General features: G+C 65.2%; 48 protein-coding genes and 1 pseudogene. 20 read left to right on the forward strand and 29 right to left on the reverse strand.

The window, feature by feature from the left end; all coding sequences use genetic code 11:
* Positions 1 to 30 precede the first annotated feature (30 nt).
* On the forward strand, positions 31 to 1,980 hold the full coding sequence (locus Q0D45_RS04680) for a cytochrome c/FTR1 family iron permease (RefSeq protein WP_012202414.1): 1,950 nt from the start codon (positions 31 to 33) through the stop codon (positions 1,978 to 1,980).
* 63 nt (positions 1,981 to 2,043) lie between these two features.
* On the opposite strand, the gene merA is transcribed toward Q0D45_RS04680, so the two are convergent.
* Genes merA through merT form a run of 3 tightly spaced genes read right to left on the reverse strand, consistent with a single transcriptional unit; the run spans position 2,044 to position 4,385 of the window.
* Complete coding sequence (merA, locus tag Q0D45_RS04685; RefSeq protein WP_047219395.1) at positions 2,044 to 3,732, reverse strand: mercury(II) reductase; 1,689 nt, start codon at positions 3,730 to 3,732, stop codon at positions 2,044 to 2,046.
* An 11-nt stretch (positions 3,733 to 3,743) separates the two neighbouring features.
* Positions 3,744 to 4,022, reverse strand: coding sequence for a mercury resistance system periplasmic binding protein MerP (merP, locus tag Q0D45_RS04690; protein WP_012202416.1), 279 nt, complete (start codon positions 4,020 to 4,022; stop codon positions 3,744 to 3,746).
* 12 nt (positions 4,023 to 4,034) lie between these two features.
* Complete coding sequence (gene merT, locus Q0D45_RS04695; RefSeq protein ID WP_046239654.1) at positions 4,035 to 4,385, reverse strand: mercuric ion transporter MerT; 351 nt, start codon at positions 4,383 to 4,385, stop codon at positions 4,035 to 4,037.
* A 71-nt stretch (positions 4,386 to 4,456) separates the two neighbouring features.
* On the opposite strand from merT, the gene merR reads away from it, so the two are divergent.
* The 8 genes from merR (at position 4,457) to Q0D45_RS04735 (ending at position 9,137) form a co-directional block, all read left to right on the forward strand.
* Entirely contained in the window at positions 4,457 to 4,864 is a 408-nt protein-coding gene (gene merR, locus Q0D45_RS04700) for an Hg(II)-responsive transcriptional regulator (RefSeq protein ID WP_012202418.1), read from the forward strand.
* A gap of 175 nt (positions 4,865 to 5,039) precedes the next feature.
* Positions 5,040 to 5,369, forward strand: coding sequence for a helix-turn-helix domain-containing protein (locus tag Q0D45_RS04705; RefSeq protein WP_016451582.1), 330 nt, complete (start codon positions 5,040 to 5,042; stop codon positions 5,367 to 5,369).
* Positions 5,370 to 5,381: 12 nt separating this feature from the next.
* The gene (locus tag Q0D45_RS04710) at positions 5,382 to 5,852 is read left to right on the forward strand and encodes an ArsI/CadI family heavy metal resistance metalloenzyme (RefSeq protein WP_012202420.1); all 471 of its coding nucleotides are present in this window, start codon (positions 5,382 to 5,384) and stop codon (positions 5,850 to 5,852) included.
* Positions 5,853 to 5,864: 12 nt separating this feature from the next.
* The gene (locus Q0D45_RS04715; protein ID WP_293389218.1) at positions 5,865 to 6,362 is read left to right on the forward strand and encodes an arsenate reductase ArsC; all 498 of its coding nucleotides are present in this window, start codon (positions 5,865 to 5,867) and stop codon (positions 6,360 to 6,362) included.
* Positions 6,363 to 6,372: 10 nt separating this feature from the next.
* Positions 6,373 to 7,458, forward strand: a complete 1,086-nt coding sequence (gene arsB, locus Q0D45_RS04720) for an ACR3 family arsenite efflux transporter (protein ID WP_012202422.1) — start codon at positions 6,373 to 6,375, stop codon at positions 7,456 to 7,458.
* Positions 7,459 to 7,472: 14 nt separating this feature from the next.
* Positions 7,473 to 7,895 (forward strand): arsenate reductase (glutaredoxin), encoded by a 423-nt coding sequence (gene arsC, locus Q0D45_RS04725; RefSeq protein ID WP_012202423.1) that lies wholly within the window; start codon positions 7,473 to 7,475, stop codon positions 7,893 to 7,895.
* Complete coding sequence (gene arsH / locus Q0D45_RS04730; protein WP_012202424.1) at positions 7,888 to 8,610, forward strand: arsenical resistance protein ArsH; 723 nt, start codon at positions 7,888 to 7,890, stop codon at positions 8,608 to 8,610. Before arsC ends, arsH begins: the two co-directional genes overlap by 8 nt.
* Before the next feature lie 95 nt (positions 8,611 to 8,705).
* Positions 8,706 to 9,137: a hypothetical protein gene (locus Q0D45_RS04735; protein ID WP_012202425.1), complete on the forward strand. Its 432-nt coding sequence runs from the start codon at positions 8,706 to 8,708 to the stop codon at positions 9,135 to 9,137.
* Positions 9,138 to 9,226: 89 nt separating this feature from the next.
* Here Q0D45_RS04735 and Q0D45_RS04740 read toward each other — a convergent pair.
* The 5 genes and pseudogenes from Q0D45_RS04740 to Q0D45_RS04760 all read right to left on the reverse strand — a co-directional run.
* Positions 9,227 to 9,367, reverse strand: a pseudogene (locus tag Q0D45_RS04740) (transcriptional regulator); the annotation flags it as partial.
* Positions 9,367 to 9,891 (reverse strand): AlpA family transcriptional regulator, encoded by a 525-nt coding sequence (locus Q0D45_RS04745; RefSeq protein ID WP_012202427.1) that lies wholly within the window; start codon positions 9,889 to 9,891, stop codon positions 9,367 to 9,369. The gene Q0D45_RS04745 and the pseudogene Q0D45_RS04740, both read right to left, overlap by 1 nt.
* A 4-nt stretch (positions 9,892 to 9,895) precedes the next feature.
* A complete protein-coding gene (locus tag Q0D45_RS04750; RefSeq protein WP_012202428.1) occupies positions 9,896 to 10,174 on the reverse strand; it encodes a hypothetical protein in 279 nt (92 codons plus the stop codon).
* 175 nt (positions 10,175 to 10,349) lie between these two features.
* Positions 10,350 to 11,549, reverse strand: coding sequence for a site-specific integrase (locus Q0D45_RS04755; RefSeq protein WP_016451583.1), 1,200 nt, complete (start codon positions 11,547 to 11,549; stop codon positions 10,350 to 10,352).
* Between the two features lie 281 nt (positions 11,550 to 11,830).
* The gene (locus tag Q0D45_RS04760) at positions 11,831 to 12,157 is read right to left on the reverse strand and encodes a hypothetical protein (RefSeq protein ID WP_293389229.1); all 327 of its coding nucleotides are present in this window, start codon (positions 12,155 to 12,157) and stop codon (positions 11,831 to 11,833) included.
* 92 nt (positions 12,158 to 12,249) lie between these two features.
* Between Q0D45_RS04760 and Q0D45_RS04765 the strand changes: the two genes are divergently transcribed.
* The gene (locus Q0D45_RS04765; RefSeq protein WP_293389231.1) at positions 12,250 to 12,726 is read left to right on the forward strand and encodes a tRNA (cytidine(34)-2'-O)-methyltransferase; all 477 of its coding nucleotides are present in this window, start codon (positions 12,250 to 12,252) and stop codon (positions 12,724 to 12,726) included.
* On the opposite strand, the gene Q0D45_RS04770 is transcribed toward Q0D45_RS04765, so the two are convergent.
* Entirely contained in the window at positions 12,696 to 13,793 is a 1,098-nt protein-coding gene (locus tag Q0D45_RS04770; RefSeq protein ID WP_293389233.1) for a glycosyltransferase family 9 protein, read from the reverse strand. The genes Q0D45_RS04765 and Q0D45_RS04770 overlap by 31 nt on opposite strands.
* Before the next feature lie 77 nt (positions 13,794 to 13,870).
* On the opposite strand from Q0D45_RS04770, the gene Q0D45_RS04775 reads away from it, so the two are divergent.
* The 4 genes from Q0D45_RS04775 to Q0D45_RS04790 are packed head-to-tail and all read left to right on the forward strand — an operon-like array spanning position 13,871 to position 18,040.
* Positions 13,871 to 14,953 carry a glycosyltransferase gene (locus Q0D45_RS04775; protein WP_293389235.1) on the forward strand — a complete coding sequence of 361 codons (1,083 nt, stop codon included), beginning with the start codon at positions 13,871 to 13,873 and terminating at the stop codon, positions 14,951 to 14,953.
* On the forward strand, positions 14,950 to 15,996 hold the full coding sequence (locus tag Q0D45_RS04780; protein ID WP_293389237.1) for a glycosyltransferase family 4 protein: 1,047 nt from the start codon (positions 14,950 to 14,952) through the stop codon (positions 15,994 to 15,996). The genes Q0D45_RS04775 and Q0D45_RS04780 overlap by 4 nt, the downstream gene beginning before the upstream one ends.
* Entirely contained in the window at positions 15,993 to 17,009 is a 1,017-nt protein-coding gene (locus Q0D45_RS04785; protein ID WP_293389239.1) for a glycosyltransferase family 9 protein, read from the forward strand. Before Q0D45_RS04780 ends, Q0D45_RS04785 begins: the two co-directional genes overlap by 4 nt.
* On the forward strand, positions 17,006 to 18,040 hold the full coding sequence (locus Q0D45_RS04790; RefSeq protein WP_293389241.1) for a hypothetical protein: 1,035 nt from the start codon (positions 17,006 to 17,008) through the stop codon (positions 18,038 to 18,040). The genes Q0D45_RS04785 and Q0D45_RS04790 overlap by 4 nt, the downstream gene beginning before the upstream one ends.
* Before the next feature lie 6 nt (positions 18,041 to 18,046).
* On the opposite strand, the gene Q0D45_RS04795 is transcribed toward Q0D45_RS04790, so the two are convergent.
* From Q0D45_RS04795 to Q0D45_RS04810, 4 genes are all read right to left on the reverse strand, one after another.
* Positions 18,047 to 19,054: an NAD(P)H-dependent glycerol-3-phosphate dehydrogenase gene (locus Q0D45_RS04795; RefSeq protein WP_293389243.1), complete on the reverse strand. Its 1,008-nt coding sequence runs from the start codon at positions 19,052 to 19,054 to the stop codon at positions 18,047 to 18,049.
* Positions 19,055 to 19,130: 76 nt separating this feature from the next.
* Positions 19,131 to 19,643 carry a protein-export chaperone SecB gene (gene secB, locus Q0D45_RS04800; protein WP_293389245.1) on the reverse strand — a complete coding sequence of 171 codons (513 nt, stop codon included), beginning with the start codon at positions 19,641 to 19,643 and terminating at the stop codon, positions 19,131 to 19,133.
* Between the two features lie 84 nt (positions 19,644 to 19,727).
* On the reverse strand, positions 19,728 to 19,985 hold the full coding sequence (grxC, locus tag Q0D45_RS04805) for a glutaredoxin 3 (RefSeq protein ID WP_293389248.1): 258 nt from the start codon (positions 19,983 to 19,985) through the stop codon (positions 19,728 to 19,730).
* A gap of 66 nt (positions 19,986 to 20,051) precedes the next feature.
* Positions 20,052 to 20,480 carry a rhodanese-like domain-containing protein gene (locus tag Q0D45_RS04810; RefSeq protein ID WP_293389249.1) on the reverse strand — a complete coding sequence of 143 codons (429 nt, stop codon included), beginning with the start codon at positions 20,478 to 20,480 and terminating at the stop codon, positions 20,052 to 20,054.
* Between the two features lie 96 nt (positions 20,481 to 20,576).
* On the opposite strand from Q0D45_RS04810, the gene Q0D45_RS04815 reads away from it, so the two are divergent.
* Both Q0D45_RS04815 and Q0D45_RS04820 read left to right on the forward strand, forming a co-directional pair.
* Positions 20,577 to 21,749: a peptidoglycan DD-metalloendopeptidase family protein gene (locus tag Q0D45_RS04815; RefSeq protein ID WP_293389251.1), complete on the forward strand. Its 1,173-nt coding sequence runs from the start codon at positions 20,577 to 20,579 to the stop codon at positions 21,747 to 21,749.
* 110 nt (positions 21,750 to 21,859) lie between these two features.
* Positions 21,860 to 23,230 carry a S41 family peptidase gene (locus Q0D45_RS04820; protein WP_293389253.1) on the forward strand — a complete coding sequence of 457 codons (1,371 nt, stop codon included), beginning with the start codon at positions 21,860 to 21,862 and terminating at the stop codon, positions 23,228 to 23,230.
* Positions 23,231 to 23,373: 143 nt separating this feature from the next.
* Here the strand turns inward: Q0D45_RS04820 and Q0D45_RS04825 are convergent, their stop codons facing one another.
* The 5 genes from Q0D45_RS04825 to Q0D45_RS04845 form a co-directional block, all read right to left on the reverse strand.
* Positions 23,374 to 23,859 (reverse strand): DUF4112 domain-containing protein, encoded by a 486-nt coding sequence (locus tag Q0D45_RS04825; RefSeq protein WP_293389255.1) that lies wholly within the window; start codon positions 23,857 to 23,859, stop codon positions 23,374 to 23,376.
* 1 nt (position 23,860) lies between these two features.
* The gene (gene ubiB, locus Q0D45_RS04830; protein WP_293389257.1) at positions 23,861 to 25,480 is read right to left on the reverse strand and encodes a ubiquinone biosynthesis regulatory protein kinase UbiB; all 1,620 of its coding nucleotides are present in this window, start codon (positions 25,478 to 25,480) and stop codon (positions 23,861 to 23,863) included.
* Entirely contained in the window at positions 25,477 to 26,097 is a 621-nt protein-coding gene (locus tag Q0D45_RS04835) for an SCP2 sterol-binding domain-containing protein (RefSeq protein ID WP_293389259.1), read from the reverse strand. The genes ubiB and Q0D45_RS04835 overlap by 4 nt, the downstream gene beginning before the upstream one ends.
* Before the next feature lies 1 nt (position 26,098).
* Entirely contained in the window at positions 26,099 to 26,866 is a 768-nt protein-coding gene (ubiE, locus tag Q0D45_RS04840) for a bifunctional demethylmenaquinone methyltransferase/2-methoxy-6-polyprenyl-1,4-benzoquinol methylase UbiE (RefSeq protein WP_293389261.1), read from the reverse strand.
* A 92-nt stretch (positions 26,867 to 26,958) separates the two neighbouring features.
* Positions 26,959 to 27,960 carry an aldo/keto reductase gene (locus tag Q0D45_RS04845; RefSeq protein ID WP_293389263.1) on the reverse strand — a complete coding sequence of 334 codons (1,002 nt, stop codon included), beginning with the start codon at positions 27,958 to 27,960 and terminating at the stop codon, positions 26,959 to 26,961.
* A gap of 176 nt (positions 27,961 to 28,136) precedes the next feature.
* Here Q0D45_RS04845 and Q0D45_RS04850 point away from each other — a divergent pair, with 176 nt between their 5' ends.
* The gene (locus tag Q0D45_RS04850; RefSeq protein ID WP_293389265.1) at positions 28,137 to 29,087 is read left to right on the forward strand and encodes an AraC family transcriptional regulator; all 951 of its coding nucleotides are present in this window, start codon (positions 28,137 to 28,139) and stop codon (positions 29,085 to 29,087) included.
* A 145-nt stretch (positions 29,088 to 29,232) separates the two neighbouring features.
* Here Q0D45_RS04850 and def read toward each other — a convergent pair whose 3' ends face one another.
* The 4 genes from def to Q0D45_RS04870 form a co-directional block, all read right to left on the reverse strand.
* Positions 29,233 to 29,760: a peptide deformylase gene (gene def / locus Q0D45_RS04855; protein ID WP_293389267.1), complete on the reverse strand. Its 528-nt coding sequence runs from the start codon at positions 29,758 to 29,760 to the stop codon at positions 29,233 to 29,235.
* Between the two features lie 2 nt (positions 29,761 to 29,762).
* Positions 29,763 to 30,182, reverse strand: a complete 420-nt coding sequence (locus tag Q0D45_RS04860) for a DUF971 domain-containing protein (RefSeq protein WP_293389269.1) — start codon at positions 30,180 to 30,182, stop codon at positions 29,763 to 29,765.
* 120 nt (positions 30,183 to 30,302) lie between these two features.
* Positions 30,303 to 30,482 (reverse strand): rubredoxin, encoded by a 180-nt coding sequence (locus tag Q0D45_RS04865; RefSeq protein ID WP_293389271.1) that lies wholly within the window; start codon positions 30,480 to 30,482, stop codon positions 30,303 to 30,305.
* 2 nt (positions 30,483 to 30,484) lie between these two features.
* Positions 30,485 to 31,681, reverse strand: coding sequence for an alkane 1-monooxygenase (locus tag Q0D45_RS04870; RefSeq protein WP_293389273.1), 1,197 nt, complete (start codon positions 31,679 to 31,681; stop codon positions 30,485 to 30,487).
* A 105-nt stretch (positions 31,682 to 31,786) separates the two neighbouring features.
* On the opposite strand from Q0D45_RS04870, the gene Q0D45_RS04875 reads away from it, so the two are divergent.
* Positions 31,787 to 32,758: a LysR family transcriptional regulator gene (locus tag Q0D45_RS04875; protein ID WP_293389275.1), complete on the forward strand. Its 972-nt coding sequence runs from the start codon at positions 31,787 to 31,789 to the stop codon at positions 32,756 to 32,758.
* Here Q0D45_RS04875 and hslU read toward each other — a convergent pair.
* The 7 genes from hslU to Q0D45_RS04910 form a co-directional block, all read right to left on the reverse strand.
* Positions 32,748 to 34,130, reverse strand: a complete 1,383-nt coding sequence (hslU, locus tag Q0D45_RS04880; protein ID WP_293389277.1) for an ATP-dependent protease ATPase subunit HslU — start codon at positions 34,128 to 34,130, stop codon at positions 32,748 to 32,750. The genes Q0D45_RS04875 and hslU overlap by 11 nt on opposite strands.
* Before the next feature lie 43 nt (positions 34,131 to 34,173).
* Positions 34,174 to 34,713 carry an ATP-dependent protease subunit HslV gene (gene hslV, locus Q0D45_RS04885; RefSeq protein WP_293389279.1) on the reverse strand — a complete coding sequence of 180 codons (540 nt, stop codon included), beginning with the start codon at positions 34,711 to 34,713 and terminating at the stop codon, positions 34,174 to 34,176.
* A gap of 210 nt (positions 34,714 to 34,923) precedes the next feature.
* On the reverse strand, positions 34,924 to 36,456 hold the full coding sequence (gene ntrC / locus Q0D45_RS04890; RefSeq protein WP_366946352.1) for a nitrogen regulation protein NR(I): 1,533 nt from the start codon (positions 36,454 to 36,456) through the stop codon (positions 34,924 to 34,926).
* A 76-nt stretch (positions 36,457 to 36,532) separates the two neighbouring features.
* Entirely contained in the window at positions 36,533 to 37,627 is a 1,095-nt protein-coding gene (gene glnL / locus Q0D45_RS04895) for a nitrogen regulation protein NR(II) (RefSeq protein WP_293389283.1), read from the reverse strand.
* A 46-nt stretch (positions 37,628 to 37,673) separates the two neighbouring features.
* The gene (locus Q0D45_RS04900) at positions 37,674 to 38,201 is read right to left on the reverse strand and encodes a DUF4124 domain-containing protein (RefSeq protein ID WP_293389285.1); all 528 of its coding nucleotides are present in this window, start codon (positions 38,199 to 38,201) and stop codon (positions 37,674 to 37,676) included.
* 176 nt (positions 38,202 to 38,377) lie between these two features.
* A complete protein-coding gene (gene glnA / locus Q0D45_RS04905; protein ID WP_293389287.1) occupies positions 38,378 to 39,787 on the reverse strand; it encodes a type I glutamate--ammonia ligase in 1,410 nt (469 codons plus the stop codon).
* 115 nt (positions 39,788 to 39,902) lie between these two features.
* Positions 39,903 to 40,229 (reverse strand): hypothetical protein, encoded by a 327-nt coding sequence (locus tag Q0D45_RS04910; RefSeq protein ID WP_293389289.1) that lies wholly within the window; start codon positions 40,227 to 40,229, stop codon positions 39,903 to 39,905.
* A gap of 177 nt (positions 40,230 to 40,406) precedes the next feature.
* Between Q0D45_RS04910 and glyQ the strand changes: the two genes are divergently transcribed.
* Positions 40,407 to 41,324 carry a glycine--tRNA ligase subunit alpha gene (glyQ, locus tag Q0D45_RS04915; RefSeq protein WP_293389291.1) on the forward strand — a complete coding sequence of 306 codons (918 nt, stop codon included), beginning with the start codon at positions 40,407 to 40,409 and terminating at the stop codon, positions 41,322 to 41,324.
* A gap of 2 nt (positions 41,325 to 41,326) precedes the next feature.
* Positions 41,327 to 41,788: glycine--tRNA ligase subunit beta (locus tag Q0D45_RS04920; RefSeq protein ID WP_293389293.1), on the forward strand; the 462-nt coding region annotated here is incomplete at its 3' end.

The following is a 41,788-nucleotide window of genomic DNA, read 5'->3' on the forward strand; positions in this document are numbered from 1 at the left end:
TAAAATGAGAATCAATAACATTTATACATCATGAAAATGCTTTCTCTTTGCGCCAGGCGATTCCTGGCAATAGCCGCGTTGTTCGCACTCTGGTCGGCTTCTCCCGCCTGGGCTGCCGCCCCTGCCGCCAGCGACCAGGCCAAGCAGACCTGGCAATTGCTGGACTACCTCGCGGTTGACTACGGCGGCGCGGTGAGCAACGGCCAGATTCAAAGTGCCAGCGAGTACGAGGAGATGAAGGAGTTCGCGGCAACCGCCGCACAGCAGCTTGCCGCACTGCCGAGCACTGCGGCGCTGCCCGAGTTGCAGCGGCAGGCCAAAGCGCTCGGAGACCTCATCGCCGCAAAGGCGGACGCCAAGGCCGTGGCCGACAGCGCCCATTCGCTGGCCGCAGCGCTGGTCAAAGCCTATCCGTTTCCGCTCTCGCCGACCCAGCCGCCGGATCTCGCACGCGCCAAGGTGCTGTTTGAAGCCAACTGCGCGGCATGCCACGGGGCAACCGGTGCAGGCGACGGCCCGCTCGGCGCCAAGCTCGAACCGCCGCCGATCGCCTTCACCGATCGTGATCGTGCCCGTTCGCGCAGCGTGCTCGCGCTGTACCAGGTCATTTCTCAAGGCGTGACCAGCACGTCGATGCCCAGCTTCGCCACGCTCTCCGACGAGGATCGGTGGGCATTGGCATTTTTCGCCGGCACACTGTCGCATGACGATGCCATGCGCGCACGCGGCGAACAGTCCTGGGGGCGAGACGCCAGCGCCAAGGCTGTCTTTCCCGACCTGGCTGCTGCCGCCACCTTGACCGAAGCCGCCTTGTCCGAGCGGATGCCCCCGGACGCAGCCCGCGACCTCACCGCCTATGTTCGCCGCCACCCGGAAGTCACCGCTGCCGCGAGCGGCTCGGGCGGACTGGCCTTGGCCCGCACACGCCTTCAGGAGAGCCTTGCCGCGGCGCGCGCGGGCGACCGGGCCAGCGCAACGCGCCTGGGCCTGTCGGCCTACCTGGATGGATTTGAGCCTCTGGAGCCGGCATTGCGCGCACGCAACCAGACACTTCTCACGGAAGTCGAAAACGCCATGCTGGCCTATCGCGGCGCGCTCGCCGGCGGGAAACTGGAACAAGCCGATGCCACGGCGCAGAAGCTGGACTATCTCTTTGCCCAGGTGGACGCCGAACTCGGCGCGGACAAGGCAGACCCGCTGACCACGTTCATCGCCTCCCTCACCATCCTGCTGCGCGAAGGGGTTGAAGCGCTGTTGATCGTCGTGGGCATGCTGGCCTTCCTGAAGAAGGCAGAACGGCGCGATGTGCTGGGCTATGTGCATGGCGGCTGGATGGCCGCACTGGCTTGCGGTGGCCTGACCTGGGCGGTGGCCACCTACTTCGTGAGCATCAGCGGCGCAAGCCGTGAGGTGACCGAGGGGGTTTCATCCCTGTTTGCGGCCGTTGTGCTGCTGAGCGTCGGGCTCTGGATGCACCAGAAAAGCACGGCGGGCAAGTGGCAGGCCTACCTGAAGGAAAAACTCTCCGCAGCCATGACGCGGCGTTCGGCATGGGCATTGTTCGCCTTGTCGTTCATTGCGGTCTACCGCGAAGTTTTCGAGACGGTGCTTTTCTATTCGGCCCTGGCCGGCGACGGCAACAATGGAGCCCTGCTCGGTGGATTGGTGGGCGGAGTGGCCGTTCTGGCCGTCCTCGCATGGTTCATGCTGCGCACCAGCGCCCGCATGCCGATCGGCAAATTCTTCAGTCTCAGCTCGATCCTGGTAGCGGTGCTCGCGGTCGTGCTCGCCGGCAAGGGGGTTGCCGGCCTCCAGGAGGCCGGCCGGTTGAGCGCCAGCCCGATCCATTGGCCGCGCATCGAAGTGCTTGGCATCTATCCGTCAGCGGAAACCGCCATTGCGCAAGCCGTGGTGCTTGCCGTTGCTCTGGCAGGCTTTGCCATGAACGCCGTGAAGGCGCGAAATCCCCGGCCCGCGTGAAACAAGCCGGCGTCACTGCCGAGCGTGACTCCTGGAAAAAATCGCGCTCAGCAAGAGATGACGCTATCCGGCACAGCAGGACAGCTGCTTCACGTCCTTGCTGAAGGTCTGCGCCGCGAGCTTCAGGCCCTCGACCATCGTCAGGTAGGGGAATAGCTGATCGGCCAGCTCCTGCACGGTCATCCGGTTGCGGATCGCCAGCGCCGCCGTCTGGATCAGTTCGCCCGCTTCCTGCGCGACCGCCTGCACGCCGATCAGCCGTCCGGTGCCGGCCTCGGCAACCAGCTTGATGAAGCCGCGCGTGTCGAAGTTGGCCAGCGCCCTCGGCACGTTGTCGAGCGTGAGCGTGCGGCTGTCGGTCTCGACGCCGTCGTGGCGCGCTTGCGCCTCGCTGTAGCCCACCGTCGCCACCTGCGGATCGGTGAACACCACGGCCGGCATCGCCGTCAGGTCCAGCGTCGCGTCGCCGCCGGTCATGTTGATGGCGGCGCGCGTGCCGGCCGCCGCCGCGACGTAGACGAATTGCGGCTGGTCGGTGCAGTCGCCGGCCGCGTAGATGTGCGGCGCGCTGGTACGCATGGTGTGGCTGACGAGGATGGCCCCCTGGGGATTGACCTCGATGCCCGCCGCTTCGAGGTTCAGCGTGCGGGTGTTCGGCGCGCGCCCCGTGGCAATGAGCAGCTTGTCGGCGCGCAGCTCGCCGCGATCCGTCGTCAAGATGAACTCTTCCTCTGCATGGGCGACTCGACTGGCCTGGACATGCTCCAGCACCTCGATGCCCTCGGCACGGAACGCGGCCGTGACGGCTTCGGCGACGGCGGGGTCTTCGCGAAAGAGCAGTGTGCTGCGCGCGAGGATCGTGACCTGGCTGCCCAGCCGGGCAAAGGCTTGCGCCAATTCGACTGCCACCACCGACGAACCGATCACGGCCAGCCGCGAGGGAATGGCATCGCTCGCCAGCGCCTCGGTGGAGGTCCAGTAGGGAGTGCCCTTCAAGCCAGGAATCGGCGGGAGCGCGGGGCTCGCACCAGTGGCGATGAGACAGCGGTCGAAGGCCACCGTGCGCTCACCGCCTTCCGCCAGTTGCACGGTCAGGCAGTTTTCATTCATGAAACGGGCCTCGCCATGCAGCACGGTGATAGCCGGGGTGCTCTGCAGGATGCCTTCGTACTTGGCATGGCGCAGCGCATCGACGCGGCCTTGTTGCTGGGCCAGCAGCCGCTCGCGCAGAATGGACGGCGGCGTGGGCGGCAGGCCGGCATCGAACGGGCTTTCCCGGCGCAGATGCGCAATGTGCGCGGCGCGGATCATGATTTTGGACGGCACGCAGCCGACATTGACGCAGGTGCCGCCGATGGTGCTCCGCTCGATTAGCGTCACGCGCGCGCCTCGCTCGACCGCCTTGAGTGCCGCCGCCATCGCCGCGCCGCCACTGCCGATCACGGCCACATGCAGCGCCCGCTCGCCACCACCGTGACTCGGTTCGCTGCCCAGCCAGCCCAGCGCCTTGCCCAACAAGCCCGCAGCCTTGTTCGGCGTGTCGGACACCCGTGCGCGGTAACCGAGCGCGGCCATCGCCGCGACCAGCGGACCATGGTTCATGTCCGCATCCGCCTCGACCTCGGCCCGTCGCCGCGGATAGGACACCGAGGCCGAGCGCACCCCGGGCACCTTCTCCAGCGCCTCTCTGACGTGCTCGGCGCACGACGCGCAGGTCATGCCGTCGATGTGCAAGGCGATCGCTTCGGCCATGGCGGGCAACCTCACTGCTTGACGGTGGCGGGGTAGCCCGCGTTTGCGGTGGCCTTGGCCAAGGCCCCGGCGTTGGTCTTGGCATCGTCGAAGGTCACGACGGCTTCCCGCTTTTCATAGCTGACCTCGGTCTTCTGGACCCCGGCCACCTTGAACAGGGCCATCTTGACCGTGATCGGACACGACGCGCAGGTCATATCGGGCACCGACAGTGTGACGGTCTTGGTGGCGGCCCACGCCGGAGCGCCCAGGGTAACGGCCAGGGCAATAGCGGTGGCAAGTTTCTTCACGGTGGATTCCTCTCAATAGAACAACGGCAGGACGTACGGAAAAGCGAGGGCAATCAAGACCAGCGCGACCACGATCCAGAAAATGATCTTGTAGGCCGTCCGCACGCGGGGCACGGCGCAGACCTCATCCGGCTTGCAGGCGTGAACCGGCCGGAAGATGCTGCGCCAGGCGAAAAACAGCGCCATCAGGGCCGCGCCGATGAAAATCGGCCGGTAGGGTTCCAACACGGCCAGGTTGGCGATCCAGGCGCCCGAGAAACCGAGCAAGACCAAGATGAGGGGGCCGAGGCAACAGGCCAACGCAAGAATGGCGGCGAGGCCGCCAGCGGCCAGGGCGCCACGCCCGCTCTTGGGTTCCGACATATGGTTTTCCTTCCGGGACTTCGCTTGATGCTGTAAGGTTACTTCCGTAGTCAACTACGGAGTCAAGCGTCATGGAAAGCGCCTCGGACAATCTGACCATCGGCGCCTTTGCCAAGGCGGCCACAGTCAATGTGGAGACGATCCGGTTCTATCAGCTCAAGGGCTTGTTGCCCCAGCCGGAGCGGGCCTACGGCCGCATCCGCCGCTACGGGCCGGCAGATGTGGCGCGGGTGAAGTTCGTGAAGTCAGCCCAGCGCCTGGGGTTCAGCCTGGATGAAATCGGCCAGCTTCTGAAACTTGAGGACGGCACCCATTGCAATGAGGCGGCGGAGCTGGCCTCGCTGCGGCTGGCCGATGTGCGCGCCCGCCTGGTGGACCTCACACGGATTGAGGCGGCATTGTCGAAATTGGTGGGTGAATGCGACGCGCACCATGGCAATGTGTCCTGCCCGCTGATCGCGGCATTGCACTGCTGTTGAGCGGAGAAGTTCGGCCGTTCACCTCGCGGCGAAGGGGCGGACAGGCAAGCGCGGCGCGCGAACCAGATTTAAGGTATTGAGCCGGAGGCGCGATGGGATCAAGACCGGATGGCCACAATTCGGCGCGATAGTGCCCTTTTGCACATTAATTCAATAAATGTTGTATTATCGAAATATGAAAGAGACCCAAGCCGTTTCCGCCCTCGGCGCCCTGGCCCACACCCAGCGCCTGCGGGTTTTCCGCGCCCTGGTGGTCGCCGGCCCCGAAGGGCTGACACCCAGCGCCCTCGCCGACCAGCTCGACGTGGCCCGCAATTCCCTGTCCTTCCACCTGAAGGAGCTGGCCCATGCCGGCCTGGTCACCATCGAGCAGCAGGGCCGCAACCTGATCTACCGCGCCGACTTCACCCAGATGAACGGACTGCTCGGCTACCTGACCGAGCACTGCTGCCAAGGCAGCACATGCGAGGTCAGTGATTCCTCCTCTGCCTGTACTTCCTGCTGAAAGGATCTCCCCATGAAGCGCTTTCACGTTCACCTGCACGTCGATGACCTGAACCGCAGCATCGGCTTCTATTCCCAACTGTTCGCCGCGCAGCCCGCGCGTGTCGAGGGCGACTACGCCAAGTGGATGCTCGAAGACCCGCCGGTCAACTTCGCTATCTCCACACGGGGCAACAAACCAGGCATCGACCATCTGGGCATCCAGACCGACGATGCGGAGGAATTGGCCGTGCTGAAGGCACGCGCCGAGGCGGCCGACATGGCGCTGCTCGACGAAGGCACCACCACCTGCTGCTACGCGCGCAGCGAGAAGCACTGGATCACCGATCCGCAGGGCGTGGCCTGGGAACACTTTCATACGCTGGGCAGCATCCCGGTCTTCAACGAAGCGGCGCCTGCAACGGGTTCTGCCGCAGCCTGCTGCGCCCCGGCGCGCGGCAAGCCGGTGGGCGTTGCGGTGAAGCCGGCTTCGTCCTGCTGCTGATGTGAGACATCCATGACCACCAACAAGACCTACAACGCCCTGTTCATCTGCACGGGTAACTCGGCCCGCTCCATCCTGGCCGAAGGCATCCTCAATGAATTGGGCCAGGGGCGCTTTCGCGCCTACTCGGCGGGCAGCCACCCCAAGGGCGAAGTCCACCCGCTGGCGCTTGCCACGCTGGAGCGGCTGCACATGCCGACCGCCGGCTACCGCAGCAAGAACTGGGACGAGTTCGCGGCGCCCGGTGCACCGGAGCTGGATTTCATCTTCACCGTGTGCGACAACGCCGCCGGCGAGGTCTGCCCCGTATGGCCTGGGCGCCCGATGTCAGCGCATTGGGGTGTGCCTGATCCTGCAGCCGTTGAAGGCACCGACGAGCAGAAGCGCAAGGCGTTCACGGATGCGGCGCTGACCTTGCGCCGGCGCATTGAGCTGTTCCTGTCGCTGCCATTGCAGCGGCTCGATGCCATGTCGCTGCAGCACGAGCTGCGCAGCATTGGTACGAAGTGAGGTCTGCGCGATGAGTGTTGGAACCCAAACGGCCGGCCGCGTGCCGGCCACCTCCACCATGAGCGTCTTCGAGCGCTACCTGAGCGTGTGGGTGCTGCTGTGCATCGTCGCCGGCATCGCGCTGGGCCAGTTCGCACCCAACGTATTTCAGGCCATTGGCCGCATGGAGATCGCCCAGGTTAATCTGCCGGTCGGTCTGCTGATCTGGATCATGATCGTGCCGATGCTGCTGAAGGTGGACTTCGGTGCGCTGGGCCAGGTCAAGCAGCACTGGCGCGGCATCGGCGTGACGCTGTTCGTCAACTGGGCGGTCAAACCGTTCTCGATGGCGCTGCTGGCCTGGATCTTCGTCCGCCAGGTCTTCGCTCAGTGGCTGCCGGCCGACCAGCTCGACAGCTACGTTGCCGGCCTCATCCTGCTGGCCGCCGCGCCCTGCACGGCGATGGTGTTCGTCTGGAGCCGGCTGACCGGGGGCGATCCGGTATTCACGCTGTCGCAGGTGGCGCTGAACGACACCATCATGGTGTTTGCCTTCGCGCCCATTGTCGGCCTGCTGCTGGGCCTGTCGTCCATCACGGTGCCGTGGGCCACGCTGCTGGTATCGGTCGGCCTGTACATCGTGATTCCGGTCATCCTGGCCCAGCTCTGGCGCCGTGCTCTGCTGAACAAGGGCCAAGCCGCCTTCGACCGGGCGCTGGAGCGCATCGGCCCGCTGTCGATCGCGGCGCTGCTGCTCACGCTGGTGCTGCTGTTCGCCTTCCAGGGCGAGGCCATCATCCGCCAGCCGCTGGTCATCGCCATGCTGGCGGTGCCGATCCTGATTCAGGTGTTCTTCAACTCCGGCCTGGCCTATTGGCTCAGCCGCAAGGCCGGCGAGCAGCACAGCATCGCTTGCCCCTCGGCGTTGATCGGCGCCTCCAACTTCTTCGAGCTGGCTGTAGCGGCCGCCATCAGCCTGTTCGGCTTCCAGTCCGGCGCGGCGCTGGCCACCGTGGTCGGCGTGCTGATCGAGGTGCCGGTGATGCTGCTGGTCGTTCGGATCGTCAACCAAAGCAAGGGCTGGTATGAGTGCGGCCCGAACCCTGCCCGCAGATAAGCAAGGCATTTCCCATGAGCAGTATCACGATATATCACAACCCCGTCTGCGGCACGTCGCGCAACGTGCTGGCCCTGATCCGCAACAGCGGCGAGGAACCCACGGTCATCGAATACCTGAAGACACCGCCCGACCGCGAAACCCTGCAACGCCTGATCACGGACATGGGCGTGCCGGTGCGCGCGGTATTGCGCGAGAAGGGCACGCCCTACGCGGAACTCGGCCTCGATGACCCGAAGTGGAGCGATGCGCAGTTGATCGACTGCATGCTCCAGCATCCCATTCTGATCAACCGCCCTATCGTGGTGACGCCGCTGGGCACGCGGCTGTGCCGGCCTTCGGAGGCCGTGCTGGACATCCTGCCGCAATCACAGCGCGGCGCGTTCAACAAGGAAGACGGCGAAGCGGTCGTGGACGCGGAAGGCCGCCGTGTCTGAATCCAGAATCGACCTACCCAATATCGACACCGCGCTATTCCAACTGCCCGATACCCAACGGCTGCTGACACCCGAGCGCGCCACGCACGCGCCGCGCTTCCTATTGCTCTATGGCTCGCTACGCGAGCGCTCGTTCAGTCGCTTGGCCGCTGAGGAAGCGGCTCGCATCCTGCGCGCGCTCGGCGGTGAGACGCGCATGTTCAATCCCTCGGGCCTGCCACTGGTGGACGATGCACCCGCCGACCATCCCAAGGTCAAGGAACTGCACGAGCTGGCCCAGTGGGCCGAAGGCATGGTGTGGAGTTCGCCCGAGCGCCATGGGGCCATGACGGGGTTGATGAAGACGCAGATCGACTGGATTCCGCTGTCGGCCGGCGCAGTGCGCCCGACGCAGGGCAAGACGCTGGCGGTGATGCAGGTCTCGGGCGGCTCGCAGTCCTTCAACGCCGTCAACCAGATGCGCGTGCTGGGCCGCTGGATGCGGATGCTGACCATCCCCAACCAGTCCTCGGTCGCCAAGGCGTACCAGGAGTTCGACGAGGCCGGGCGCATGAAGCCCTCGGCCTACTATGACCGCATCGCGGACGTGATGGAGGAGCTGATGAAGTTCACCCTGCTCACGCGCGATGCGGCGCCGTACCTCGTGGACCGCTACAGCGAGCGCAAGGAAAGTGCGGAAGCACTGAGCCGGCGCGTCCAGCAGACGGCTATCTGAACACTCCCCCTAAAAAACAAGCACTTCACTCACCAATCCGTCGTGACGCTAATCTGATGCGCCATCGCAGCGACAGAAACGGATCGGAGAACAGAATGGGAATTTCCAGCAGCAAGGTCTACAAGCAGGCCGATGAGGCCGCTGCGTTTGCGCATATCAGGGAGCTCGCAGAAAAGGAACCCGTCGATGACGAGACGGCTTCGGAATTGTGGCTTGAGGCAGAAGCCATCGTGGACACCTACATCGAGGCCGCTGAGTCGCGGTCCATAGAGGACTTGCCCTCCAGGCAGGAACTGGGCGAGTCCTGCTTTTGGCTGTTGTTCCAGACGAAAGTTTTGCGGGAGGACGAGCATTACCGGCTGATCGTCGAACTGCTGTCGCCACAGCTCGGGCTGTCCCTGTTCGATTTGCTGCCCCGCGTCCGAAAGCTCCGCGAAGCGGCCCTTGACGCACTGGAGGCCATGGTCAAGAAGCCATCAATGGATCGTCCGACAGCGCCGCAAGCGTGCGAGGACGACCTTTTCTGATGGGAAGCTGGTGGCACCTCCGAGCCGAAATTCTCGTATCAGCGATACGAGAATTCATCGGCTGCGGAAGATCGAGCGTCAGCACCGAACGTCCGCGCCATCTGGCGCAGCACAGTCGGCAGTTCGGCCTGGTCGCCGTCCTCCAGAACACCGTTGATGACTTCGAGCGCGAGCGCCGGGTCGCTGCGGTACAGCTCGGCCATCGCTTCGTCATGGGGTCTGCTTTTCATCAGCCCACCAGCGCTTCCAGTTCCTCGAACGCCAGGCGCGGCAAGCGCCGGCCTTCCTTGGCCACGTTGACCTGCAGGGCGGCCCGCGCCACGTCCAGCACCTCCCGCGCCAGGGCATAACCGCCCTTGGCCTGCATCCAGCCCAGCACATCCGCCAGATGCCAGATCGACGCGCTGCCCTCATGCACCGGCGCCGGGAAGCTACCCGGATGGGCCAGCATCAGCTTGCGCATATTCTGCCGCGACACGCCCACGATGTCGGCCACATCGGTCAGCCCAACCAGATCAGGCGCCACTTCGATCAGCCGGGCCGAGGGTGCGGCACGGCGCACATCGGCCAGCGCGCTGCGCACTGCCTCATCTGCATCCACCGCCTCGCGGGTAAATTCCAGCGCCAGCCGCCCCGGCTGCCCGATGCCGACCAGGGCATCGTCGCAGCCGGCTTCACCCAGGCGCTCGACCAGTGTCTGCGAATCGCGGTCGTCATCGGTGAGCTGGTATTTGAGGGTAAAGGTGTATTCCATCGCGCTATTCCTGGGTGCCATCGTCATCCGCCTCGCGCTGCTGGCGGTCCATGGTGCAGTTGTCCACGGCGCGCCGTAAGGCGCGGGCATGGTTGCCGGGGTTCTTCGGCGTGCTCCATACACTGGTAATGCAGAACTCGCCGCAACGGCATTCCTCATCGTTGTACGGGCAGTACATCCGCCCCCAGGCATGGCTACCGCCGACTTCGACACGCCAGCCTTGCCCTTCGGCGTGTCGCAGCGCATCCTCGACCTCTTTCTTCGGGTGAGAGGAACGGGCCATCAGCGACCTCCAGTATGGGGATGATGCGCAAGGTTGTCAAGTGACAACCTTGCTGCAAGGCTTGGTGACCCACGCTCGAATTGTCGCGACAGCGTCGCGACAATTCGGCGGGCCTGATTTCCGACACGAAAGGCTGGCAACGCCGCGCCTGCCGCAGCCGACGGCATCTTGCCGTTCATGCGGACGCCTGCTCGGTGCGTTGCGCCCCGGTGATCGTCTTGCGCCGGTTCGCCACCAGCTCGGCGGCCTGCCGCACCGGATCGTCCTCCGTGTGGACGTACCGCATGAACATCGCCACGGTCTTGTGCGCCGTCAGCGCCATGCCCACCTTCACCGGAATCCCCGAGTTGGCGATGTCAGTGGCCGAACGGTGGCGGATGCCATGCGTGCCCACGTGCGTAGCGCCCGCCGCCTTCAGGATGCGGCACCAGGCACCGTAATACTCGCCCTCGGTGAGATGCTTGGCCGGGTCGTTCGGCGACGGCAGCACGTAGGGGCAGCCGTCCCGGCGCGGCGCGGTGGACAGCAGCCGGTAGGCTTCCTCGCTCAAGGGCTTGGACATGCCACCTGTCTTGCTATCGGGCCAGACCACGCGGCGGTTGTCCAGATCCACCCATGCCCATTCCAGCGAGATGATCTCGGAGCGCCGCCCGGCAAACTCGAATTGCAGGCGGATCGCCAGCGGGATGACGTAGTTCTCCAGCCCTTCGGCCTCGATACCGTCAAGGTGCCGGAACAGCTTGCCCATGTCCTCGTCGCTGATGAGGTGGGTGGCCTTGCCGTCGGGGTACACCGGGACGTGGCGGCATGGGTTGGTGCCGTCCGGCCGATAACCCCAGACCTCGGCCAGGTTGAACATCTTGCGCATGACGCTGAAAGCGCGGTTCGCCTCGGCGGGCTTGTGCGCCATCTTCTTCATCGCCCCGGCCACGTCCGGGCGCTTCACGTCCTGAACCTTGATGCGGCCCAGGAAGGGGACGATGCAGCGGTCGATGACGCCCTGGTAGCCCCGGCGGGTGCTGGGCTTGTTGCGTTGCTTGGAGTGATCCTCCATGAACTTCACGCACAGTTCCGTGACCGTGGGCGCCTTGCGCGCCGCCGCCTTGTCGGCGGCCGGGTCGCCGCCCCGGCGTACCTGGGCCAGCCATTCCTGGGCCAGCGAGCGGGCCTGCTCGACGGTCAGTTCGCCATACAGGCCCAAAGCGGGTTTGCGGCGCTCGCCGGCGTTCGTGCGGTACTGGAGCATGAACACCTTGCGGCCCGCTGGTGTAATCTTGCACAGGAAGCCGGGCACCAGCGTGTCCCGCAGTTCGACGGCCTGCGCCTGGGGTTGTGCCGCATCCACTGCGGACTTGGTGAGCTTGATTTTTGCCACGATGACTCCTCGGAAAGACCCGGTTTCCAGGGGCCACATGGGAGCCACGAGGCAGGAAGCCGGATCAGGTTTCAGAAAGCACCGGCATATGATGAACGCGCCTAAGTTATTGATAAACCTGCTGTATCTGGCTTCGGCGTAGTCCAGCGAATTACGGTACTGAAGTCAGTGTGAAATGAAAAACCCCTGATTCCGTTGTTCGGAATCAGGGGTTTGTGCGTCGGGCTCCGGATTCCGGCTTTCGCCGGGATGACCGCGCTATGGCGAGGTCAGTTGACGCTTCAATTCACGCCTTGGCCGAGCGGACGGGTGAACGTGAAGGTCGCCGGTTCGACGACCAGCGACTGGGCCGGATCGGCGAAGTTGCCGGCCAAGGCCTGGAACGGCAGCGAGACGACGAACACTGCCGTGCCGAGCAGGGTCGCTGCCAGGCCCAGCGGCCGGGCGATCAGCAGATCGGCGGCCATGGCCATGCCTGATGGCGCGCCGGTGTTGTCGACTTCGTAGCCGCTGCCGTTGGTGCCACTGCTTTGGGCACTCGCCGAGGCCGCCGCCAGCGACAATACGGCGCCAGCCAGCACACTCAGACTGCGGGAAGCGATCGCCATGACATTCTCGAAATGATTGAAAAATTGCAGAAAGGCAGCCTAGGCGGGGGTAGAGGTGGTGTCAATCGGCCGCGACTGCCCGGGGCGTTGCGATGATCCAGGTTGCGCTGATCGAGCCGGAAATTCCGCCGAACACCGGCAACGTCATTCGCCTGTGCGCGAACAGCGGCACTGCGCTGCATCTGGTGCGGCCGCTCGGGTTCACCCTGGATCACGCCAAGCTGCGCCGCGCCGGGCTCGACTACCACGAGCACGCCGCGATGCAGGTGCATGACGATGTCGCCGCCCTGCGTGCCGCCACCGGCAATGCACGCTGGTTCGTGTTCACCACCAAGGGCAGCCAGCGTTATGACCAGGTGCAGTGGCAAGCCGGCGATGTGTTGCTGTTCGGCGCCGAGTCACGCGGGCTGCCGGACAGCCTGATCGAAACGGTTTCGCCGGAGCGGCGTGTTTATTTGCCGCAGCAGCCGGGCATGCGCAGCCTGAACCTGTCGAACGCGGTGGCCGTGGCTGTCTATGAAGCCTGGCGCCAGCTGGCTTATGCGGGTGCTCGCGAACCCAACAGCTGAGCCGCTGCAGCGATCACCCGCGCCGAGCTCATTCGATCGAGGCAATCCGAAGGGCTGGCGGTGTGGCGTTCACAGCCTTCCTGCAGGCAGGGAATGCAGCCGATCTGCCGGCCGTGATCGCCCTGCAGGATGCCAGTGTTGCCGATGCGCTGGAACGGCACCGCCAGCCGCCAGGGGCTGTCGGCCTCGCCATCCCAGCCCTGCGGCCACGGCCCCCAGGCGACCGGGCTCGACGGGCCGAACAGCGCCAGGGTCGGCGTGTTGCAGGCGGCGGCGAGATGAGTCACCGAGGTATCGGGGCCTACGAACAGGCGCGCGGCTTCGATCATCGGGGTGAGTGCGGCGAACGGCAGGCGACCGGAGACATCGATGACGCTGCCTTCCGGTAGATCGAGCCCGGCCAGCAGCGCGCTGACCGCCGCCCGCTCGTGTTCGGCCGGCCCGCCGCTGATGACGACTCTCAAACTCTGCGCGGCCAGCCAGCGGATCAGCGCCCGCCAGCCGTCATCGGTCCAGGCCTTGTAGCGGTACATCGGCTGCGGATGCAGCACCGCGTAGGGTCGATGGCGCCAGCCTGCTCCGAGCACCGCATCAAGCGCCGAGTCATCGGCCGGTCTGGGCGGCACCACCTCCGGCACTCGGGCGATGCCGAGCGCATCGGCCAGCAGCAGGCTCTGCACCACGGTATGCAGCCGCGTCGGATCGTGGATGACGATGGTCTTCAGCAGCCAGTGCTTCCAGCGCGTGTTCAGCGAGCCGACGGCGACACGTCGGTCGCTGGCGATCCAGGCGGCGTAATGGGCGCGGTCGCTATTGGTCACCGCCACTGCCAGGTCGTAGCGCCGCCACAGCCGCCGGAGAAGTGCGAGCTGGCCCTGCTTCGGCATCGCGATCACTTCGTGCAGATCGGGATTGCCGGCCAGCACGCCGGCAGTCGGCGCGAACACCAGCGCGTCGATCTCGGCGTTCGGATACGCCTGCTTCAGGCTGCGGATCAGCGGTGTTGCCAGCAGCACGTCGCCGAGCCGGCGCAGGCAGATGACGAGAAGGCGTTGTGGCGGATTCAAGGGGTGATCAGGAGGGCAGGCGGTACTGCGATAATCTAGCCCGGTTCCCGCATGCCCTCGTTCCTTTCCACGCCGACGTGTCCGCGCAGCCCTTCATCCTGTTCGTTCCCGCGTATGGCCGAGGTGGTTACGGCGAGTTCGTGCGCGCCGTGCTGCTGGCGCAGGCGACGAAAGCGCGCTGGCCGCAGATGCGCATCGAATTCCTGTTGCCCGGCGGGCCCGGCACCCGAACCGACGCACCGTTCCCGAGCCTTTGCCATGACGGCGAGGCGGCGACCAAGGGCGCATTCGATCTCGAACACATTGAGCGCCTGCGGCCCGATCTGGTGATCTTCGATTCCGCCTGCCGCAGTCCGACCCTGCGCCACTGCCGCCGGCTCGGCATCCGCACCGCCTATGTCACCAGCCTGGTCGGCGGCCGGCGCAAGGCGTTCCGGCTCGACTGGCTGTGGCTGCTCGACGAGCACTGGCATCAGCGCGAGGACCTTACCGCCGCGCCATTCACGCCCTGGCAGCGCCTGCTCGATCGTCTCGGCCGCACCCGGCGTCGAGTGTTCGATACCTGCTTCTCCGACGCCGCGCCCGATTTCACAGCCCTGCCAGCCAGCGTGCAGCCGCTGCTCGATCAGGACTACGTGCTGTTCTCCCCTGGCGGTGGCGGTTACCGGATCGGTGATCGGCCGGTCGCGGAAATCTTCCTCGAAGCTGCCGAGCAGTTGCAGGCGCAATCCGGTTTGCCCTGCCTGATGATTCTCGGCCCGCTGTACGCCCAGCTTGCGACTGCGAAAGCCGGCGAGTCGCAGGTGCATTGCCTCGTCGAAGTGCCGCAGGCCACCTTCATGGGCCTGATGCGCAAGGCGCGGCTGGTGGTCACCAATGGCGGCCATAGCCTCGATCAGGCGCTGGCCTGCGGCGCGATCAGCGTTGCCGCGGCACTCGGCGGCACCGATCAACCGGGACGGATCGCCGCTTACCGCGATGCCGGCTGGGTGCTGGAATCGACGCCGGATACCGCGTCACTAGTCGCCGCCGCACAAGCGCTGCTCGGCGATCCGGCACGCGAACAGGCGCTGAGGAAAACGCTGGCCAAGCTGAAGGTCGCCAACGGCATTCCGGTGATGCTCGGCGGCATCGCCACGCTGCTGCGGCTGCCGGCATGAAGGTCGCCCTCGTCCATTACAGCCTGCGTCGCGGCGGCGGCATGGAGTCCTACCTCGCCGATCTGGTGCGCGGCTTTCGTGCGGCCGGTGACACCGTCGATGTCTGGGCGCGCGAAGTCGATGGCGACTGGGCGCGCGCCCTCGGCGCCAACGCTTATCGCCTGCTGCCCCTGCCGCTGCCGCGCGCGTTCCGCAACCGCGTGTTCGCTTCGCGCATCGCCCGGCTGGAACTGACCGAGCGTTATCCGCTGGTGATCTCGCTGGCGCGCACGCGGGGTCATCACCTCGCGATCAACGGCGGCACTCATCCCGGTTTCTGCGCGGCGATGCAGCGGCCGGATTCCGCACACGATCGCCGCGAAACGCGGCTGGAACGGGCGATGCTCGACAGCGCGGAAACCGTCGTCGCCCACTCCGCGACTCTGGCGGCGCAGATTCGCGCGTTCTATCCGGACACCATCGATCGCTTGCGGGTGATCTATCCGCCGGTCGACGAACAGCGCTTCGCGCCGCGCGATGACCGGGCTCGCGCCGTGGCCCGGCAGGCGTTTGGACTGAAGGCGGATGACATCGCTTTCGTCTTTCCGTCGATGGACCACGCCCGCAAAGGTCTGGGTCCGCTGCTCGATGCGTTTGCGCAGCTCGATGAGCCGCGCGCACGCCTGCTGGTCGCCGGCCGCGCGGCGCGCAAGGAATTGCCGCCGCGGGTCACGCCGCTCGGCTATGTCGACGACATGCCGGCGCTGTACGCCGCGGCCGACTGGACGGTGCTGCCGTCGCGCTACGAGCCGTTCGGCCTGGTGATCGCTGAATCGCTGGCCTGCGGCACGCCGGCGATCATCGGCAGCGATGCCGGCGTTGCCGAGTTGATGGACGCCGACGATGGCCTGAAGCTCGACGAGATCAGCGCGCCGGCGATCCTCGCCGCGCTGCGGCTGGCCTGCGCCGCACCGCATCGCGTTGCGCCCGGTTTCGTCGCTCGTCACGGTCTGGGTCTGGCTGCGCATATCGCGGCGCTGAAACGATGCCGGAGTGCGGGATGAGTCTTGCGGCGAAGGACCTGCTGCAGGCGGCGCGTCGCGTCGTGGTGCTCGATTTCGGCGGCCTCGGCGATCACATCCACAGCCTGCCCACGCTGTGGCTGATCCGACAAAGCGCGCCGCGGGCCGAGTTGCACGTGGTCAGCACCGCCGCCTTCTACGGGCCGCTGACGCCGTGGATCAATCACACGCATCTGTACGTGAAGCGCGGCCTGGGCGGCGATCTGGCCTTCCTCGGCTGGCTGCGCGGCCTCAAGGCCGATGCCGTGATCGCGATCACCGGCAGCAATCACGCCTGCGCCTTCGCCGGCTTCAGTGGCGCGGCCTTGCGCGTGGCCCGCAAGGCGGATGCGAACAAGCGGTGGCGCTGGCAGCCCTGGCTGCTGAACGCGGTGGTCGATGCGCCCTACCACGAGATTCCGATGTACCGCAGCCGCTGGAATGCATTCCGGCAGCTGGGCCTGGACGGCGATGCGCCGGAGTTTCCGGTGGCCATCGACACCGGCCTGCGCCGCGCTGCCGGCGTCGACGAGGACGGCTACCTGCATCTCAGCGCCAGCGCCTCGGACGACCGCCGTGACTTGCCGATGGTGCAGATGATCGCGCTCTGGAATCAGCTGCACGCGCGCCTGCCGGGCCATCGCATCGTCGTCTCCGGCAATGCCACGGCGCGCGGCCGGGAACGGCTGGCGACGCTGGTCGCCGGCATCGACTTCAAGCCCTGGCGAGTCTTCGACGGCACGCTCGATGTGCCGGCCTTCCTGTCGGTGATGCAGGGCGCTGTGCTGCACGTCGGCCCGGATTCCGGTGGCCTGCATGTGGCGCGCGTTGCCGGCACGCCGTCGGTGTCCTGGTTCCGGCCCAATCACCATCTGAACAACTGGTTTCCGGATGATCCGGAACGGCACCACGCCTTCGTGGCGCCGGAATCCCGTGACGATGGCCTGTACGGCATCGCCACCGAAACCCTGGTCCAAGCGGCGTTGCGTCTGCTGCCGGTGACGGAAGCAGCGTGAGCACTTCGCGTGTCGTGCTGTTCGTGCCGCAGCACCAGGGCGGTGGCACCGGCGAGTTCTTCCGGCTGCTGACGGTGGCGACCGCGCTGCACGCCGCCGATGCCTCGGTGCGCATCGAATTCCTGATGCCGAAGGCCTGCCGCCTGCGGCCGCTGCTGCCGTTCCCGCACATCGAAAGCAATCTGCCGGACGAGCAGCGTCAGCAGTTCCACGCCCGCGAGCTGGCGCGGCTGAAGCCGACGATCGTCGTGTTCGACAAGACCTGCCGCGGCAGCATGCTGCGCCTGTGTCGACGGCTGAAGATCCGCAGCGTCTGCATCAGCGATGAACCTGGCACCTGCGGCAAGACCTTCCGCGCCGACTGGCTGTGGTCGCTCGACGAACACTGGCACCAGCGCTATCTGCTCGGCCGGCCGGCGTTCAGCTCCTGGCAACGCGTGCTGGCGCGGATCAGCAGCACCCGACGCGTGCTGTTCGATGTCTGCCAGCTCGAAGACGCGGTGGCCGCACTCGCACCGTCAGCGCCGTATCTGCTGTTCATACCCGGTGGCGGTACCTATCGGATCGATGGGCGGACCACCGCCGAGCTGTTCATCGAAGCGGCCGACAGCGTCGCCAGGGCCAGCGGCATGTCAGTGCTGGCGATCGGCCAGCCCGTTTCTGGTGAGGAGCCCGGCGATCGGCAAGTCACCGTGCTGCCGCCGCAGCCGCAAGGCCAGCTGATTGCGCTGATGCGCGGGGCGACGATCGTCGTCACCGGTGGTGGCCATCTGATCAACCAGGCGATCAGCGTTCGGGTGCCGACGATTTCGATGCCGCTCGGCGGCAGCGATCAGAGCCTGCGGGTCGATGACTTCGCCAGCCGAGGCTGGACCGTGGCGGCGCAGCCACAGGTCGACGACATCGCTGACAAGACGCTGCAATTGCTTGGCGACACGGCGGCGCTGCAGACGATGCGTGAACGCCTGCAGGCGGTCGAGATCATTCAGGGTGTGCCGCTGATGGTCGAGTCGCTGCTGCGGCGGCTCTGAGCAGCGTCAGCCCAACTCTGCGCGCAACGGCCTTTCGGCGAGCCGCTTCAGCGCTTCGATCGGCGATACCTGGCCAGCGATCACCGCACCGGCCATTTCCAGCAGCGGCATGTCGACGCCGAGCCGATGCGCCAGCCGCAGCACTTCCGGTGCGGCGCGTACACCTTCGACCACGCCTTCGATCGCCGCCTTTGCCTGCTCCGGCGTCGCGCCTTCGCCGAGCTGGATGCCGTAGCGGCGGTTGCGCGACTGGTTGTCAGTGCAGGTCAGCACCAGATCGCCGAGGCCGGACAGGCCCATCAGCGTTTCCGCTTCGGCGCCGAGCGCCGTGGCCAGCCGGGTGATCTCGTTCAGGCCGCGGGTGATCATCGCCGCGCGGGTGTTGGCACCGAGGCCAAGACCGTCGGCAATGCCGACCGCGATCGCCAGCACGTTCTTCGCCGCACCACCGATCTCGACACCGACCAGATCGCCCGAGGTGTAGGCGCGGAAGCCGTCGCCGTGAAAACGCAGCGCCATCCGCTCGGCGAACGCCGGATCGTTCGAGGCCACCGTCACCGCCGTTGGCAGGCCCAGGCCCAGTTCCTTCGCGAAGGTCGGGCCGGAGATCACCGCGACACTGCGGGTGACGCCGAGTGCGGCGCCGATCACTTCATGAGCCAGCCGTCCGCTGCCCGGCTCCAGACCTTTCGCTGCGCAGGCGATGCCCTGCTCGGGACGCAGCAGGGCACTGAGCCGCTCGCAGGTTTCGCGTAGCGAGTGACTCGGCGTGGCAATGACGATGTCGCCGGATTCGGCAACCACGCGGGCGAGATCGCTGGTCGCTATCAGCCGCGCCGGCAGCGCGCAGCCTTTCAGATAGCCGCTGTTTTCACGGCTTTCCTGCATCGCTGCCATCGTCGTCGCATCGCGTCCCCACAGGAACGCGGGTGCGCCGCGACGCGCCAACTGGATGGCCAGCGCCGTGCCGAACGCGCCGGCACCGAGTACGCCGACCGGGATTTGCTCAGGCATGCTTCTCCCCCGCATCAATCATCGCGATGCTCCGCGCCGGAAGGCGCGGGCACCGTCTGGATTCTTGGGTTGCCGCTTACTGAACCGTCGTCGGCGCAGCGCCGTTGACGCCGTTCGCGCCCTGCTGGGCGAGGTGCTGGGCGTACAGCGCGTCGAAGTTGATCGGCTGCAGCATCACCGGCGGGTAGCCGGTACGGCTGATCAGGTTGGCGATCGCTTCGCGGGCGAACGGCAGGATCACGCTCGGGCAGTACGCGGCGAGCACATGCTGCAGTTCGCCGCCGTCCGGGAAGTTGGCGAGCTGGAAGATGCCGGCCTGATGGACTTCAACCAGGAACGCCGTTTCTTCGCCGATCTTGGCGGTGACCGTCACCTGCAGCATGACCTGGAAGATGCCGGGGTTGAGCATGTCGATCGCGGTGCCGACCTGCACGTCGATCGCCGGCGGCGTCTCGTTGGTCAGGATGCGCGGCGCGTTCGGCATTTCCAGCGAGGCGTCCTTGAGGAACAGGCGCTGCAGGAAGACCTGACGGGCAGGTGCGTCTTCGACGGTGGGGACGGACGGCGGAACCGGGTTCGGAGTGCTCATGAATTCAATGATCGTGCGGACGGTGGATGCAGGTTGCGGATGTGAAGCGGTGATGCGGTGCGGCTGGTGGCGCCAGAAATCGGCTCAGCCTTCGCGCAGCAGCGGATCGAGCTGGCCGGCGCGGTCGAGCGCGGCGAGATCGTCGAAGCCGCCAACATGGCGGTCGCCGATGAAGATTTGAGGAACGGTGCGGCGGCCGCTGCGCTGCATCATCTCGGCGCGCAGGCTGTCGTTCTGGTCGACCATGATTTCCTGGTAGCTCACGCCCTTGTTGCCGAGCAGACGCTTGGCGAGCATGCAGTACGGACAGACGCGGGTCGAATAGACGGTGACCGGCTTCATGGCAAGAACCTCGCGCCGGTGTGCGGCGGCTATTGCGACGCTTTTCGGGAGGGAACGGGTTGGCTTCTACTTGGCGGTGACCGGAAGGCTGGCACTCATCCAGCCGTTGAGGCCGCCGCGCAGCAGGTAGACCTCGGTATGGCCGAGTTTGCGCAGGCTGGCCGCCGCTTCGCTCTGGCTGGAGCCGAGCGCGCAGTAGACGATCACCGGCCGCGTCTTGTCCTTGCCGATCTCGGCGGCGCGCTCGGCGAGCTTCGCCAGCGGCAGATTCAGCGCGTGCAGCAGATGGCCTTTCTTGAAGTCGGCCGGCGGCCGCACATCGACGACCAGCGCATCGCGGTCGTTGATCAGGCGCACGGCGTCCTTCGGCGCCAGGCGTTTGCCGCCCTGCAAGGTGCCATGCACTTCATTGGCAATCAGCGCCGCGCTGGCGATGCCAAGGGCGAGAAACAGGAGCAGGTGAGCCTGCACGAAGGTCAGCAATTGGTCGGTCAAGGGAGGCGCGCATTTGAACAAGGGGGTGTTGCTCTGGGATTATCGCACCCGATGCCACCCCCGGAAAGCCGAACCCCTTTGAAGGCAGCCTTTTGCTTGTCTCGTTTGCGCGCCGTTGCCATCGGGCTGCTGCTCGCTTTTGCCGTGTCGGCGCCGCTTGAGGCCGCCAACGACACCGCCACCAAACTCAAGGCCGGTTCGGAGGATCTGAACCGGGTGCGGGCCAAGATCGGCGCTGCCAATCAGAGCATCGACCGTGATCGCACTGCCCAGAGTACGCAGCGCCAAGCGGTGGAAACGGCCGAACGCAAGATCGCCGAATCGCAGGCGCAGTTGAAGAAGCTCGCCGCCCAGGTCGACGAGCAGGACGCGCGTCTGCGCGCCGCGCAGGCCAGCCGGGCGGCGGCCGAGGCGCGGCTGGTCCAGGCGCGCGAGCGTCTGGCGCGCCAGGTGCGTTCGGCCTATGTCGCCGGCCAGGGTGGTTCGACGGCCTTGCTGCTCAGCCAGGAAGAGCCGGATCGCATCGGCCGTCTGCTGACCTATTTCGATTATCTGAACCGGGCCAGCGCCCGGAACATGGACGAGATCAACGCCGAGATCGCCGCCGTCAGCGTCGAGGAGGTGAAAGTCGAGACCGAGCGGGCCACGCTGCAGAAACTGCAGACCACGCGCCAGCGCGCGCTGGCCGAACTGGAAAACGATCGCAGCGAACGCAAGAAGGCGGTGGCCGCACTCGACGCCAAGATCGCCGACGCTGGCGAAAAGGTGAAAGCGCTGCAAAGCAGCGAGAAGGAGATCCAGGCGCTGCTCAGCAAGCTGCGCGAAGCGCTGAAAGCCGTGCCGGCACCGGCCAGGCCGTCCGGCTCGAAGAAAGCGTTTCCGAAGATGCGCGGCGTCCTGGCCTGGCCGCTGCGTGGCAGCATCCTGGCCGAGTACGGCGACAGCAAGAGCGACGGCCGCTTGTTCTGGAAAGGTCTGTGGATCGCGGCCGGCGAAGGCACGCCGGTGCGGGCGAGTGCAGCGGGGCGGGTGGCCTATGTCGGCTGGCTGTCGAGCTACGGCCTGATCGTGGTCATCGAGCACGACAAGGGTTTCTTCACCTTGTACGGCCACAACGCAACGGTCGCCACGGCCGCTGGCGAACAGGTTGCGGCCGGCGAAGTCATCGCGGCAGTCGGCAACACCGGCGGCTACGAGCGCAGCGGCCTGTACTTCGAAGTGCGGCGCGGTACCGAGCCGCAGGACCCGCGCGACTGGCTGGGCCCTTGAAGCGGACCAGCGCGGCCTCCCGGCTGAACGAAGCGGCGCGGCCGGGGTCTGCTGAAGGTGCTGTGATACATTCAAAAAAGCGCTGCATATCCCTCTAACTGAAGTAAATCATGTCCTCATCGACCCGCGTTTCCCTGGCCTTGCTGGCTGGTGTCGTCTTCGGTGTCAGCGCCACGCTGACCCACAGCGTGTTCGCCGAAAAGCAGCTGCCCGCCGAAACCTTGCCGCTGAAGGATCTGCAGACCTTCGTCGAGATTCTCAATCGCGTGAAGAGCGATTACGTCGAGCCGGTGAAGGATGAAACGCTGCTCGAGAACGCCGTGCGCGGCATGCTATCCGGCCTCGATCCGCATTCCTCCTACCTCGACAAGGAGGAATACAAGGAACTCAACGCTTCGACCACCGGCAAGTTCGGCGGCCTCGGCATCGAGGTGCAGCTGAAGGATGGTCTGGTCAAGGTGGTGTCGCCGATCGACGACACGCCGGCCGCGAAAGCCGGCGTCAAGGCGGGCGATCTGATCGTCAAGATCGACGACACGCCGGTGAAGGGTCTGACCCTGCAAGATGCCGTCTCGAAGATGCGCGGCGATCCGGGTACCAAGATCGTGCTGACGCTGGTTCGCGAGAACGCACCGGCACCACTGGTGCTGGAACTGAAGCGTGACTACATCAAGGTCGCTTCGGTGCGCGGCCGCTCGATCGAGCCGGGCTACGGCTACATCCGCATCTCGCAGTTCACCGCGACGACCGGCAAGAACCTGTCCGAAGAACTCGCCAAGCTGAAGAAGGCCGGCGAGCTGAAGGGCCTGGTGCTCGATCTGCGCAACAACCCGGGCGGCCTGCTGACCGCCGCTGTCGATGTCTCCGACGAGTTCCTGAACAAGGGCGCGATCGTCAGCATCAAGGGCCGCGATGCCGATTCGACCCGCGAGTTCGATGCTTCGGTCGGCGATGCGCTCGAGGGCAAGCCGCTGGTGGTGCTGGTCAACGGGGGCTCGGCTTCGGCCGCGGAAATCGTTGCCGGTGCGTTGCAGGATCAGAAGCGCGGCGTGCTGATCGGCTCCAAGACGTTCGGCAAGGGTTCGGTGCAGACCATCCTGCCGCTGAACAATGATTCGGCGATCAAGATCACCACGGCGCGCTACTACACGCCGAGCGGCCGCTCGATCCAGGCCGAAGGCATCGTCCCGGACGTCACCATCCAGCCGTTCAAGGTGTCGAAGCTCGATCCTTCGGAATTCGGCGAAGGCGTGCACGAGGCCGATCTCAAGGGCCGTCTCGACAACCCGAACGCCAAGCGGGAAGAGACCAAGACGAAGGACGGCAAGTCCGACGAGAAGACCAAGGAAGGCGACAAGGCGAAGGACAAGGACGCCAAGAAGGAGGAACCGATCAATGTCGCCGATCTGCCGGTCAACGATTACGAGCTGTATGAAGCACTGACCCTGCTGAAAGGTCTGAGCATCACGCAGAACCGCTGAAGCTCCTTTAAAGCTTCGCGGGAACAAAAGAACGCCGGCTCCGTGCCGGCGTTCTTTTGTTTGTGGCGCCGGTTGTAGGTCGCCCCTCGGGCGACGCTGTTGCGGTGCCGCGGTCGGGCATGGCCCGACCTACAGCGGCGGCCTCAGCTGCTGATCCAGTGCCACAGGCCGTAGCCGATCGCAGCAATCATCAGCGCGCCACCCACCCGCAACCACAGCGGCGCCCGGCGTCGCGCGGCAATCGGCGCGAGCATCGGTGCGTATTCCTTGTGCAGCAGCGCGAAGTTGCGACGGTGCGACTTGAACACCGCATCGAAGGCATCGCCGATGCCGGGAATCAGGCCGCCCGCGAAGTCGATCACGACATTGCGGCCCATCCGCATCAGCACGCTGCGCGGTACGCCGATGCGGGCGGCGCGGGTGATGGTCACCACCGAAACACCCGCCGCCAGCGCATCGCCGGCAAACGGAATCAGGCCAGCGATCGCGTCGAGCCCGAAATGGAAGCGGGTGCCGGGCACGGTCAGACAGTCGTCGAGCCACCAGGCGGCCTTGTCACAGTAGGCGACCAGTTCGCGCACCTGTTCGGGCGAGGGACCTTCGGCAATCTCCTTCACCGTGCCGGCCATCTCAGCGGAACGCCCGCACCCAGCCCCAGAGGCCGACGCCGGCGAACAGCAGGCTGGCGGCGATCACTGCGGTCGACGGCGTTGCCGCGTTCAGCGAGGCCATTCCGTACAGCGCCACGCCAGCCACCCAGGCGGTACCGCCGATCGCGGCGTGCAGGCTTTTCCGCGTCGACGCACGCAGCTCGCTGCGCAGCGCTTCGACGCCGGAGGCATCGAGTGTATGGCTGGGCAGCGCGCCGCCCTTGGCGAGGAACTTCATCGCGTTCTGCGCCAGTTCCGGCAGTGCTTCGGCCAGCTGCGGCCCTTCCTTGCGCAGCCGCGCGAAGGTGGCCGCCGGGTTGATCCGGTTCCACATCCACTGCTCCATGATCGGCTTCGCGGTCTTCCACAGATCAAGCTCGGGATAGAGCTGGCGGCCCAAACCTTCGGTGGTCAGCAAGGTCTTCTGCAGCAGGACCAGCTGCGGTTGCACCTGATAGTTGAAGCGCCGCGCGATCTCGAACAGGCGCAGCAGGAAGACGCCGAAGGAAATGTCCTTGATCGGTTTTCCGAAGATCGGCTCGGAGACGGTGCGGATCGCGCTTTCGAAGTCTTCGGCACGGACATCAGCCGGAATCCAGCCGGACTCCAGATGCAGCTCGGCGATGCGCCGGTAGTCGCGATTGAAGAAGGCCAGGAAGTTCTCGGCGAGATAGCGCAGATCGGCCGGCGACAACTGGCCGACGATGCCGAAATCGACCGCCAGATAGCTCGGCTTCCGGACGTCGGAAACGTCGACGAAGATGTTGCCGGGATGCATGTCCGCGTGGAAGAAATTGTCGCGGAACACCTGCTTGAAGAAGATCTCCACGCCGCGCTCGGCGAGCACCTGGAAGTTCACGCCCATCTCGCGCAGCTGATCGAGGTGACGCAGGGAGACGCCGTGAATGCGCTCCATCACCAGCACATTGCTGCGGGTGAAATCCCAGAACACGATCGGGTGATAGATCAGCTCCGAGCCCAGCCAGTTGCGGCGCAGCAGCGAGCAATTCGCGCCTTCACGCATCAGGTCCAGCTCGTCGAAGATCACTTTCTCGTATTCGGCAACGACTTCGCGCGGCCTCAGACGCTTGCCCAGCGGATGCCAGCGTTCGGCGAATTCGGCGAGCGCGCGCAGCAGCGCGACATCCTTCTCGACCCGCTCCATGACGCCCGGGCGCAGCACTTTGACGACCACCTCGAAACCGGGATCGCCCTCGTCCTGCGGCTTCAGCCGCGCGGTGTGCACCTGGGCCACCGAGGCAGCAGCCAGCGGCGTTTCGTCGAATTCATGGAACAGCTCGGCGATCGGCTTGCCGAGCGAGCGCTCGATGATCGCTCGTGCTTCGGCGCCGGAGAACGGCTCGACCTGATCCTGCAGCTTGGCCAGCTCGGTCGCCACGTCGACCGGCACGATGTCCGGCCGCGTCGACAGCGCCTGGCCGAACTTGATGAACACCGGCCCGAGTTCCTGCAGCGCCAGCCGCAGGCGTTCGCCACGCGGGCGCGAGTCCGACGAAGGCTTGCCGCCCCAGAACTCGGACAGACCGTAGCGACGCGTGACTTTCCAGATCGCCCACAGGCGCGGCGTTGCCTTGATCACGAGGTCTTGCTCCGCCGCTGCTCTGCTTGCGCGAGACGCGCCTCGAAGCGATCCACGCTTTCCCGCAACTGGTCGACGCTATCCATCCATTCCTCGACATCGGCCACGCGGGCCAGGTCTTCGCTTTCTTCGGTGAGATATTCGGCGGCGTCGACGCTCAGGCGATCTGCGGCATTGCGACCCCAGCCGAACAGCCCCTTCAGCCCGCCGACCAGCCGATGCGCCGCGCCATCGCCGATCACTTTCGCGACCAGTTCCTCGGGATCGAAACCGACCTTGGTCAGCAAGGCGTTGAAGCGGTTCAGCAGCTCGGTATCGCCAACCACTTCGAGGCCGGTGGGCAGACCTTCACGGCCGCTGACCGTGCTCAGCGCCAGCTTCATCAAACGCAAGGTCGGTGCCGACACCAGCACATCCGGCTCGTCCTCGGCGATGTTGCTGACTCGCACGCCGGTGGCGATCGGCTCGATCACGAAGATCCAGCCGAGATCGGCTGCTTCGAGGGCGATCGACTTGCCTTCGAGCGCAGCGCAGTCATCGAGCACGCTGCGCTCCAGGCGCAGGTAGCGGTTCAGCGCAACTTCGACGGTCGCGCAAACAAGGGCAGGAGCCGGCATTTCAGTCGAGGCGATAACCGCGGTGGACCGCGACGATTCCGCCGGTCAGGTTGTAGACCTGCACGCGGGCGAGGCCGGCGTTTTCCATCATCCCTTTCAGCGTGTCCTGATCCGGATGCATGCGGATCGACTCGGCGAGATAGCGATAGCTGTCGGCGTCGTTGGCCACCAGCTTGCCCATCAGCGGCAGCAGCTTGAACGAGTACTGGTCGTAGATCTTGGTCAGCAACTCAGTCTGCGGCTTGGAGAATTCGAGGACCAGCAAACGGCCGCCCGGCTTCAGCACCCGGCGCATCGAGGCCAGGGCCTTGTCCTTGTCGGTGACGTTGCGCAGACCGAAAGCGATAGTGATGCAGTCGAAGCTGCCGTCTTCGAACGGCAGGCATTCGGCGTTGGCCTGCACCAGCGGCACGTCGACGACGCCCTTGTCGGCGAGTGCTGCGCGACCCTGACCCAGCATCGCGGCATTGATATCAGCCAAGGTGACCAGGCCGCGAGTGCCGGCCAGCTTGCGGAATTCGCGGGCCAGATCGCCGGTGCCGCCGGCGAGATCGAGCACTTTCTCGCCCGAGCGCACGCCGGCGAGATCGATGACGAAGCGCTTCCACAGGCGATGGATGCCGAACGACATCAGGTCGTTCATCACGTCGTACTTGGCCGCGACCGACGAGAACACCTCGCGGACTCGTTTCTGCTTGTCGCCGACCGCCACCTGCTCGAAACCGAAGTGAGTGGTGCCGCGCGGGTTGCGTTCGTCTTGCTGGGCCATGGGCGGCGGGGGAAGTCGGGTCGCGGGCATTATCGCAGTTCATCGGCTGCCCGCGCCCGGCTTCGCCCGCCGCCATGACCCCAAGTTCTAGCTCAGGCGTTGACCGCGCTCATCTGCGCCTGCGGATAGCGGGTGCCAACCACGGTGCTGGCTTCGATCAGGTCGCGGATGGCCCGCAATTCGTCGCTGCTCAGGCGGATCGCCGCCGCCTCGGCGTTCTCGTCCAGCCGCTCGATACGGCGAGTGCCGGGGATCGGCACGATGTCCGGCGCCTGGTGCAGCAGCCAGGCCAGCGCCAGCTGAGCCGGGGTGCAGCCGTGCTGGTTCGCCAGCTCGGTGACGGCATCGACCAGCGCCAGATTCTGATCGAGGCTGTCGCTCTGGAAGCGCGGATTGTTGTGCCGCCAGTCGTCAGCGGAGAGATCGCCCGGCTTGCGGATCGCGCCGGTCAGAAAGCCGCGGCCGAGCGGGCTGTACGGCACGAAGCCGATGCCCAGTTCGCGGCAAGTGGGCAGCACCTCGTCTTCCATGTCGCGCGTCCACAGCGAGTATTCGCTCTGCACGGCGGCGATCGGCGCCACGTAGGCCGCCCGGCGAATGGTGATCGCGGACGCTTCCGACAAGCCCAGATAACGCACCTTGCCGGCGTCGACCAGACGCTGCATCGCGCCGACCGTTTCCTCGATCGGCACCGTGCGATCGACCCGGTGCTGGTAGTAGAGATCGATGTGATCGACGCCGAGGCGCTTCAGGCTGGCATCGCAGGCGGCGCGCACATAGGCGGGGCTGCCATCGACTCGGACGTAGCTGCCATCGGCCGCGCGGACATTGCCGAACTTGGTCGCCAGCACGACTTCATCGCGGCGCGTCTTCAGCAGCTGGGCGATCAGTTCCTCGTTGCGACCGACGCCGTACATGTCTGCGGTATCGAGAAAATTGATGCCGATGTCGACGGCGTGATGGAGCACCGCGAGGTTCCGGCTGTCGTCCGCCGGGCCGTAGAAATCGGACATGCCCATGCAGCCGAGGCCGAGCGCGGACACTTCGAGGCCGCCGAGCTGACGGCGCGGAAAGCTTGTTTGGATGTTGTTCATGGAGCGCTCCAGAGCGTGAGGGGAAGCTGCCGGCACAGTCTGGGAGCGCGGGAAAGCACTGCGTTAGCCCGATGCTGGCGCATCCTTGCCTGATCCTGCACAGCGCCGCCTGGCGCCGGAGATCCGCCAAAACCGCAGCGCATAATCCGGCCACGTTCAACAGCGGGACTTCAACGATGCCTGACCAGACCATGGCGAGAATCCATCCGGCGAGCTTCGGCCTCGAAGCCCAGCAGGCCGAGCTGGCCGACCGGATGATGCGGCGCACGCCGCTCGAAGGCGTCAACGATCCGGGCATTCCCGGTTTTTCGATGCTGCGCATCAGCGAGCCTTCGCGGCCGCTTTCGACGGTCTACGAGCCGTCGATCTGTGTCGTCGTCCAGGGCAGCAAGCAGGCGATGCTCGGCAGCGAACGCTACGTCTACGATCCGCTCAACTACCTCGTGGTGTCGATGAGCCTGCCGGTGGTCGGCAATGTCATCGAGGCGACGGTTGCCAAGCCCTACCTCTGCCTGCGCCTCGATATCGACGCCAATCAGGTCAACGAACTGCTGCGCCAGACCCCGGTGCCGGCAGCCAGCGCGGCCCCACGCAACGGTGGCCGCGCACTGTTCCTGGCCTCGACCTCCGCGCAACTGCTCGATGCCGTGCTGCGCCTGGTGCGCCTGCTCGACACGCCCGAGGAAGCGCCGGTGCTGGCACCGCTGGCGCTGCGAGAAATCCACTACCGCGTGCTGACCGGCGAACTCGGCCAGCAGCTCTGCGAACTCTGTGCGGCCGATGGTCAGGCGCAGCGCATTGCCAGCACCATCGCGCTGCTCAAATCACGCTATGCCGAGCCGCTGCGGATCGAGGAACTGGCCGACGCCGCGCACTTGAGCGTGTCGGCGCTGCATCACCGCTTCAAGGCGGTGACGGCGATGTCGCCGCTGCAATACCAGAAGCAGTTGCGGCTGCAGGAAGCGCGGCGCTTGATGTTGTCGGACGGCTGCGAAGCAGCAGTTGCCGCGCACCGCGTCGGCTATGAAAGCCCTTCGCAGTTCAGCCGCGAATATCGCCGGCTGTTCGGTGCGCCGCCGCGTGCCGAGACACAGGCTCAGCCGATCTTCAGACAGGCTGGGAGCTAGGGCGTTTTCCTTCGAATATCTACAAACAATCGTCATTCCCGCGCAGGCGGGAATCCAGTTTTAGCCGTAGCGCGCCGCATCAGAACTGGATGCCCGCCTGCGCGGGCATGGCGAGATTTTATGGGGCATCTAGCGCAAGAGCGCCCTAATCGTCGGCCTGATCTTCGCCAAAAATTTCTCGCGTAAAGCCGAACTGACGCAGATCACGGATGCGCTGCGGATAGAGGATGCCGTCGAGGTGATCGCATTCGTGCTGCACGACTCTGGCGTGAAAGCCCGAGACCTCACGTTCGATCGCCACGCCGTTCTCATCGCAGCCGCTGTAACGCAAGCGCGTGTAACGCGGCACCAGGCCGCGCATGCCGGGCACGCTGAGGCAGCCTTCCCAACCGTCTTCGGTGTCGTCCGCAAGCGGCGTCAGCACCGGGTTGCAGAGGATCGTGAACGGCACGTCCTCGGCATCCGGATAACGCTCGTTGTGCTCGACGCCGAAGATCACCACGCGCAGGCCAACGCCGATCTGCGGCGCGGCCAGGCCGGCACCGTTCAGCGAGGCCATGGTGTCCTGCATGTCGATCAGCAGCGCCCGAAGTTCCGGCGTGCCGAATGCGGTGACCGGTACTGAAACTTCCAGCAGCCGCGGATCGCCCATCCGTAAGACGTCGCGAATCATCGTCAGCTCACCGGTTTGAACTTGCCGACGCCAAGCGCCGACAACTTCACGACATCGCGATCGCGCGACATGCCGTGCTCGGCCAGGCGTTGTTCGTAGCGCGCCCACCAGGCCGCGTGGTTGTCGGCCAGCTCGCGCAGGGTTGGCCATGAATACAGGCCGCTGTCGTGGCCGTCATCGAACTTGAGCCTGACGGCATAGCGGCCGACCGGCTCGACCGCGCTGATGTTCACCTCGCGCTTGCCCGCCACCAGCATCGTTTCGCCACCGCCATGGCCGCGCACTTCTGCACTCGGCGAATAGACCCGCAGATACTCCAGCGGCAGCGAATCGATCCGGCCATCGGGCCAAACCACTTCGAGCAGGCGCGACTTGCGATGCAGCTTGATGTCCGTGGGAACGGCGTTCGGAACTGCGACCATCGGTACGGCCTCTTCAGCAGATGAACGAAAGCGGTCGCCGGAAACGGCGACGCGGCTCCGATCCTGGATCGAAGCCGCGTCGATTATCGCTGCTGCCGGCTCCGCGCAGGAGCCGGACGATCAGGCTTCCGCCTGTAGCTCGAAGTCCAGCTTCTCGCGCACCGCGCAGTCCGGACAGACCCAGTCCTCCGGCACCTGTTCCCAGCGGGTGCCGGGCGGGAAGCCTTCGTGCGGATCACCCTTGCGTTCGTCATAGGCATAGCCGCAGCCGGGGCAGATGAAACGGCGGTAGCCGTTCATCGTCAGGCGCCTGCCGCCGCATTGTCGCCGCGCTTGCCCCAGCGGGCTTCGAGTCGGGCGCGGTAGCCGGGGCGGATGTTGATGCGATCGAAGCGGCCTTCAGCCCAGGCGACCACGCGGGGGTTCATCACCGCGAACCACAGCGGCGGGAACAGCGCGATCAGGAACATCAGCGGATAGCCGCTCGGATACTCCGGCAGATGCTCGAAGTTGCGCAGGCTCTGATAGCGGCGCGTCGGGTTGGCGTGATGATCCGAATGGCGCTGCAGGTTGAACAGGATCAGGTTCGACATCACGTGGTTGGAGTTCCACGAATGGTAGGGCTGGCAGGCCTCAAAGCGGCCGTTGTCGCGCTTCTGGCGCAGCAGCCCGTAATGCTCGATGTAGTTGGCGCTGGTCAGCACGCCGAACCAGCCCCAGACCATCTGCAGCGCGAGGTACGGGAGCATCACCCAGCCGAACGCGACGGTCAGGCCGACGTACAGCGGGACGGTGATCAGCAGCGGCTGCAGCACTTCGTTCTGCACGGTCCAGGGGCCCTTGCCGCAGCGTTCGAGGCGCGCCTTTTCCGAGCGCCAGGCGCGACGCATCGCACCAGGGATCTCGCGGCAGGCGAAGCCGTAGATGTTCTCGCCCATCCGCGAGGACGCGGGATCGTCCGGCGTCGCCACGTCCTTGTGATGCCCCTTGTTGTGCTCGATGAAGAAGTGGCCGTAGCCGACGACGGCCAGCACGGTCTTGGCGAGCCAGCGCTCCAGATCAGTGGTCTTGTGGCCGAGTTCGTGGCCGGTGTTGATGGCGATGCCGTTGACCAGGCCGACTGACAGCGCCAGCCCGAGGATCGAGTACCAGGCGAGATCGCCGGTGCCGATCACCCAGGCGCTGTAGATCAGCGTGATGTAGTGGATCGGCACGGTCAGCATCGGCAGCAGGCGGTAGTACCAATCGGCGTCAAGCTTCGGCACCACTTCCGGAGGCGGATTGCTGCCATCGGCCGGCAGCAGGTGATCGATCACCGGCACGATCAGATACCAGATGATCCAGGTCGCCCAGAACCAGACGGCCTGACCGGTCTTCGCCGCGACCACGCAGGAAATCACCGGCAGCAGTGGCCACAGCAGCGACAGCGACCACAGCCAGCGTCGCTTGTCGGTGTAGCGCACGATCTGGCCTTCGGAATTCAGCGCCTGGATGCTCATGTCTCGTTCTTCCGTCAATGCCTTGAGTGAAGGCGATTGGACGGTGACAGAGCCGCAGCGCAGCATTCCAATTCATTGTTATTGGCGAATCGGTGAATATTTGTCATGAGCGAATCGTTCCGACAATTGCGTCATGTGCTGGCGCTCTATGAGCACCGCAATTACCGGCGGGCAGCCGAAGCGCTGCATCTGACCCAGTCGGCGCTATCGGTCAGCATTCGCCGCATCGAGGACGAATACGGCGTGCCGCTGTTCATTCGCGATCAGTCCGGCGTGCGGCCCACCGAGTACGGCGAGGTCGTGGTGCGGCTGGCGCGGGAAACGACTTCGACGCTCGAGCAGGGCCGACGCGAGATCGAACTGCTGCGCTCGCTCGATTCCGGCAAGGTGATCATCGGTTCCGATCCCTGGATGGCCGACATCATCGTCGCGCCCGCCCTGTCGAAACTGATGCGCAAGCACTCGAAGCTGCGCTTCCGTCTGCGCACCCAGGGCTGGGACGAATTGCAGGGTGAACTGCTGGCGAGAAAGGTCGATGTCTACGTCGGCTCACCGTTCGATGCGCTCGATCCGGGCATCCAGGCGACGACTTACGAGCTGTCATCCCCGGCGATCCTGTGCCGGCGCGGTCACCCGCTGACTCTGCTGCCGGAGATTCGCATCAAGGACGTGCTGCCATATCCCTTGCTGGTGCCCAAGCTGCCGCGCTGGTACCTGTCCTGGCTCGCCGAGCAATACAGCGGCATCGCCGATTCCGAGGAACTCCACGACCTGTTTCTGCAGACCGAGGATTTCACCGTGATCCGCCACATCGTCCACGAAACCGACGCGGTCACGGCCGGCGTGATTCGGGCCTTTCCGGCCGAGTTGTCGCCGTCGGAATTCGTCATGCTCGACATCGCCGACCTCGCCCATGTGCGGGCGCCGGTGGTGGTCGCGACACTTGCGGAGCGACCAATTCCAGCCGCCGCGGCCGCTTTCATCAGCGAAGTCGTGGAGCAGATCGACCAGCTGCGGAATGCCTTGCAGCAAGTCCGCGCCGGTCGCGCCGCAACGGCTCCAGCGCTTACAGGATGAACCGGCTCAGGTCCTCGTTGCCGGCCAGCTTTTCGAGCTTCGAATCGACATAGGCGGCATCGACGGACAAGGTGGTGCCGGCGCGGTCGGAGGCCTCGTAGGCCGCTTCTTCCATCAGCCGTTCGAGCACCGTGTGCAGACGTCGCGCGCCGATGTTCTCGGTGCGCTCGTTGACCTGCCAGGCGTACTCGGCGAGCCGGCGCAAGCCTTCCGGCGTGAATTCCAGAGTCACGCCTTCGGTGGCGAGCAGGGCCTTGTACTGATCGGTCAGCGAATGCGTGGGCTCACTGAGAATCCGCACGAAGTCCTCGGTCTTCAGCGCATCGAGTTCGACCCGGATCGGCAGGCGACCCTGCAACTCCGGAATCATGTCGCTGGGCTTGGACATGTGGAAGGCGCCGCTGGCGATGAACAGGATGTGATCGGTCTTGATCGCGCCATGCTTGGTCGACACCGTGCTGCCTTCGACCAGCGGCAGCAGATCGCGCTGCACGCCTTCGCGCGAGACATCGGCACCGCCGTATTCGCCGCGCTTGCAGACTTTGTCGATCTCGTCGATGAAGACGATGCCGTTGTCCTCGGCGTTCTTCAGCGCTTCGACGCGGATCGCTTCCTCGTCGACCAGCTTGCCGCCTTCTTCCTCGATCAGCAGCTTCATCGCTTCCCTGATCTTCAGCTTGCGGGTCTTCTGCTGGCCGGCGCCGAGGTTCTTGAACATCGCCTGCAGCTGGTTGCTCATGTCCTCCATCCCCGGCGGGCCCATGACCTGCATCGGCGGCGGCGCCACGGCCAGCTTCAGTTCGATCTCGGTGTCGTCGAGCTTGCCTTCGCGCAAGCGTTTGCGGAACACCTGGCGCGCCGCGCCGTTCTCGTTTTCACGATGGCTGCTGGCTTCGCCGAAGTTGCTCGGCGGCGGCAGCAGGGCATCGAGCACGCGCTCTTCGGCGGCGTCATGCGCCTTGGCCTGGACGCGGGCGATCGCCTGATCGCGGGTCAGCTTGACGGCGACATCGGCCAGCTCGCGGATGATCGAATCGACATCGCGGCCGACATAGCCGACCTCGGTGAACTTGGTCGCTTCCACCTTCACGAACGGCGCATTGGCGAGCTTGGCCAGACGGCGTGCGATCTCGGTCTTGCCGACGCCGGTCGGGCCGATCATCAGGATGTTCTTCGGCGTGATCTCGCCGCGGATCGCTTCCGGCGTCTGCTGCCGGCGCCAGCGATTGCGCAGGGCGATCGCCACCGCCTTCTTGGCGGCGGACTGGCCGACGATGTGGCGATCGAGTTCGGCGACGATCTCGCGCGGCGTCATCGCGGCGGCGCCGCTCAGACTGGACTTCAGGACTTCAGGGGGAATTGCGTCGTTCATTTCATTTCTCGGCCAGCGCTCTCCCTGGGGGAAAGCGGCAGCATCAGCCAATGACTTCAATCGTCAGATTGTGATTCGTGTAGATGCAGATGTCCGCCGCGATATGCAGCGAACGCTCGGCAATCTCGCGCGCCGACAGATCGGTCGAGCCGACCAGCGCGCGGGCGGCAGCGGTCGCGAACGAGCCGCCGGAGCCGATCGCCATCACCCCGTGGGCTTCCGGTTCCATGACATCGCCGTTGCCGGAGATCATCAGCGTGGTATCGGCGTCGGCAACCAGCAGCAGCGCTTCGAGCCGGCGCAGGTAGCGATCGGAACGCCAGTCCTTGGCCATTTCGACGGCGGCGCGGGTCAGGTGGCCGGCGTGTTTTTCGAGCTTGCCTTCGAAGCGTTCGAACAAGGTGAAGGCATCGGCGGTGCCGCCGGCGAAACCGGCGATGACCTTGTCGTTGTAGAGCCGGCGCACCTTCCGCGCATTGCCCTTGACCATGGTGTTGCCCATCGACACCTGACCGTCGCCACAGACGCAAACCTGCGTTCCGCGGCGTACGGCGAGAATGGTCGTGCCATCAAACTGTTCCAAGGTTCTTCTCCATCGAGCAGGCTTGCGCGAGCGTTTGCGATGGACAAGTGATTGGGGGCCGGGGGCGACGATTCAAGCGTGTGAAGCAGTGGCCCGTGCTGGGTTGGCAGAGACTCAGCGCGATGTAGGTCGGGCCATGCCCGACGTGGACCCCCCGCAAGCTAGCTGCAGCGCCGTCGGGCGGGGCCCGACCTACAAAATGACGCTGCGCTAGTCGTCGATGCCCAGTTCCTTGATCTTGCGGGTCAACGTATTTCTGCCCCAGCCGAGGCGCCTTGCCGCTTCCTGCCGCTGGCCCTTGCAGGCGACCAGCGCGACTTCGATCAAGGTGCGCTCGAACAGTGGTGCCGCGTGGCCGAGCAGATCTTCATCGCCGTTGGCGAAACGGCCTTCGGCCCATAGACGCAAGGCTTCATGCCAGTCGCCGGAGACGGCTGGCGCGCTGGCGGCCGTAGCGGCCGGGTAGCTGATTGGCGCCGGTGCTGACGGCGTTACTGCCGGGACCGTCGCCACAGCAACGGCTGGCACTGGCGAGGCGATGACGGCGCTGGTTTCACCACTCGCCCGGCCTTTGAGTTCCGGCGGCAAATCTTCCAGATGCACGTCCTGGCCGGGCGCCATCACGGTCAGCCAGCGGCAGGTGTTTTCCAGCTGCCGGACGTTGCCATGCCAGTCGTAAGCCTTCAGCACCGCCAGCACTTCCGGCAGCAGTCGCTTCGGCTCGGTTTTCAGCTCGCGCGCAGCGGCTTCCAGGAAGTGACGCAGCAGCAGCGGAATGTCCTCGCGCCGCTCGCGCAACGGCGGAATGCGGATGCGGATGACGTTCAGGCGGTGATAGAGATCCTCGCGGAAGCGGCCTTCGGCCACCGCGCGATCGAGATCCTGATGCGTCGCGGCGATGATGCGCACGTCGACGCTGATCGGCGAGATGCCGCCGACCCGATAGAACTGGCCGTCCTGCAGCACGCTCAGCAGGCGGGTCTGCAGATCGGCCGGCATGTCGCCGATTTCGTCGAGGAACAGCGTGCCGCCGTCGGCCTGCTCGAAGCGGCCCTTGCGCTGCATCGCAGCGCCGGTGAACGAGCCACGCTCATGGCCGAAGAATTCCGATTCCAGCAGGTCTTTCGGGATCGCCGCCGTATTGATCGCCAGGAATGGCTTGCTGGCGCGCGGTGAATTGACGTGCAGCGCCCGGGCGATCAGTTCCTTGCCGGTGCCGGACTCACCCGTGATCAGCACGGTGATCTGCGACTGGCTCAGGCGGCCGATGGCGCGAAACACGTCCTGCATCGCCGGCGCTTCGCCGATGATCGCGGCGCGCGGTTCCAGCGGCTTCAGTTCCGGGGTGACGACAACGCGCTTCTGGGCGGCACGGCGGACCAGGCTGGCCACCGAATCGACATCGAAAGGCTTCGGCAGATATTCGAAGGCGCCGCCCTTGAACGAGGACACGGCGGCATCGAGATCGGAATGCGCGGTGACGATGATCACCGGCAGCTCGGGCTTGGCCGCGCGAACCCGTTCCATCAGCTCCAGACCGTCGAGGCCGGGCATGCGGATGTCGGTGATCATCACGTCGGGCATGTTTTCCGGCGTGGCTTCGGCGAGGGCGTCGAGCAGTTCCGCGGCGCCCGGGAAGCTTTCCACGCCCATGCCTTCGCGGGTCAGCGACTTTTCCAGCACCCAGCGGATCGATTCATCGTCGTCGACGATCCAGACCCGGATCGGAACGCCGTCCTGCAGCTTCATCACATTCATGTGGCCCATGCTTCGGGTATTGCCGCCGGCTCATCCCGCCGCCGCGCCGTTGCCAGCGCGATCAAGCAGGTTGCTCCAGCGGCAGGAAAATCGAGAACACGGTAGTGCCTGGGCGCGATTGGCATTCGATCAGGCCACCGTGGGTATTGATCAGATACTGAGCAATCGGCAGGCCAAGACCGGTCCCTTCCGCGCGTGTTGTCACCATCGGGTAAAAAATTTTCTCGATCATTGCCGGCGCAACACCGGAACCGTTGTCTTCGATGTCGATCTGCACCGCCAGGCGGTGACGGACGCCGGCGATGGTGAACTGTCTACGCATCCGGGTTCGCAAGGTGATCTGCGGGCTGCTCGGCTGGGTCACACCGGACAGCGCCTGCATCGCGTTGCGGGCGATGTTCAGCGAGGCCTGGATCAGCTGCTCGCGATCGGCGCGGATTTCCGGGATCGACGGGTCGTAGTCGCGCATCACATTGAAGCTGCCGCTGCCTTCGGCCTCGATCAGCTGGCGCACGTGTTCCAGTACTTCGTGGACGTTGACCATCTCCTTCTGCGGCAGCCGGTTCGGGCCGAGCAGACGGTTGACCAGGTTCTGCAGCCGATCGGCCTCGCGGATGATCACCCGCGTGTATTCGAGATGTTCGGAATCCGGAAACTCGCGCTCCAGCAGCTGCGCCGCGCCGCGGATGCCGCCGAGCGGATTCTTGATCTCGTGCGCCAGCCCGCGGATCAGCTCGCGGCTGGCGCGATGCTGGGCGAGCAGCTGCTCGTCACGCGAGATGCGCAGATGACGATCGAGCGGCAGCAGTTCCAGCACCAGGCCGGGGCCGCTGAACTGGGCGGGGGTGACGGTGAGGTCGACGGTCAGCAGTTCGTGGCCGAAGTCATCGCCAGGGCGGCGCAGTTTCAGCTCACGCTCGATGAAGCCGGTGCCGGTATCGATCGCGCGGCGCAGCCGCAGACCCTGTTCCAGCAGATGCGGGATGGCGACCGTCAGCGTCTGGCCCTGGGCATGCCGGCGGCTGACGCTGAACAGCGTCTCGGTCGCCGAATTCAGGTAGGTGACGCGCAGAGCCGAGTCCAGCGTGATGATTGCCGTCGTCAGGCCATCGAGAATGCTGGCCGGCTGAACACGGTTCAGCACGGGTAATTTCATCCGCATCGGGTTGCAAAATGTGAGCCACCCTCAGGCGGCTGGACGATCACCGAAGGACGATCGGCGGCTTGATGTTGACGGTCACCGGCGCGGCGCGGATCAGTTCCTTGCCTTCTGCCGTGACAACTGCCGCCGTGATGCTGTGCTCGCCGCGTTCCACCGCTTCGAACAGAAAAGCCGTCGACACCGTGGCGACCTTGTTCTGCTGCACGCCATCGAGAAAATACAGCAGGCCCTGGCCTTGCCTCAGCGCAACGTCGACGCTGACGCTGAGCTGTTTGCCAGCCTCGCGGATGGTTTCGTCCTGTGCCGGCGAGGTGATACGGATCGGCGGCGGCGTGCCGGCTTCGGCCGGCTTCTCGGCTGACGCCGTTGAATTCGGCGATGTCGAGGGCACCGGCGGCGGGCTGTAGGTCTGCAACGGCGGCAGCTGCACCGGCTTGGCCTGATCGGACGGTGCCTTGTCGCCGTAGTGGGTCACGCCCTTGGCATCGGTCCAGCGATAGACCTCGGCCGATGCCGGCGTCAGGCTCAGCAGTGGTAGCAGCAGCAACACGGTAAGTAGGGCGCGCATGGTCGGCACGATAGCGCCGCGCGGGCCAGGGCGGCAAACCCGCAGGCGGCGGCAGCGCCAACGAAAATGCCCCCGTTTCCGGGGGCATTTCCTGATCTCAAGCTCAACCGGAGGAGCCAAGGAATGTCTCGACATTCCTTGGAAATCGACCGTGTATTACTCCCGCTGAGCTTCGCTCAGAGGGAGTAATACATCTCGAACTCGATCGGGTGCGTGGTCATGCGGAAGCGGGTGACTTCCTGCATCTTCAGCTCGATGTAAGCATCGATCAGATCCTTGGTGAACACGCCGCCCTTGGTCAGGAAGTCGTTGTCCGCCGCGAGTGCGTCCAGCGCCATGTCGAGGCTGTGGCAGACGCGCGGGATCAGCTTGTCCTCTTCCGGCGGCAGGTGGTAGAGATCCTTGTCCGCCGGTTCTCCGGGGCTGATCTTGTTCTGGATGCCATCGAGGCCGGCCATCATCATCGCGGTGAATGCGAGGTAAGGGTTGGCGCTGGAGTCCGGGAAGCGGACTTCGATGCGACGGCCCTTCGGGCTGGCCACGTACGGAATGCGGATCGAGGCCGAACGGTTGCGCGCCGAGTAGGCCAGCATGACCGGCGCTTCGAAGCCCGGCACCAGACGCTTGTAGCTGTTGGTGCCGGGATTCGTGATCGCGTTCAGCGCCTTGGCGTGCTTGAGGATGCCGCCGATGTAGTACAGCGCGGTTTCCGACAGGCCGCCGTAGCCGTCACCGGCGAACAGGTTCTTGCCACCCAGCGACAGCGACATATGCACGTGCATGCCCGAACCGTTGTCACCAACGATCGGCTTCGGCATGAAGGTGGCGGTCTTGCCGAACTGGTCGGCAACGTTCTGCACCACGTACTTCAGCTTCAGCACGTCATCGGCCTTCTGCACTAGGGTGCCGAACTTGACGCCGATTTCGCACTGGCCGGCCGTAGCCACTTCGTGGTGATGCACTTCGACCACCATGCCGACCGCTTCCAGCGTCTCGCACATGGCGGAGCGGATGTCCTGCAGCTGATCGACCGGCGGCACCGGGAAGTAGCCGCCTTTCATGCCCGGACGATGGCCGGTATTGCCGTCCTCGTAATCCTTGCCCGAGTTCCAGGCGGCATTCTTGGCGTCGATGTAGACGTAGCTGCCCCAGGGACCAGAGTCCGAGCGGATCGAATCGAAGATGAAGAATTCGTTTTCCGGGCCGAAGAACGCGGTATCGGCGATGCCGGTGGACTTCAGGTATTCCTGGCCGCGCTTGGCGACCGAACGCGGATCGCGCTCGTAACCCTGCATGGTGGCCGGCTCGATCACGTCGCAGCTCAGCACCAGCGTGGTTTCTTCGAAGAACGGATCGATGAACGCAGTGCCGGCTTCCGGCATCAGGATCATGTCGGACTCGTTGATGCCTTTCCAGCCGGCGATCGACGAACCGTCGAACATCTTGCCGTCGACAAACAGGGCTTCGTCGATCGTGTGGGCAGGCACCGAAACGTGGTGTTCCTTGCCACGGGTATCGCAGAACCGGAAGTCGACAAACTTCACGCTTTTTTCGCTGATGATCTTGAGTACGTCTTTACCCGACATGGGGGTCTCCTGAGGGTGAAATGCGCTGGGGAAGCGGCGAATGGTGTAGCAGCAAATATGCCAGTTCAAGCCGGTTGTGCGCCAAAACGGGGCGCGAACTTGTGCTCAAGATCGTTCAGCCGGCCTTGCAGCCCTTCAGGAACGTGGCTTTCTGCTCACCGGTGAAATGTTCGCGTTCGGCGATCGATTCACAAACCTTGGCGCGCTGGTCAGGCGAGACCGTGGCCGGTTCGCTCGCCTTGCTGCCGAGGCAGGCCTTGAGGAATTCCTCCTGCTGGTCGTCCGGCATCAGCTTGGCCTGGGCGAAACACTGGTCCGGGGTTGGCTCGGCGGCCCAGACGGCCCAAGTGGCCGGCAGCACGCCCAGAATCAGCAGCGAAATCGACAGCATCCGCTTCATGGAACTCTCCTCAATGGCGCGCGGCGCAAGCTGCGGCGGCAAACGGAAATGGCTCGGCAATGGGCCGCGCGATAGCCCGAATTACGGCGTATCGCGACGGGCCGCGAGGGTAGCATACGGCCCGAAAGCCCCGTCGCCATTGGCTATACTCGCGACCCTTCCGGCCGCAGTCCGATCCCCGGAACCCCGTAGCCGCAGCCCGCCGAAGCACAAGAAACCATGACTTTCCAGGACCTCATCTTCACCTTGCAGACCTTCTGGGCGAAGCAGGGCTGCGTCATCGTCCAGCCGTTGGACATGGAGGTCGGCGCCGGCACCTTTCATCCGTCGACCTTCCTGCGCGCGATCGGCCCGGAGCCGTGGAACGCCGCCTACGTGCAGCCCTCGCGCCGCCCGACCGATGGTCGCTACGGCGAGAACCCGAACCGCCTCCAGCACTACTACCAGTTCCAGGTGCTGATGAAGCCGAGCCCGCCGGATATCCAGGCTTTGTATCTGCAATCGCTCGAAGAACTGGGATTTGACCTGCTGACGAACGATATCCGCTTTGTCGAAGACAACTGGGAAAGCCCGACCCTGGGCGCCTGGGGCCTCGGCTGGGAAGTCTGGCTGAACGGCATGGAAGTCACGCAGTTCACGTATTTTCAGCAGGTTGGCGGGCTGGAATGCCGGCCGGTGGCGGGTGAGATCACCTACGGTCTGGAACGTCTGGCGATGTATATCCAGAAAGTCGAATCGGTCTATGACCTGGTCTGGTCGAAGCATGTCGACAAGGACGGCGGCGTTCACGTCGTCACCTATGGCGACGTCTATCACCAGAACGAAGTCGAACAGAGCGCCTACAACTTCGAGCATGCCGATATCGCTGCGCTGTTCAAGCGCTTCGATGTCGCCGAAGCGGAGTGCAAGCACCTGATTTCACTGACTAAACCGTTGCCGCTTCCTGCCTATGAGCGGGTGCTTCAGGCGTCTCATGCGTTCAATATGCTCGATGCGCGCTCGGCAATCAGCGTCACCGAACGGCAGGGTTACATCCTGCGGGTACGCACCCTCGCGCGCTTGTGCGCCGAGACCTACTACAACGCCCGCGCGCAGATTGCAGGCTTTGCACCGCTGAATCGCGAAAAGGCTGCCTGAACATGAGCTCAACTGCCCCGCTGCTGATCGAAATCGGCTGCGAAGACTTGCCGGCCCGCTATGTCGTGCCGCTTGCCGAAGCGCTGTCCGCCGGCGTCACCAACGGCCTGTCCAAGCGCGGTGTTGCCACCGGCACGGCCCGTACGTTTGCAACGCCGCGCCGCATCGCCGTGCAGATCGATGCCGTGGCCGTGCAGCAGCCGGACCAGGCAGTCGAACGCTCCGGCCCGGCCGTCGCCGCCGCCACCAAGGACGGTGTGCCGACGCCGGCCGCCCTCGGTTTCGCCAAGACCTGTGGCGTCGAGTTCGCCGAACTTGGCGAGAAGAACGGCAAGCTGCATTTCTCGAAGCTGCAGCCGGGCAAGGCAACGGCCTCGCTGCTGCCCGAAATCTTCGAGGAAACCCTGAAATCGATGGATGAATTGGTGCCCAAGCGCATGCGCTGGGGCTCCGGTGAAGAAACC

Source organism: Nevskia sp. (genome assembly GCF_023266035.1).
Taxonomy (GTDB): domain Bacteria; phylum Pseudomonadota; class Gammaproteobacteria; order Nevskiales; family Nevskiaceae; genus Nevskia.

Excerpts from the sequence above, each read along its gene's own strand:
- Q0D45_RS04680 (WP_012202414.1), top strand. The coding sequence starts at position 31 with ATGAAAATGCTTTCTCTTTGCGCCAGGCGATTCCTGGCAATAGCCGCG.
- merA (WP_047219395.1), bottom strand. The coding sequence starts at position 3,732 with ATGGCCGAAGCGATCGCCTTGCACATCGACGGCATGACCTGCGCGTCG.
- merT (WP_046239654.1), bottom strand. The coding sequence starts at position 4,385 with ATGTCGGAACCCAAGAGCGGGCGTGGCGCCCTGGCCGCTGGCGGCCTC.
- merR (WP_012202418.1), top strand. The coding sequence starts at position 4,457 with ATGGAAAGCGCCTCGGACAATCTGACCATCGGCGCCTTTGCCAAGGCG.
- Q0D45_RS04705 (WP_016451582.1), top strand. The coding sequence starts at position 5,040 with ATGAAAGAGACCCAAGCCGTTTCCGCCCTCGGCGCCCTGGCCCACACC.
- Q0D45_RS04710 (WP_012202420.1), top strand. The coding sequence starts at position 5,382 with ATGAAGCGCTTTCACGTTCACCTGCACGTCGATGACCTGAACCGCAGC.
- Q0D45_RS04715 (WP_293389218.1), top strand. The coding sequence starts at position 5,865 with ATGACCACCAACAAGACCTACAACGCCCTGTTCATCTGCACGGGTAAC.
- arsB (WP_012202422.1), top strand. The coding sequence starts at position 6,373 with ATGAGTGTTGGAACCCAAACGGCCGGCCGCGTGCCGGCCACCTCCACC.
- arsC (WP_012202423.1), top strand. The coding sequence starts at position 7,473 with ATGAGCAGTATCACGATATATCACAACCCCGTCTGCGGCACGTCGCGC.
- Q0D45_RS04735 (WP_012202425.1), top strand. The coding sequence starts at position 8,706 with ATGGGAATTTCCAGCAGCAAGGTCTACAAGCAGGCCGATGAGGCCGCT.
- Q0D45_RS04745 (WP_012202427.1), bottom strand. The coding sequence starts at position 9,891 with ATGGAATACACCTTTACCCTCAAATACCAGCTCACCGATGACGACCGC.
- Q0D45_RS04750 (WP_012202428.1), bottom strand. The coding sequence starts at position 10,174 with ATGGCCCGTTCCTCTCACCCGAAGAAAGAGGTCGAGGATGCGCTGCGA.
- Q0D45_RS04760 (WP_293389229.1), bottom strand. The coding sequence starts at position 12,157 with ATGGCGATCGCTTCCCGCAGTCTGAGTGTGCTGGCTGGCGCCGTATTG.
- Q0D45_RS04765 (WP_293389231.1), top strand. The coding sequence starts at position 12,250 with ATGATCCAGGTTGCGCTGATCGAGCCGGAAATTCCGCCGAACACCGGC.
- Q0D45_RS04780 (WP_293389237.1), top strand. The coding sequence starts at position 14,950 with ATGAAGGTCGCCCTCGTCCATTACAGCCTGCGTCGCGGCGGCGGCATG.
- Q0D45_RS04785 (WP_293389239.1), top strand. The coding sequence starts at position 15,993 with ATGAGTCTTGCGGCGAAGGACCTGCTGCAGGCGGCGCGTCGCGTCGTG.
- Q0D45_RS04795 (WP_293389243.1), bottom strand. The coding sequence starts at position 19,054 with ATGCCTGAGCAAATCCCGGTCGGCGTACTCGGTGCCGGCGCGTTCGGC.
- secB (WP_293389245.1), bottom strand. The coding sequence starts at position 19,643 with ATGAGCACTCCGAACCCGGTTCCGCCGTCCGTCCCCACCGTCGAAGAC.
- grxC (WP_293389248.1), bottom strand. The coding sequence starts at position 19,985 with ATGAAGCCGGTCACCGTCTATTCGACCCGCGTCTGTCCGTACTGCATG.
- Q0D45_RS04820 (WP_293389253.1), top strand. The coding sequence starts at position 21,860 with ATGTCCTCATCGACCCGCGTTTCCCTGGCCTTGCTGGCTGGTGTCGTC.
- Q0D45_RS04825 (WP_293389255.1), bottom strand. The coding sequence starts at position 23,859 with ATGGCCGGCACGGTGAAGGAGATTGCCGAAGGTCCCTCGCCCGAACAG.
- Q0D45_RS04835 (WP_293389259.1), bottom strand. The coding sequence starts at position 26,097 with ATGCCGGCTCCTGCCCTTGTTTGCGCGACCGTCGAAGTTGCGCTGAAC.
- ubiE (WP_293389261.1), bottom strand. The coding sequence starts at position 26,866 with ATGGCCCAGCAAGACGAACGCAACCCGCGCGGCACCACTCACTTCGGT.
- Q0D45_RS04845 (WP_293389263.1), bottom strand. The coding sequence starts at position 27,960 with ATGAACAACATCCAAACAAGCTTTCCGCGCCGTCAGCTCGGCGGCCTC.
- Q0D45_RS04850 (WP_293389265.1), top strand. The coding sequence starts at position 28,137 with ATGCCTGACCAGACCATGGCGAGAATCCATCCGGCGAGCTTCGGCCTC.
- def (WP_293389267.1), bottom strand. The coding sequence starts at position 29,760 with ATGATTCGCGACGTCTTACGGATGGGCGATCCGCGGCTGCTGGAAGTT.
- Q0D45_RS04860 (WP_293389269.1), bottom strand. The coding sequence starts at position 30,182 with ATGGTCGCAGTTCCGAACGCCGTTCCCACGGACATCAAGCTGCATCGC.
- Q0D45_RS04865 (WP_293389271.1), bottom strand. The coding sequence starts at position 30,482 with ATGAACGGCTACCGCCGTTTCATCTGCCCCGGCTGCGGCTATGCCTAT.
- Q0D45_RS04870 (WP_293389273.1), bottom strand. The coding sequence starts at position 31,681 with ATGAGCATCCAGGCGCTGAATTCCGAAGGCCAGATCGTGCGCTACACC.
- Q0D45_RS04875 (WP_293389275.1), top strand. The coding sequence starts at position 31,787 with ATGAGCGAATCGTTCCGACAATTGCGTCATGTGCTGGCGCTCTATGAG.
- hslU (WP_293389277.1), bottom strand. The coding sequence starts at position 34,130 with ATGAACGACGCAATTCCCCCTGAAGTCCTGAAGTCCAGTCTGAGCGGC.
- glnL (WP_293389283.1), bottom strand. The coding sequence starts at position 37,627 with ATGAAATTACCCGTGCTGAACCGTGTTCAGCCGGCCAGCATTCTCGAT.
- Q0D45_RS04900 (WP_293389285.1), bottom strand. The coding sequence starts at position 38,201 with ATGCGCGCCCTACTTACCGTGTTGCTGCTGCTACCACTGCTGAGCCTG.
- glnA (WP_293389287.1), bottom strand. The coding sequence starts at position 39,787 with ATGTCGGGTAAAGACGTACTCAAGATCATCAGCGAAAAAAGCGTGAAG.
- glyQ (WP_293389291.1), top strand. The coding sequence starts at position 40,407 with ATGACTTTCCAGGACCTCATCTTCACCTTGCAGACCTTCTGGGCGAAG.